A 57,671-nucleotide genomic window follows, 5' to 3' on the forward strand; every position below is an offset into this window, starting at 1 on the left:
ACCACACTGATCCCTTCCCGAACTCAGAGGTGAAACGCTGCTGCGGCGACGATAGTTCTCGGGTAGCCGATTGTCACAATAGCTCGATGCCAGGTTCTCTCTTCTCCTAAGCCTCCTCATTCTTCATGCGGGGGCTTTCGGTTTTTGGTATAAGTTTACTAGAGAGGTCTGAATTAAACCTCTCTATTGTGTTGTTAATGTCGGTTAATCAATTAATACTTGCCTGTAAATACCCGTTCTGCTGGACCAGTCATGTAAATACGTTGATCAACTTCTGACCATTGAATTTCTAATGGTCCACCAGGTAATTCTATGGTGGCAGTACGATCGCATTTATCGTTCAATACCCCAGCCACTAAGGAAGCACAAGCACCAGTTCCACAGGCTAAAGTAATACCAGCACCTCGTTCCCAAACTCGCATTTTTAGGTAATCACGACTAACTACTTCTATAAATTCTGTATTAGTACGTTGGGGAAAGACAGGATGATGCTCAAATTGGGGGCCAATACTTTCTAAGGAAATAGCAGCAACATCTTCTACAAAGGTAATGCAGTGGGGATTACCCATACTGACACAGGTCACATCCCAGGTTTTACCTGCTACTTCTAGAGGTTGGTTAATAACTTTTGCATCAGCAGGTGCAAGGGTGGTAGGAATTTCTCCGGCTAATAATCGGGGTAAACCCATATCTACCTTTACGCCATCGACAGCTAGTTGGGGTGTAATGACACCAGCTAAGGTATGAATGCGATAGTAGTTTTTAGTGCGGGACATACCTTCTAAATCAGATAAAAAGGCTGCTAAACAGCGAATGCCGTTGCCACACATTTCCGGTTCGGAACCATCAGAATTAAAAATTCGCATCGTGTAATCTGTGCCGTTTTGTCCAGGTAGGGCAAAAATTACACCATCAGCCCCGATGCCAAAATGGCGATCGCACCACTTCACGGCTTGTTCTGGTGTCAGAATAGGCTTTTCTGAGGAGCGATTATCTATCAAAATGAAGTCATTGCCGAGACCGTGATACTTAGTAAATTCGATTGCCATTTTCCCCTAGATGAATTATCAAAGATAAATTACTACTCAATTAACATTGTCCATCTTGAACAAATCGTTACCGCAAATGGCCACCTCTGAATTTGATATAACACTACCCAGCATTCGCCTAGTGCAAAAGTGGATTAAAGAGAAAGCAACAGTCGAATTCAAGTTGATGACTGGTGACTTAATTATAGGCAAGGTGTTTTGGCAAGACCATACTTGTATATCAGTGATTGATGCTAATAATGAGCAATTCACGATTTGGAAGCAAGCGATCGCCTATAGTAAACCTCAAACAGAGGTAGTCACAGAAAGGTCTTTAGTTCCTATGGAAGAAGGCAAAGCGAAAATGGCTAATATTGATTCTTGAAGGCAGAAGGTGACAGATCACTTCTATGAACCAACACTTATCCTTCTTCCTGGATTTCTAAAATTTTGCCAATGGGAACAGCCAAGGGAACTCCACAGGAGGCGGTGAATAGTTGTTGTAGTTGATTGAGATTTGGTAAACGTCCACATAACAAAACTTGATCACCTACTCTTAAATCCATACCGCCACTGGGAAAACGGATAAATTTACCATCCCGTCGAATGGCTTGGATTTGTACTCCATGTTCTTCTTTGGCAGTTAAATCTGCTAGGGTTTTTCCTAAAACTGGGCAATCTGAGCGGACTGTCACCCATTGGCAAGCACTGTTTTCCTTGGGCACAGCCACTTGTCCTTGAGCTAATTCTGCTAATGCGGCTAGTTCCTCTGTTTCCCCTACTACAAGTAAGCGATCGCCTGCTTCTAGTTGAGTTGCACTACTGGGATAGTCAATTTCCTCCCCATTTTCGCGCTTAATAGCCATCAAACTCACCCCTGTGAGGTAGCGCATATCCGCTTCTTCCAAGGTCATACCAATTAATGGTGAATTAGCTGGTAGGTCATACCAATGGCGATTTAAGTCACGGGTAACTTGTTGTAAATGCTGGGCCACTTCAGCCGCAGAACGTTCTGGACGCAAATACAAGTAATGATTTTTGCGGATTTCCTGCATAGTCTGCTGGACTGATTCAGGTGACAACCCCACCCCAGTTAAGAGATATGTTGCCATTTCTAAACTGGCTTCAAATTCCGGTTGTACAACTTCCCTCGCCCCCAATTGATACAGGAGTTCAATATTTTTATCTTGGGTAGCGCGAACAACTAAGTCTAACTCTGGGGATAGTTCCAATGCCCGTTTGAGGGAGAGACGAATACTAGCAGGATCTGGGAGAGCGATCGCCATTCCCTTAGCATGGTTAACTCCAGCCGTCTCTAATACATGAAAACTCACCGCATTCCCATAAACGTAGGGTATTTCTGCCTCTCGTAACTGCTGAATCCGGCTTTCCGACTGATCTATCACCACTAAAGGTAACTGGTGTTGCTGTAACAACTTCACCAAATTTTTGCCAATGCGCCCGTAACCACAAACTACTATATGGTCTTTAAAAGGTAAATCTGCTGAAAAATCCTGTGCTTGGTCATCAGCCAAATAGGGTTTAAGCCAAGGCATAGATTCAGCAAAAGTAAATAGAAATGGGACTAACCGCAAGACGAACGGAGTCAACATCAGAGTGACAGCAGTTGTTCCCAAAATAAATAAATATATGCGTCGGGAAACTAAACCTAAAGCCTGTCCTTCACTGGCGAGAACAAAGGAAAATTCCCCAATTTGTGCCAGTCCGAACCCAGCGATTAAAGCTGTTTTTAAAGGGTAACGGAATAGTTTGACTAAAGGTGTAATAATTAAAAACTTGCCCACAAACACTAGGGCAACTAATCCCAGAATCAACTCTAGATTGTTCCACAAAAACACTGGGTCAATTAGCATCCCAATGGTGGCAAAAAACAAGCTAGCAAAGATATCGCGCAAAGGTTCTACGATAGTGAGAGTTTCGTCAGCATACTCTACTTCCGAAATCATTAACCCTGCAACGAATGCCCCCATTTCAATAGACAGGCCCAAAAACTCTGTCAATAGGGCAATACATAGGCATAGGGTAACTACCCCTAGCAAAAATAACTCTCGGCTTTCAGTCCGGGCTAGGAGCCTCAATAAAGGCGGAATTAGCCAAATACCAGCTATCACTGCACCTGCTGCGAATAAAACAATACGTACCAAGGCTGTGACAACTGCTAAACCAATGGCTTCACCAGGCTGATGTAAAGCTGGTAATACTGCCAACATCAAACCCAGTGCTAAATCCTGCACTACCAAAATACCCAGCATCACCTGTCCGTGGGGCGTTTCTGTTTCGTTGCGTTCCATTAAGCATTTGAGGACAACTGCTGTGGAAGATAACGACAGAATTGAACCTAAGAACACACCTTTGGCGGGTAAGGTGCCCCAAGCGCCAGTAACTCCGCACACCACAACGGTGATCAGGATGGTCAGGGCTATTTGTAGCGCGCCTCCCCCTAAGGCTATAGCCTTAACCTTTTTAAGTTCAGCAAAGGAGAATTCCACCCCCAAAGCGAACAACAAGAAGGCCACCCCAAATTGCGCTAGGGTTTCTACCTGAATTACTTCTTTTATCAGTCCTAGCCCTGCTGGCCCAACAACCATCCCGCCGATGAGATAGCCTAGTAAAACAGGTTGTTTCAACAGCGAAGCCAGCAGTCCACCGCAGGCGGCGACAGCAAAGACTGATACCAAATCAACAATTAACCGAAAATCCTCTTGCACCAGTTTTGATCAGAACTATGAAGACCTTATAGACTCAGCATACAAAGTTTTAACTCTTTGAGGGGAGAGTTGGAGTCAAAGGAGAACAAAATTTTGGTGATTAATGGAGATGTTCCGGATACTAGGTGAATTAAAGCACAATCTTTTTCAGATTAAGCTTTGCGTGTCAGTGCGAAATTTTAGGTAAGAGGATCAATAAAGGAGCCTTAGTGGAATTTTCCAGGGATTGCCAAGGTAGAGTGACAGGTGTTTACACATGTAGCAGAGGAGAGAAAAAGAGTTGAAAATATCTTGGGCTATGGCTTGAATCTAAAGGTTATTATCTTGGATATTTTGCATTTACTGTATGATTTATTCTGAATTTATAATTGTTTGCATTTGATTTTTTCTATAAAAATTATCAATTTAGCTTGTGTATAGTGTTGATAAAAATAACAGCAAAGTTTTAATTAGATTATGAGAATTTGCCTATGTTTTTCCAGAAATTGTTACATCAAAATTTTTGTTGAGAAATAACTAAATAAAATGCTCATCGCAATTATTTTGAATTGATATTTATAATAGATAGTTGGGATAATGATTCACACATCAACAATGAGAATGCTCATCAAATAGGTGATATTTGTGATGGTTGGTATAAACATCACAATAGCCATTCTGAGGCGCGTTCACCCAAATCCAGAGGAATACTCACAGCTTTACCAAGACGGGGGCGCTCTTTAGTTTGTGTAATAAAAGTTTGCACTTGTTGTGTTCCACCCAAGGCATTGAGATAATTAGCAATGCTATCAAGATGTTCTTGGTACTCTGCTTCGCTTAAAGGAAAAGAAGCTTGCTCAAGGTATTTCCACATTACTTGCAGAAATATCTTGCCTTGTGTGCGACGCAATTGGACATCATAAGAGTGTCCCCATTTATCAATCAATATTTGGCGTAATTCCTTTCCTGTCATACCAATTTGGGATTTTGGACTGGGGATGTTCTATTGGGAATACCCATCGTTGGACTGTTGCCGAAGATGGTCATAGAGCTTTTCTCAATTAGATTTTACATTTAGTTATGATGTTAAGTTCCGTAACTCCAGTATGATAAAGATATAAAGAAATGTAATGCTAACAGAAAAGATGCTAGATGTATCTTCCAAGCAAGAAATATGGCATCACTGTCGGCGTTAGCATTGCCACTCAGACAAGGGTTGATCAAGAAATGGTACTCTTGTCAAAATGCTTAACAAATTAGACAAAGAGCGCGTAGATTATGGCTCAATTTTCTGAATCAGCAGACGTGCCAGATATGGGGCGTCGTCAATTCATGAACCTGCTCACTTTTGGCACAGTAACCGGAGTGGCTTTAGGTGCATTGTATCCCGTTGTCAATTACTTTATTCCCCCTGCAAGTGGTGGTGCTGGTGGTGGGACAACTGCAAAAGACGAATTGGGCAATGATGTTATTGTCAGTAAGTTTCTTGCTAGCCATAATGTAGGCGATCGCACCCTTGTACAAGGTTTAAAGGGAGACCCCACATATATTGTGGTGGAAAGCAAAGAAGCTATTACTGACTACGGGATTAACGCCGTTTGTACTCACTTAGGTTGTGTTGTACCTTGGAATGCTGCCGAGAACAAGTTCAAGTGTCCTTGTCACGGTTCCCAGTACGATGCCACAGGTAAAGTGGTTCGCGGTCCTGCACCACGTTCTTTGGCATTAAGCCATGCCGCAGTAGACAACGACAAAATCGTTCTCACCACTTGGACAGAAACAGACTTCCGTACTGGTGAAGAACCTTGGTGGGCTTAATACGCTACTGAGTGCTTACTGGTAACGGGTAATTGGTAATAGTTAATTGGTCAGGCTTTTCTTCCCAAATACCAATAACTAATCACCAATGACTAATCACCAATGACTAATCACGAATTCAACCTTTGTCCTGATAGAGATGAGAAACGCTTGTACACCTGCGAGGTTGACTCGCATAGCTAGAGCGATGTTAAACACATTGCTTATAGCGATCGCTACTGTGACATTTTTCTTCACCAGCGATCTAGCCTTTACCCAAACTGCTGCTGCTTATCCTTTCTGGGCCCAACAAACCGCACCAGAAACACCCCGCGAACCAACCGGACGTATTGTTTGCGCTAACTGTCACCTAGCAGCTAAACCTACAGAAGTAGAAGTACCTCAATCCGTACTACCTGACACCGTATTCAAAGCCGTAGTCAAAATTCCCTACGATACCAGCGTTCAGCAAGTAGGTGCTGATGGTTCTAAAGTTGGCTTGAATGTCGGTGCAGTATTAATGTTGCCCGAAGGCTTCAAGATTGCGCCAGAAGACCGGATTTCTGAAGAACTGAAAGAAGAAGTAGGCGACGTTTACTTCCAACCTTACAAAGACGGCCAAGACAACGTAGTTATCGTTGGCCCTATCCCTGGCGAACAATATCAAGAAATCGTCTTCCCTGTTCTTTCTCCTAACCCCGCTACTGACAAAAATATCCACTTCGGTAAATATTCTGTGCATGTAGGTGGAAATCGGGGACGCGGACAAGTTTATCCTACTGGCGATAAGAGCAACAACAACGCTTTCACCGCTTCTGCTGCTGGTACGATTACCAAAATTGCTAAAGAACAAGACGACACTGGTGCTGTTAAGTATGTAGTCAGCATCAAAACTGAATCTGGTAACGTTGTTACTGATGATGTTCCCGCAGGCCCAGAATTGATTGTTTCTGAAGGACAAACAGTTCAAACTGGTGATGCTTTAACTAATAACCCCAACGTTGGTGGTTTTGGTCAAATAGATGCAGAAATCGTTCTCCAAGATCCAAGCAGAGTTGGTTGGTTGATTGCTTTCATTTGTTTGGTCATGCTGGCGCAAGTAATGCTTGTACTGAAGAAGAAACAAGTGGAAAAAGTCCAAGCTGCCGAGATGAATTTCTAAATTATCTTAGTCAATTATCATTTTGAGGACAGGCAAACAGCCTGTCTTTTTTTGTAATGGAATATAAGTCAATACGGTTCAGTTAGGAATAAATGTAGGTTGGGTTTCGTTCCTCAACCCAACCTACGCGATTTAAGGTTTTTGACGCTAACTGAACGGTATTGGAATATAAGTACCCAAGGCAAATTAATTGCACATAGTTATTGAAAATAAACATCTCTAGGAGTTACCCCTCCTAAATATGAAATTTATTTTGTACAACTAATTATGGTTAACTGGAAGCACTGGTATAGAACCGTAAGGCAAACCGCCAAAACCAAGTAGAAAACAAAAATAATCCTATGGCTAATAAAGCTGTGCCTATTACCCAAGTAATTTGACTTTGACCTAACATAGATTGGGCAGGAATAGTCGTTAAAAAAGCCACAGGAACTACAAAGGTGAAAAAGAAGCGATAAGCGGCAGGATAGGCAACGATAGGGTATCTTCCAGCTTCTAGTAAACCACGCAAAACTTCAGTCACATTGTATATTTTGACAAACCAAATGGTTGTTGCACCCAACATAAACCACAGGCTGTATAAAATCACTAAACTACAACTGATAGGTAAGAGACTGAGCAAATAATTGTTGATGCTGATACCCAATGTTTGGCCTGCATAGCCGATGATGATCAAACCAAAGATGATATCTGGTAGACCCCAAGGCGAAATAGTGTGCGTAGATAACCAAAACTGACTGTGGATAGGTTTTAACAAGACAAAATCTAAAGTTCCTTCCTGGACATGACGAACAATCCGATTTAAATTAGGTGCTAGAAATGTGGCGGAAAATCCTTGTAATAAAGTAAATATTCCTAAAACTATCAATGCTGCGTTCCATGACCAACCAGCAAAATTGTAGTCTTGGCGATAAAACAAGAATAAACCGAATAAACTGCCAACTAAATTACCTAAACTACTGAAGGTAGCTAAGATAAAGTTGATTCTATATTCTATTTCGGCAGCAAAAGCAGCACTCCAAAAGAACCGTAGGACTCTGAAATACCTACCCATTGCGTCAACTCTCCATGTCCTGGAAAAACTTATTATAAATTTTTTCTCAGCAAAAATAGTCTAAGTTAAAATGTTGGATGCAGCTTTTGAGAAGATTCAGATTCTATGCACTTTGATTTACCGCAACTAATTCAATCACTAGGTTATTTTGGAGTTTGGGGGATGATCTTTGCAGAGTCTGGCTTATTGATTGGATTTTTTCTGCCTGGAGATAGTCTATTGTTTACGGCAGGATTTGTTGCTTCTCAACAGTTACTAAATATTTGGATACTAATTATTGGTGCTTTTATCTGCGCTGTTCTCGGTGATAATGTTGGTTATGCTACTGGTCATAAATTAGGAAGAAAATTATTTCAGCGTGAGGATTCTTGGTTTTTTCATAAAAAGCACATTGTGAAAACCCAGAAGTTTTATCAAAAACATGGTAAAAAAACCATTGTTTTAGCTAGATTTTTCCCTATTATCAGGACATTTGCACCAATTGTCGCTGGACTTGGAGAAATGCAATACCGCACATTTATGTCCTACAACTTAATTGGTGGTTTAGTGTGGACTGTGGGTATAACTTTATTAGGTTTCACTTTGGGTAAGTCTCTACCGGCAGAACAGGTAGATAAGTATTTGTTGCCAATCATTGGTTTAATTATTATTGTGTCTTTATTGCCATCAGTATTACATATCATCAAAGATTATAGCCGCAAACAGGACTGAATAATTTTGTTTATAACTTGCTTATGGGGGTCAAAATTTTGTTGATGAACAAGATGAAAATGTGTAGTTATAAAATCCAGTTATTAGTCTAATTAATCATGTTTTCTGTCAATCTCAATTTATATCTATTCCTGGAAAATTTGCTGTTTTTATTGGGTGCCACTCTGGTCATTTTCATGATGGCTTGGGGGTGGAGAAATGCTCAACCCTATACTCTACCCTTGCCATTTCCAGGATGGTATAAAATTTGGTTTTTATCAGTGCAAATTTTAGGAGCATTAGTACCATTTTTAGTCATGGTGTGGTGGGGTCTCATCAAGGGTGAATACAGAGTCTTAACTATCTTGGGATGGTATTTTTTTAATTTGGGGATGCAAATTATCTCAGAAAGTTTGACTTTGAGAAAGTATCAAAGTATAGCTTGGGTGATGGTTCCTTACATATATTTGCCCTACCGTTTTTGGCAGTTGTATGAAAGTTGGTCTATTTTAAATAGAGAAGCAGAGTTAATATGGCTCCAGTATCTCTTGCTGTTAGAGATAGTAGTATGGGCAATAAATTATCTTCTCGATGTGTCTCAACTACCCAGATTATGGTACTGGGAAGCGAAAGCAGAGGGGACTGGTCAATGATGTGGTAGCTTCAAACAAAGCAAAAGATTTTTTTGGAAGTTACGAGTTGAAAACGCGCTCTAATTACTGGCAACTGACACCATTTATCCGCAACCAATGGCCAACTATCGCTAAGGGATTTTTGGGCATTTTTGGTTATGTTCTAGCTACTTTAACGTTAATTAATTTGGCAGGGAAGTTAGCAACACCCTTTGGACAAGGTAATGTATTAGCGATCGCCCAATTGACTGGTATATGTGCTTTGGTCTTTCTGGTGCGGGGCTTTTTTCAGTCCATGCAAGATTTATACATGGCACGGGCAGCATTACGAGTGGCTTTTAATCTGCGTCGTCAGGTCTATACCCATTTACAAAAGCTCAATCTCAGCTATTTTGAAACAGCGAAAGCTGGTGATTTATCATACCGTTTAACTGAGGATGTTGACCGCATTGGGGAAGTGGTGAATAAAGTCTTTCATGATTTTGTTCCCTGTGCTTTACAGTTAATTGCTATTCCCATTTATATGATTTACCTCAATTGGCAACTTACTTTAGCCACAGTGATCATTGCTCCTTTGATGGGAATTTTAATTGGTTGGTTTGGAGAAAGATTACGTAAATATTCCCTCAAAAGTCAAAATCGCGTATCAGATTTATCAGCAATTTTAACAGAAGTTTTTGGGGGCATTCGCTTAATTCAAGCCTTTGCCGCAGAGGAATATGAAGTAGCGCGCTTTAGTCACGAAGCAGAACGCAGTTTAAAAGCCAAATATTCAGCTGAACGGTTGAAAGCAATTCAAATTCCCATTGTCGGGTTTATGGAGGCTTTGAGTGCATTATCATTGCTGATTGTAGGAGCTTGGCAAATTTCTCAAAACCATTTAACCGTGGGGGAATTTTTTAGCTATTTAGCCGCAGCAGCATTATTAATCGACCCCATTGGTCATACAACAAATAACTATAACGAATTTAAACAAGGTGAAGCCTCCGTTGACCGGGTATTTGAATTGTTGGCAATTCAACCAACGGTATTAGAAAAACCCAATGCCATGACCCTTACCTCCATCCAAGGCAAAGTAGAATACCGAAATGTGAGCTTTGCCTACAATCCTGGGGAGATCATTTTAAAGGATATTAACTTATTGGTAATGCCAGGACAAGCGATCGCCTTAGTTGGTGCTTCCGGTGCTGGTAAAACTACCTTCGTCAATCTTTTACCCCGATTTTATGACCCAATCAAGGGAGAAATTTTGATTGATAATGTCAATATTAGGGATGTCACCCTCAATAGTCTCAGGCGGAAAATTGGTCTAGTTCCCCAAGAAACCATTATGTTTTCGGGAACTATTGCTCAAAATATTGCCTTTGGACAAGAAAAATTTGATACCAGAGCAGTAGAAAACGCTGCGAAAATTGCCAATGCCCACCAATTTATTACCCAGTTACCAGAGGGATATAACACCTGGGTTGGGGAAAGAGGTGTAAATTTGTCTGGTGGACAAAGACAAAGAATTGCTATTGCCCGTGCGGTATTATTGAATCCGCAAATTTTAATACTGGATGAAGCCACTTCCGCCTTAGATTCAGAATCGGAAGCTTTGGTACAGGAAGCTTTAGAAAGATTGATGGAAAATCGCACCGTATTAATTATTGCTCACAGATTATCAACAGTGAGAAAATGCGATCGCATTTTAGTGTTAGAGAAAGGACAAATTATTGAATCAGGCAACCATGAGGAGTTGTTAGCTTTATCAGGGAAATATGCCCGGTATTACACCCAACAATTTAGTTAGGGGCTGAAGAAAATCCCAGTATCCAATCTTGCAAAATTGGATTCACTAATTCTGGTGCTTCATCTTGAGGGCAATGTCCCACACCTTCTAAGGGAATAAACTTTTGGACTGAGGGAAAATTAGCTAACTCTCGTCCTAATTCCACTGGTTCCCAAGGATCTGCTGTTCCCCACAAAATAATTGCTGGACAAGAGAGGACAGGTAACAGGTCTTCTGGGAGTGGGCCACTGGAATAGGAGGTAAAAGCAAGAAACACTTCTACCGCACCAGGATCGCTCGTAGGAGCCATGAGAATATCTACCAGTTCATCTGTGACGGTTTGGGGATTTGCATAGGCTTGGAGGAGAATTTTCCGCACAGTTTGTGGTTTAGCCAGTTGACTAAAAAAGAATTGACCCACAGCTTGAATGGATAATAACCGCTGCATCAAGGGTGCACCAAAGCGTTTAGTCCAAGGTAAGGTGGGGCGTTTGCGATCGTGAAGTAAACGGAGGGAACAATTGAGTAAAGCTGTCCCCAAAACAATATCTGGGTTTGTAGTAGCAGCTTGCAAGATGGCAATACAACCAATGGAATTACCCACTAAAAAAGCTGCCTCACCTACCACTTCCCGACAAAAGTCTGCGACTTGCTGACCCCAGGTTTCCAAGGAATAGGTGATTTTTTCCCCTGGAAGAGGTTTAGCGGAGGCACCAAAACCAATTAAATCCAGGGCATAGACTCGACAACTTGCCGCCAAAACAGGAATATTTTTGCGCCAATGCCACCAAGAAGCACCGAAACCATGCACCAGCACCACCGCAGGCCCAGAATTTCCTTGCATTTGGTAACAAATGGGAAATCCTTGCCAAATCCAGGTATAAGTGGATGTAAAAGTTTGTGTAGATTGCGTCATGGGATTTTGGATTTTAAATATGAAATTGGGGATTTGGGATGAACCCCAAAGATAAATCCGGGGCACTAGTAATTGATGGAAATCGAGTCCAACTAGACACAGATAGTCACTGTACTGTTATCTTAAATTGGAGGCAATAGCAACTTTTTCGATCAAGCGTAACTTCATGGGAACGAATTACCGACGGGTTTTACTTAAACTGAGCGGTGAAGCCTTAATGGGCAACATGGGCTATGGCATTGACCCAGAAGTGGTCAAGGAAATAGCTCAAGAGGTAGCAGAGGTGGTAGCCACTGGCGTTCAGATCGCCATCGTCGTTGGCGGCGGCAATATTTTTAGAGGCGTGAAAGCGGCATCGGCGGGTATGGACAGGGCGACCGCTGACTACATCGGAATGATTGCCACGGTAATGAACGCCATGACGCTGCAAGATTCGCTGGAAAGAATCGGCGTACAGACACGAGTACAAACAGCGATCGCTATGCAAGAATTAGCCGAACCCTATATCCGTCGTCGTGCCATCCGTCATTTAGAAAAAAATCGGGTGGTAATTTTTGGGGCTGGTTCGGGTAATCCATTTTTTACCACAGATACAACTGCTGCTTTACGGGCCGCAGAAATTGATGCTGATGTGATTTTTAAAGCTACTAAAGTAGACGGCATCTATGACGCTGACCCAGAAATTTATCCTCAAGCCAAGCGTTATACAAGTCTAACTTACGCCCATGTATTGGCTAACGATTTGCGGGTAATGGATAGTACAGCCATTGCCTTATGTAAAGAAAATAATATCCCCATTCTTGTATTTGACTTAACTGTGCGAGGTAATATTCAGCGCGCAGTTATGGGAGAATCCATTGGCACCCTTGTGGGAGGTTCATGTGAAATTAGCTGAAGCTGAGAGTACGATGCAAAAAACCGTTGAGTCCACTCAACGGGCTTTTAATACAATTCGCACTGGTCGCGCCAATGCGAGCTTGCTAGATAAGGTACAAGTAGAGTATTACGGTACACCTACTCCCTTGAAATCTCTAGCCAATATTTCTACACCGGATTCCTCAACCATCTTGATTCAGCCCTACGATAAGAGCAGCTTGAATCTGGTTGAAAAGGCCATTTCTATGTCGGATGTGGGTTTAACACCCAGTAATGATGGTTCTGTCATTCGGTTGAATATTCCCCCTTTAACTAGCGATCGCCGGAAAGAATTTGTGAAGCTAGCGGCAAAATATGCAGAAGAAGGTCGTGTAGCCATTCGTAACATCCGCCGTGATGCCCTCGATTCGATCCGCAAGCAAGAAAAAGGTGCGGAAATTTCCGAAGATGAAGCACGGGATCAGCAAGATAAATTGCAAAAAATCACTAATAAGTACACTGAAAAAATAGACCACTTACTAGCAGAAAAAGAAAAAGATATCACCACTGTCTAATTCTGCAATTTGACTATTGATAGGCTGAAGAATGGAACAACTCCATTTTTCAGTCTTTCTTTGATAGCAGAGAAAACCTAGAAAAGCTGGTTAAAATTATTTTTGATTCATTTCCAAAGCCTGATTTGCTACTTCAATTACTTGTTTTGCTGCTTTCTCTTTACGCTCGCTGTAACGGTCAGTTAGGTAGTCTACTTTGTCTCGCAACAACAAAGTAAACTTATATAATTCCTCCATCACATCAACCACTCGGTCACGATAGGCCGAGTCTTTCATCGTTCCATCTTCGTGAAATTCTTGATAGGCTTTCGCTACCGAAGATTGATTAGGAATAGTAAACATTCGCATCCAGCGTCCCAAAATTCGCATGGTATTCACAGCATTAAAAGACTGAGAACCACCGCTTACTTGCATCACTGCTAAAGTTCTACCTTGAGTTGGTCTCACTGCACCCACACTTAAAGGAATCCAATCAATTTGGTTCTTCATGATCCCGCTAATATTACCGTGCATTTCCGGTGAAGACCAAACTTGACCTTCAGACCACATACTCAATTCTCGCAATTCTTGTACTTTGGGATGAGTATCAGGAACACTGCCATAAATTGGTAATTCATATGGGTTAAAGAATCGGACTTCTGCCCCAAATTCTTCAATAATACGTGCTGCTTCCTCAGCTAAAAGACGACTATAAGAACGCTCACGCAGTGAACCATACAAAAACAAAATTCTGGGGGGATGGTCAAATCTGGTCATAGGGATATTCAGGCACAAATTAATTACTTACAAGCTGTATACCGTAAATATATCAATTTTTATTGATATATATCTTTAGAGATTTTCTCAAGCAGGTAATGGTTTAGCAATATCCTGAAAGCCTGAAAAGATAGTATCCTTTGTGAGCAAGGAAACATGACTTATCAAGTTTTATTGAAATATTTTTCCAAGATTATCATAACTGGGGTCAAATCTTGAGGGGGAGGGTGTTCTGTTGATGATGACTAATTGTGGCTAAATTCTTTGTATGTCAACCAGAATATAGGAACTCTAGCTTTTCAGCATCAGGTGTAATTTTGAATTGGTAGAAGTTCTGGGAGAGTTTTACGAAAAGTTTACAAAAAAATGTGGTTGCTTCTATATACTGGACAGGAATGTCAGCCAATTCAGTAACCATAAATTTAGACCTATGTACGACTGTATCATCGTCGGTGCTGGCCCAGCAGGTGGAACAGCAGCATATCATTTAGCCAAAAAAGGACGTTCAGTCTTAGTCTTAGAAAAAGAATCCTTACCCAGATATAAACCTTGTGGTGGCGGTGTGTCACCTAGTGTAGCTCAATGGTTCGATTTTGATTTTAGTCCGGCTATTTCCCTCAAAGCTGACTCTCTGCGCTTTACCTGGAAATTAGGTGATCCCGTAGAAGCCAAGATTGAGACCAAAGAACCAGTTTGGATGGTGCGGCGAGATATTTTCGATCATTTCTTAATTCAACAAGCACAAAGCCAAGGGGCTGAATTACGAGATAATACAGAAGTTACAGGTATAGAATTTAAAACAGATTATTGGCAAGTTAACACAGCCAATGGATCAGTTACAGGTCGCTATCTCATAGCAGCGGACGGTGCAAAGGGTCCAATGGCTAAATGGCTAGGTTTTAAAGAACGCAAACGCCGATTAGCGGGAGCATTAGAAGCAGAAATTCCCGCCAACATAGAGCAAAAAACCACAATTCATTTTGAATTTGGTCTAGTCAAAAATGGCTATATTTGGAACTTCCCCAAAGCTGATAGCTATTCTATTGGTGTAGGAACTTTCATTGGTGGCGAACCCCAAGACTTTAAAAAGATTTTAGATGAATACGCTAAATCTTTTAATGTAGATGTCAAAAATAGCAAACAATACGGTCATCCTCTGTGTATTTGGGATGGCAACCAAAAACTACACACCCAAAATGCAGTTTTAGCTGGAGAAGCAGCTTGTTTAGTAGACCCCTTTACCGCCGAAGGTATTCGTCCTTCCATTTTTAGCGGTGTACTGGCAGCAGGGTTTATTCACGATGCTTTAAGTGGTGATATTAACGCCTTAAGCAACTATAGCGATGCCATTAACGAACAATGGGGAACTGATATGGCTTGGGCACAAAAACTAGCAGGAGCATTTTATCGCTTCCCTGGTATTGGCTACAAAGTCGGCGTTAAACGCCCCTCTGGTGCTCAAATCATGGGTAAAATCCTTTGTGGTGAGTTGCGCTATGGTGATGTTGCCGGTCGCGCCCTTAAGCGTTTAATTCCTGTACCAGGATTTGGTGGTTAATACAATTTTGATTGGGGAATAACTGTAGACATTTTGTCTTATAGTGTTCAAATTGGTATGATTAGGGTGCGTTATCGCAATACTTAACGCACCAAAAAATTTGCCTTACTCAATCTTTAATCTCAAATCCAAACCAGTCTAAGCTATTATGCATTAAAAATGCACAATAGCTTATTCCCCTTCTTCAGTAACTACTTTGCCGCGAAAAACAAAATAGTTGTAAATGTTGTAGAACAACATCACCGGAATTAAAAAGCCAATAAAGGTAATCATAAAGACCATGGCACTGGGAGAAGAAGCCGCCTGATAGATGGTAATGCTGGGGGGAATAATGTAAGGAAAGGCAATAAATCCCAATCCCAGAAACGTGAGTAAAAAGATTAAAGCCGTGTAGACAAAGGCGGGAATTTCTTGTTGACGATTCAGGCTTTGAATTAATAACCAAACCAAAAATACACCCAACACCGGAATCAACGCAAACACATAGACTTCTGGTTGATGAAATAGTCTTGCCCTAGCATTTTCATAGACAATCGGTGTGGTAATAGTAATGAGAATTGCCCCGATTAAAGTAGTCCAAGCAGCTATTTTTGCTGTGCGGAAGTGCGTTTCCTGTAATTTTCCTTCTGTCTTTAGAATTAGGTAAGTTGAACCAATCAATACATATCCTTGCACCAGAGTCAATGCCATTAATAATGATTGCCAACTCAACCAATCCCACATCCCACCAATAAAATGTCCGGCTGCATCAACTTTGATACCTGCTAACACACCCCCCAAGGCAAACCCTTGAAATAAAGATGCGATGAAACTGCCAATACCAAAGGCAAAATTCCAGAAGCTTTTATTATCAGAATGTTCTCGAAATTCAAAGGCAACTGCCCGTAAAATCAGTCCTACAACCATCACCATTAACGGCAGGTACAAGGCATTTAAAATAGTCCCAAATGCTAAGGGAAAAGCGCCAAATAAAGCACCTGCCATGAGAATTAACCAAGTTTCATTGGCATCCCAGACGTTACCTAAGCTGGTCATCAATAGGGTACGTCTTTTTTCATCGGAAGAAGTTAAAGACAGGATACCAACACCCAAGTCAAAACCATCTAGCAGCACATAAAGAAACAGAAATAAACCCAGAATCACAAACCAAACTTGTGGTAAAAAATGCAGTAAGGCTTCCATTTATTTCTCCTATTGTTGCGCTTCTAGAGGACGACTATCAGGAAGGTGAGTTACTGATTCTGTAGCAATTACTGTTTTGATTTGATGCCCAGGAATAGGTAAATTTAAATCTGGTCCTTTACGAATAATGCGGCTACCAAAATATAAGGCAGAAACAAACAAAACGCTGTAGAGAACAGTGATAATAGTCAATGAAGCTAACACTTCTCCTGCTGGTAAATGGGAGGCTGCATCAGCAGTACGAATTTGTCCATACACTGTCCAAGGTTGCCTACCTACACAGCGTACAATCCAGCCTGATTCTATGGCAATATAACCTAATGGTGCAGCTAAAACCCAAGCTCTTAATAACCATTTTTGTTGAGCAAGGACATGGGGAGCGAGTTTACCCCTCAGCCATTGAATGACACTCCATAGCATCAATCCCACTAAGAAAAAGCCAATTCCTACCATCACCCGAAAAGAATAGTAAATTAAACCAATCATGGGGGGACGATTTTCTGGCTTCCATTCTTTCAGTCCTAATACAGGATGAGAAAGTTGGGGTTTGAGTTCTAAAATGTAACTTAAGCCATTGGGAATAGAAATTTCCCAATCATTTTTTTCAGCTTTACTATTAGGAATTGCTAACACACTCCAATTTGCAGATTTACCTGCGGGAATGGTTTCCCACTGGGCTTCCATTGCTGCTAGTTTGGTGGGTTGGTAGTGAGAAACTTGATCACCACTGGCATGACCAATGTATATTTGTAAAGGTGCAACAAAAAGCACTATGGCTAAAACTATCTTGAATGATTTAGCGAAAAATTCAGAATAGCGATCGCTTAATATATACCAAGCACTAATTCCACCAATCACAAATAAAGAAGTCTCCAAGGTGGCAAAGAACATATGGAGAAAACTATTCAGCATGAAGGGATTTAAAATGGCCTGAAAATAGTCATGAATGATAAATTTACCATTCACCATTTCTCCCCCTGCTGGGGTTTGAAACCAGGAATTAGCAGTCAAAATCCAGAAGGTGGACAAATTTGCACCAAAGGCCACTAAAATCGTCGCTAGGTAATGAATAACAGGGTTGACCCTCTCCCAACCGAAAATCATAATCCCCAGAAAAGAAGCCTCTAGCATAAAGGCCATCGACCCTTCAAAGCCAATAATACTACCTAAAAAATCTCCCACTGCTTCTGATAAAGGGGCCCAGTTAGTCCCAAACTGAAACCCCATTGGTAAACCTGATGCTACTCCTATGCCAAAATTCAGCAAGTATAATTTTGACCAAAACCGTGCATGACGATAATAATCAGGATTGCGCGTTTTTAGCCACAGTCCTTCTACAACTATTAGGTATATGGACATTCCCGTCGTCAAGACAGGCCACAGCATATGAAAAATTGCTGTCAATGCAAATTGCATCCGCGATAATGTCACGGTATTAGATAAAAATTCCATATTTGTTAAAGGCGTTCAAAAAAGCTCTCAATATATACTCTGAATATACAGTAATATTTATTTATATTGGGTTACTTCCAAAAGTTTTAAACTTTTCCACATTTGACAATATGTCACTTAAGAAAATCTCTATAAATTACTGTAATTTTTATGGTTTATATAAATATAAAAAACTCATATCATACCCAATCATGGGGAGGAAATAGTCAATTGATAATCCTATATCTAAGAGTATAGATATGAGAAAATCAGCAATTTTCATCATGATGAGGAAATGATTGGATTTTGAAGAGTTTACCCTTGAAAGTTGTCATTGAATATGTAAATTTTTATCAAAATTAGGCTATCTTAGCCTTTCAATGGAAGCGATCGCTAAAATTGCTGTATGATATCCACATATGCGGTTCTGATGTGGAACAGCCATCAGAGGTAACGGGGAAAGCTCGGTGTAAATCCGGCACTGTCCCGCAGCTGTAATGAGATACCAATCTCAAAGTCAGAATGCCCGCCGTTAGTACAACCAACTCCCATCTGCGAGGTACAGATGAATACAGCAATAAATACTTTCTCCCCTAGTCAGGGTTACTCTCTCATAGCTTCAGATATCCGCCACACATTACAAACTTCTATGAAATTGTAGGCAGCTTCGCAAAAATCGCAGTTTTTTCAAAGAAGATCACGATACAAGTTTAGAAAACCTGTTGTATCTCTTCTTGCGCTTTGCATATTCACTCGCACCTAGTAAAAAGTAGCTTGACGGGTGTGCGTGAGGCTAATTCCTACTTTCAATTAGCAATGTTTCAAAATTAATGAACAGCAAACAACATATTTTATTTGTCTGCACCACCTGCGCTAGTGTGTGGCAAGGTGGCAAGCGGGTTAGTGAAAGTGGTGGACAGCAGCTATTACAACAACTGCAACAACTGGCACAAACTTGGGAATTGCAAAATAAATTCTCCATTCAAGGCGTTGAATGTATGAGTGCTTGCAGTCATGCTTGCGTTGTCGCCTTGCAAGGAGAAGAGAAAATAACCTATCTTTTTGGCAACTTAGCAGTTGATGATAGTGCATCTGCCATCTTGCAATGTGCCACTCAATACTACACCAAAGCAGATGGTTTACTACCTTGGACAGAACGTCCAGAAGCTTTAAAAACAGGCATCTTAGCCAAAATACCACCCCTCAGTAAATGGGCAAAATTACATCGCAATTGCTGTTAATTCAATACCATTTGTAGGGGCGGGTTTACCCAGATCCCTGTTAATAATCGATACATATCTGTTAACCCGCCCCTACCCTCTTGCAAATTGCACCATAAACATAATAATAATAATCATTATCAAAATGCCTCCTGGCTGAGAGTTTTTGCAAAAAACCTCAAATCTTTAGTGACAACAAAATTTTTTAGTTATACAGGTGGCTGAAATTACCAATGCGTAATCAACTTATTGCCAGATGGGGAACTCAACTTATCGTCTCTAGCGTGACTATCGCCGTGGGGATGCTGTGGGAAAATTCCCGCATCATCGCTACAGAAACTGCACAAGCAGAAGAAAAAGAACCAGATATTGAACTTACAGTTATTGACAAACTCCTCAATGAACCTGTGTTTTCCCCTTTTCGTCGAGAAGGGACAGTCAAAGATTCCACCCGTCCGGTGTATGTTATTACCGGCGAAGAAATGGAAGCGCAAGGTGTAAGAACTGTCAGAGAAGCACTGCGATTTCTTCCTGGTATTTTAGGTGACGGTACAGTTGGGACAGAAGTAAACGCTTTAAGTGGTCAATTTATTCGCGGTTCTAACACCGGACAAGTTTTAATCTTATTGGATGGCAGACCAATTAATAATTTAGGTGGTGGTGGTTTCGATTTATCAGAATTTACCACTAATAATATTGAAAGAGTTGAAGTCTTACCCGGAGGTGGTTCAACACTTTATGGTTCAGACGCAATAGGTGGGGTAATTAATATTGTTACCCGTCGTCCTACAGAGCAAATTACCACAGAAACCAAAGTTAATTTCGGTTCCTATGGACTCAACCAACAAAGCATTCAAAATAGTGGTAAGTCTGGTGATATTTCTTGGGTAGTTGGTTACAACCGGACTCAAGCACAAAATAATTATCGCTTTACTATTCCTGAAGCTAATTTTGAGGGAACAAGAACGAATAATGACGCACTCTACAATAATTTTAATGTCAAACTAGAGGCAAATTTAGGTAAACGCAATACTTTAACCCTCTCTACCTTATATTTAGGGAAAGAACAGGGAGTACCAGGAGGCGTACCCATTCCTTTCCCGCAATTTGGACAGGGATTTTTTAACTCTCTCACCGAGAATAACCGGAAATACACAGACCAAGTTCTTACTGATTTAACCTGGAACTCCAAATTAGGAAGCGGTGATGATTCCCTATTAACAGCGAGAGTTTATGCTGACTTTCTCAACACTCGTTTTGATAATCGCAGTGGTGCAATTACCTCTCAAAACCGCTTTGATACCAAACAAGATTCCTATGGTATTCAAGTTACCCATAATTGGAATGTTGCTAAGAATAAGACCTTAGTTTATGGCTTTGATTATCGTAATACTAATGTACGGAATACTACATTTAATTATGGTACAAGCATCACCAGAGAAAATTATGATGATGCTATAGGTCAAGGGGCGATTTTTGGGAGATACGAAATTAACTTTTCTCCTAGTTTTAGTATGAATTTAGGAGTGCGGCAAGATTTTAGTAGTTTGGTCAATGGTTCATTTACATCGCCATCTGTAGGGGCAAAATTTGCAGTTTCAGATGCAACTACAATCCGAGCCAACTATATCAGAAATTTCCGTGCGCCGACGATCGCCAATTTATTTAATAATAATCCTACTAATATTGGTAATCCTGACCTCAAGCCAGAACAAGGAGATAGTTTTGATGTGGGGATTGACCAAAAGTTAGGTAACATTGGCTTGTTGAGGTTGACATTTTTTAGTAACCGTGTTTCTGATACAATTGCCTTTAAAAGACTCACACCGCCTGTCAATGGCAATACGGGAACTTGGGAAAATATCGGTTTGGTACAAACTACGGGAATTGAAGCTTCGTTAAATTTACAATTGGCAAGGAATGTCTATGCTTTTGTTAATTATACGGCGAATGATCCGCGTATTTTAGCAAGTGCTAATCCGGCGGAGGTTGATAAGGAATTAAGGTTTGCAGGTGCGGATAAATTAAATTTAGGTGTATCTTATGAAAATCCTCAAGGTTGGTATTTTGGTGTGTTGATGAATTCTTTAAATGGCTATCCCACTAATAATATTAATACAGAGTTTCTTTCGGGGTATACGACTTTTGATTTGAAGATGCGTGTACCTATTAGTGATAGTTTGGTTTTAACTGGGAGTTTGGATAATCTGTTTGATCAGCGTTATCAGTTGTTTCCTGGGTTTCCTGATGGGGGGAGGGTTTTTCAGGTTGGTTTGAGTTCTCGGTTTTAAAGATTTGTTTCGCGCAAAGGCGCAAAGGCGTAAAGGAGAATTAAGAATGGCTGAGTTTAATTGTTGGGTGACACCAGTTAATGAGGTAGTTAAGGAAGATTTAGCTACGGGGGGGTTTGTTGAGTATGAATATTTTGATTGTGGCAGTGATGTTTTAGCATCGTTAGTTTATACTTTGTTTGAACAGAATTGGCAGCAAGTTGGGATTGCTCATATTGTTCAAGGTAGTGTTTTGGAGTTGGAATTTAATGCACCGCCAAAGCTTTGTATTCTCTATGATGGCTATTTGACGGTGGCGGCTGAGGGTTGGCATTTACATTTATGTATTGATACTAATTTTGGCGGCCCTTTGTGTAAAACTCCTGTGGAAGTGAGGAAGCAACGTTTAGTTTCCCGTGCGGCTTTTTATCGGCGGTTTAATGCAGAAGGAAATCCTAGAAGTTGGGGGATTCAGTTTTGGAATGGTGCGAATGAACAATTGATGACGATTTTGTTACCTAATCCTTTGGTGGATGGAGAAAATTTATTACCGGAGGGTAAACCAAATCTAGATAAATTAGCTCTTTATCAAGATTTGCGAGATATTTATGTATTAGGTAAAAAACCCATACCCTTTACTAAAAATCCTCTCAAACATTCCTATATTTCCGTTTGTACCTCTACACGCTGTCTTCCTTCCCGCAAATGGCAACCTACATTTGATGCTTTAAAATCAGCAGTAGAAAACGCAGGTTTAGACATCGAAGTCAGAACATCCGGCTGTTTAGAAGTGTGTCAACTCGGCCCAGTTGTTTTTTATTCCAATGATAGAACTTGGTACACTCGCGTTAACCCCAATGTTGCCGAAAATATCGTCAACGAACATTTGGTGAACGGTAACAAAATCACCGAAAACCTCTACCCACCCCAAACCCCCTAACCTTCCTCTAACTCTCTGCGTCTCTGCGTCTCTGCGTGAGATAAAAATGATAAAACTCCCCCACCAAAAACCAATCATTTTCCTCTGTCAATTATGCCTCATAGCCACCCTCATCATCGCTTGTAATCACACCACAATTCACACATCAACTAACACCTGCACCCCCAACTATAACCCTAACCAAGATTACTTCCCCAATAAAATCAAAATCACCCACGCCAAAGGTTTTGCAGTTGAATATTATCAACACTACAAAGTAGTTACCATCAAAAAACCTTGGCAAAATGCTAAAACCCAGTTTCAATATGTTTTAGTCCAATGTGGAACTCCCACACCCCAAGGATTTAGGCAGGCACAAGTAATTACAGTTCCCATTAACTCCATAGTCTCTCTATCAACTACACATTTACCCCACTTAGCTAAATTAGGTGTAGTTGATAAATTAATTGGTGTGAGTAATATTAACCAAGTCAATACACCTGAAGTAGTTGAGGAAATTAAAGCCGGAAATATTACCCAAGTCGGCAATAATTCCAATGTAGATATCGAAAAATTATTAGCATTAAATCCCGATTTAGTCACAACCTTCGGTACAGGTAATTCCCAAACTGATAGTTATAGCAAACTCACAGAAGCAGGGTTAAAGGTGGGGATAAATGCTGAATATATGGAAGATACACCTTTGGGGAGAAGTGAATGGTTAAAATTTACGGCTTTGTTTTTTAATCAAGAAGCCAAAGCAGAAAAGATATTTAATGAAATTGCGAATAGATATATACAAATAGCCGCCAAAGCTCAATCTGTGAAAAACCGTCCGAGTGTATTTGTTGGCTTTAACTTTAAAGGTACTTGGTTTATGCCAGGTGGTAACAGTTATGTAGCGAAATATCTCGCTGATGCTGGAGGAAATTATTTGTGGAGTGATGATAAATCTAATGGTAGTTTACCGCTTTCTTTTGAAGTGGTTTTAGAACGTGCTGCTAATGCTGATTATTGGTTGAATTTTAGCCAAGCTTGGCGAAGTGTCAAGGATTTAATCGCAGAAGATAACCGCTATGCTGATTTTCAAGCTGTGAAAACAGGCAATCTTTATAACAACAACGCGCGTGTGAATGCGAATGGTGGTAATGATTACTGGGAAGGGGGAATTAGTAATCCTGATATTGTGCTTGCAGATTTAATTAAAATCTTGCATCCAGAAATATTACCGAAGCATCAATTGTTTTACTATCGTAAATTTAGCCAATAATGTTACTTAAATATCTGCCGTCTAACCTATTAATACTCTTTAAATCTACTTCTATCAGAACTTTAGTATTTTTATTGTTAATTATCGGTTTTGTTGTTGCATTTTTACTAGATTTAGCTTTAGGTTCTGTCTCTATTCCTATTCAAGAAGTTATCAATATTTTACTGGGACAAGAGCCAGAAAAAGCAACATGGGCGAATATTATTCTCAAATTTAGACTTCCGAAAGCTTTGACTGCAACTTTAGCGGGTGCGGCTTTGGGTGTGAGTGGGTTGCAAATGCAAACTCTATTTAAAAATCCCTTGGCGGGGCCTTTTGTGTTAGGAATTAGTTCTGGTGCAAGTTTGGGTGTGGCTTTGGTGGTGTTAACTGCAAGTGTGACGATACCAACTTTATTAAATGATTTGGGAATTATTACTGATTTTGGGTTGGTGATAGCTGCTAGTCTTGGTGCGGCTTCGGTTTTGGGTTTAATGTTAGTGGTGGCGCGTCGGGTACAAGAGACGATGACGCTGCTAATTTTGGGTTTATTGTTTGGTTACGCTACGAGTGCAATTGTGAGTATTTTATTGCAATTTAGCTCTAAAGAACGGATTCAAAGTTATATTATGTGGACTTTTGGTAGCTTCGCTGGAGTGACTTGGAGACAGTTAATTGTGTTAATTCCGGTGATAGTTTTTAGTTTATTGGTAGCGGTGTTGCAATCAAAATCTTTAAATGCGCTGTTGTTGGGGGAAGCTTACGCGCGGAGTTTGGGTTTAACGGTGAAGAAAGCTAGATTTTCTATTATTAGTAGTGCTTCTATTTTAGCTGGTGGAATTACGGCTTTTTGCGGGCCGATCGCATTTTTGGGTGTGGCTATTCCTCATTTGTGTCGCAGTCTATTTATGAGTTCCGATCATCGGATTTTAATCCCTGGGGTGATGATTATGGGGGGAATATTGGCTTTGGTGGCTGATTTGTGTTCTCAGCTTTGGGTGAGTCAGATGGTTTTACCTTTAAATGCAATTACGGCTTTGATAGGGACTCCTGTGGTTAGTTGGGTGATTTTGAGGCGTAATTCCCAAAAGTCCTTTCCATCATGAATAATGCGATTTTAACTACTCATAATCTGAATATCGGTTATCAAACATCCCGCAAAACTGTGCGGTGTGTGGCAAGGGATATTTCTGTTTGTCTGGAAGCTGGGGAATTGGTGTGTTTATTGGGGCCGAATGGTTCGGGTAAGTCTACATTACTGCGATCGCTTGCGGGAATGCAACCACCTCTAGCGGGTGAGGTGCGACTTTTGGGTGATGATATCTATAAGTTAGCACCGCAGGATTTAGCCAAGCGGTTGAGTTTGGTGCTGACGGAAAGGGTGGATGTGGGAATGTTATCGGCTTATACTCTGGTGAGTTTGGGAAGACATCCTTATACTGACTGGTGGGGAAAATTAACACCCGAAGATAAAGCAATTATACATTGGGCGATCAAATCTGTAGGTGCGTTACATTTAGCTGTGCGTCAAGTTAGCGAACTGAGTGATGGTGAACGTCAAAAAATTATGATTGCGCGTGCTTTGGCGCAGTCGCCGATGGTAATGTTATTAGATGAACCGACGGCATTTTTAGATTTACCACGCCGGGTAGAAATTATGCAATTGCTACGTCAGTTAGCACGAGAAAATCAACAAGCAATTTTACTTTCTACCCATGATTTAGATTTAGCTTTGCGGCTGGCTGACCAAGTTTGGTTATTAACATCTGAGGGGGTTTTACAGGTTGGCGCACCAGAAGATTTGGTGTTAAGTGGTGCTTTTGCTGATACCTTCCGCAGTGAAGGTGTAGAGTTTGATATGTTTTCTGGGGAGTTTCATTTACATACCCCAGTCAAGGGAAAAGTTCATGTTATCGGTGAGGGTATTACAACTGTTTGGACTATTCGTGCTTTACAAAGAGTAGGGTTTTTAGTGAATAAAATTGCTCAAAATGCGGTTACAGATGTTATGAAAACATCCATATTAATAAAAGTAATATCTCATGCAGAACCAACTTGCTGGAAAATATATCATCACAACCAGTATACCTGTTATTCCTTGGCAGAATTAATCAAAATTTCCCAGGAGATATTTACAGCTAATTTAAAAATTACGGACTAGTTCTAAAATTCTTTGTTGTACTCGTTTAATCACCATTTTTTCTTCATCAGATAAATCATCTAACAAAATTTGGTTGATTAGTGGTAAACCCAAATCTAACTCCTCTAAAACTTTTCGCTGGCTAAATACTTCTTGTGGTTCACCTTCAAGGATTAATTGCCCTTGATCCATGACAAACAACCAATCTGCCCACCAATAAACTAAATCTAAATCATGGGTTGCCATTAATAAAGTATTACCATTTTGATGAATTGTTTGGAGTGTTTTCATCAAATGGCGACTATGTTTTATATCTAAATAGGCAGTGGGTTCATCTAAAATGAGTAATTCCGGTTTTAGTACCATCACATCAGCAATAGAAACTCGTTTTTTTTGCCCTAAGCTGAGATGATGGACTGGCTTGGCTGCTAAATGAGTGAGTCCAAATTCAATTAATGCTTGCTCAACCCGATTTTTAATTTCTGGTTCTGGTAAACCCAAATTACATAAACCGTAAGATATATCTTCTTCAACGGTAGATGCTACTAATTGCTGTTCTGGATTTTGAAATACTAAGCCGATTTGCTGTCGTAATTGAATCAGAAATCGCCGATGATAATTTAATGGTTGACCACGCCAATATACCTTACCTGAGGTAGGTTTGTGTAAACCATTAGCTAGGAGTAATAGCGTAGTTTTACCACTACCATTTTGACCAATTAATGCACATTTTTTTCCTTTAGGAATTCTTAATGTTAGCTTATTTAAGGCAGGTTGATTCGCTCCAGGATATTTATAGGATACCTGCTCAAATTCAAGTAAATATTCTTGCATTGCACCAAATTTCTAATCCGATTAAAACAACACAGCCACAAAGTGCTTCTATGATATATCTAGGAGAAGGATAATAATTTCTGGAATGCCAAACTCGAAATTCTCCTGTAAAACCTCTGGTTTCTAGTCCTAGAGAAAATTGACTATATTGTTGTAAAGTACGTTGTAATAGTTGTCCAACTAATATTGCTAAACTTTTCATACTAGTCTGCCAATTGCGGTAGCCAATCCGGGCGTTTTGTGCTGTCCATAATTCAGCCGCAACTTGCAAAAGAATGAAAATAAACCGATACATTATTAATAATAAATCGGTTAATAAAACTGGACAGTGCCAACGGCGGAGAGTTTGTAATATCTCTGTGAATGGGACAGTCAACATGAGAAAATACAAACAGGAAATAGCAGCAAAGGCGCGAGTGAATATAGATAAAGCCTGGATAGTTCCATGATGGCTAAGATAAATATAGTAAGCACCTAAATTCAGTCCATACCATAAATCAGGTTGGATTTTTGGAAAATCTGCAATAGCCACAATATTAATTATCAGTGCGGGTAAGCTGGTTAACCAAAACAAACTCGCAAATATTAACAAGCGCAAGTATATCTGGGCGGGAATTTTGGCATAAATTACTGTCCAAATGCCCATCCACAATGCCATTAAAATCTGTACGAGGGGATGGGTTGCTAAGGAAATTACAAGAGTGATCAAGGCAAAAATTAATTTATGTTCAGGTGGTAAGCCTCGTAGTTGATTGGTGTAAGCTAAAGTATCTAATTTCAGACTCATTCTTCACGTCTTGCTTGTTGGGAACGTCCTTTATATAAACCAATGACATAACCAACTACTCCTGCACCTAAAGCAGCTTGAGATGCGAATAATAAACTGGCTACTTCACCACTGGGAGGTTCAAAGATGGATTTAACCCAAGGTTGATATTCTGGTTGAATTTCTGTGATCACTGCTTTGGCCTGATCATCAGCACCACCAAACTCACCATCCCGAACCAAAATAATTGGTGTTACAGCTAAAGCTAATACAGCTAGGACTAACAACCAGTTATTCAATCCTGTTTTAGATTGATTCATTGCTTTGATGTTCCTGTTTGATTAATTTCAGCAATTCTAATTCTTGAGGATTATAGGATTGTAGCCAGTTCCACACCAGCACTGTGAGTAATCCTTCACTAATTGCTAAGGGAACTTGAGTTATGGCAAAAATACCGGCAAATTTGAGAAATGAGGCGATAAATCCACCCACAGGTGCAGGAAAGGCTAATGCCAGTTGAATAGAAGTAATAATGTAGGTGAGTAAATCTGCCAATGCTGCGGCTAGGAAGATAGCAATTCTTTCCTTGCCAGTGAAGCGCATAGTCAGATGATAAATCCAATAGGCGGCAAATGGCCCAGCGATCGCCATAGAAAAAGCATTCGCACCCAAGGTAGTCAAGCCACCATGGGCCAGCAACAAAGCCTGAAATAGCAATACCAAGCTACCTAACACTGACATGGACAGGGGTCCAAACAGCACTGCACCTAGACCTGTTCCTGTGGGATGGGAACAACTACCTGTGACGGAAGGAATTTTTAAGGCTGAGAGAACAAAACTAAAGGCACCAGCTAAACCTAAAAGTAATTTCAGTTCTGGGTTAGCTTGAGTAATACGGGTGAGACTGCGTACACCGAAAACAAAAAATGGTAATGCTACTACCCACCAAAAAACCGCCCACTGCACAGGTAAAAAACCTTCCATAATGTGCATCGCGTAAGCGGGTTTAGGTAAACCTACGACTGAGTAAAAACTGATAGCTGTCATTAAGGTTAGACTGACTAACCCCTGCTGTCTTCTGGACATAATCTGTACCTCGCAGATGTATGTAAGGGAATTTTCATCGGCGGGCATCCTGACTTGCCTGATTATGGCTCACAGTTGCGGGACAGTGCCGGATTTACACCGAACTTTCCCCCTTGCGTCCGATAGCTGCTTCCCATCAGAACCGATTGGTGTCACTATATCACCACGTCAGTGATTTCATCAAAAATTTGCTTCAGCAATCGATTTTATGAAAAAAGCAGGCACAATACCTGCTCTAGCATAAATATGTGAAAATAGGTGGATATTTTTAAATAGTCAATTAGCTTTGTAACTTTACTGCCGCACGCTGTAATGGTAAAACCTCTGCTAGTGTTAATTCATGATCAGAAGTTAGATGACTGCTACAACAAATTGTACTAAAAAATACTGGTTGACCAATTTGTTGGGAAAAATATTGCTCTAGTAATAAGCGAGAGGTAATATCTCCTAATAAATCAGCAATATCTTTTGTTAGTTGGTCTTGGTCGTCACGATGTACCATTCTAAATTTGAATGGTGTTTCACCAACTAATTTTCTCACTTCTGAATCAAATTTATCTGGTTGATTATCTACAAAAGCTTTAGCTGCTGCTTCTAAAAAATCCCAAGCTTCTGGAAAAATTTCGCGAATTTTGTCAAGATGATTTTCAGCTTGATAAACTAAAGTTGCTGTTTTGCAATCCATTAGGTAGATTTCCCAGTCAATATTGGGGATGATATTAATATCATGCTTTATTAATGTCAAACGACTATCTGTCAAATTAGTTAGAGATTAATCACATTTGCCACTTCTCAAAACTGGCGAGAAGTTTATCAGTAAAAAACAGGAAGCTTTTAGTAAAAAATAATACTAAAAATTATTAACGAAATTTGATTTCAACCAGATATACAAGTTAGTGGAGCGATCGCTTTTCCTTCTTGGGAAAATTTGATGTACTGTAATACTGGATAACTTCAGTTGACATGGGTATTTGCAGGTGAAAGAGACGCTAATCATCATTGTGGCGTTAGTTCTAGGGTTATTGGTAGCAATCGAGTTAGGATTGCGATCGCTCTTTGGTTTTGGTAATCCCTTAATTTACATTCAGGATGAGAAAATCGGTTATTTATTAGCACCCAACCAGCGCACCCGTCGCTTTGGTAATCGCATTGAAATTAATGAATATTCCATGCGGAGTGGGTCAATTGCCAAGATACCTCAACCATTAACGCTGCGTGTACTGCTTTTGGGAGATTCCATTGCTAACGGTGGTTGGTGGACAGATCAGGCAAATACCATTTCTAGTTTACTCACCAATTCCTTAGGTTCCCTCACCCATCATCAACAGATAGAAGTATTAAATGCTTCTGCTAACTCCTGGAGTCCCCGCAACGAATTAGCCTATTTACAAAAGTTTGGCACATTTAACGCTCAGGTGGTGGTTTTATTAATTAACACTGATGACTTATTTGGGATTGCACCTACATCTTTACCTGTGGGAAGAGATATCAATTACCCAGATAGGAAACCACCTTTAGCTATGGCCGAAGCGATCCAGCGCTACTTACTCAAACCCAAACCCATCCCGGAAATGGCAGAACTGCATCAAGAAAAAGGCGATCGCGTGGGTATTATTTTAGAGGCTATTGGTCAAATTAAAACCTTCACCCAGGAAAAGAATTGTCAACTAATTTTAGCCATGACACCCTTATTACGGGAAATAGGTGAACCAGTCCCCCGTGACTATGAAATTATTGCCCGTCAGCGTCTCCAAGACTTGACCAAAAGCCAAAAAATTACCTATATAGATTTTCTCCCTATCTTTAACGCTTTTCCCAATCCCCAAAGCTTATATCATGACCATATTCACATGAATTTAAAAGGAAATCAGTTAGTGAGTCAAGAATTAGAGCGATCGCTACGGGAATTGTTAAGTTTGGGAAATCCTCAAAATGATTTGTAACCTAATATGGGGAGAAATAATAGGGAACAGGGAAAATTTGCCAGAAATTTATGACCAGAAATTCACACTTTTAATTAACCACCCTGTTCACCCTCAATATTTAGCTACACATGATGATTAGCGAAATCTACCAGGATTTAACCGAATGTTGTTTTGTGGTTGAGAACGACGATTAATAGATACACCATTGCGGAGGTTTCTAGCTGTTCCACCATCTTTGGGGTCAAGGAAAGGCTTCAAATTAATGCCACCGCGAGAGGAATTCACCTGATTATTCCGTCCACCCAATAAACTATTGCCCAAGTTATATATTGCACCTAGTCCATTGTTATTGCGATTATTAAAAGTATTGACTGCAATAGTTTGTTGTCCATCATCAGCAGATATCAAATTTTGAAATACACTACTGCGGACAGTGTAAGGGTCTTTACCACGGGGAACAGTCAAAACAATGCGACATGTGGGAAGAGCTTCAGTGGTAACGCAAATAATATTTTCGCTATTTTGTCTAGCGATGTTGAGTTCTTGCAAGCCATCAGGACGATATAATTCTAAACGTTCAGCGATCGCATTACACCGTGCTTCAGGAGTCCAACCACCACCCAAAGCTTGAGGTGCAGCCCAAGCAAAGTATTGTCCTGGTTGACTTTCCGGCTGATACATTACAGTATATCTACCATTGACAAATTGACAGCTAAATTTTTTATCACCATCAACAGTGGTAGAACTGGGAGTCGTAGTAGATGAACCAGAGGTACTAGGTGAAGGGTTAGAGGGATAAGTGATATCTGAATCACTAGTTGGGACTACCACACCACCTTGAGCGAAAACCGCAGAATTACCCAGCAGTAAAGAGATACTCAGTCCAGCGAATAAAAACCGACGTGCTTGTGATAACATAAATTAACCTTTAAATTATATTCCTAACTTCAGTGACGGAGAATTTCAGTTTTTGATTCTTTCCGAAGCTGCTTTTTTTTAGCCTGGGTTTTTCCCTGCTACCATTGGCTTTATATAGATGTAGGGCCGTTAAGGCATTAACTAAAACTAAAACTTAGACCATAAAAGGCTTTTAACACCGTCACCTGCTATAGGTAATGAATGTGTGTCTCAAGAGTGGGAATTAAGACAGCAGTTGCAAAGCCATTTTGCTACCCTTGCTAGGGGAAAGACGGTTACCTATTTTTAGGCTGTCGGTGTAATTATAACTAATGTCCAGAACTGGATATGACAGGAAATATACTGTGTAATAATTTTATCAGATGAAACAATCAATAGCCGTATCTGGATAGTCACTGAACACACCATCTATACCTAAATTAAAAAATAGCTCATATTCACCCTGTGGATTTCCTTGTAAATCTAAAGGTAAAAATTCATTTTCATTACGAAAAGTCCAACCATGAATTAATAAATTAGCTGCATGGGCATCACTAATTAAAGATGTGGGAGATAGTAAATAACCTTGACTATCTCTAGTGATAATTAAATTCTTATTTACACCAATAGCTTGGGCATATTCAGCAATTTTTGCTAACCCCGATTTACTAATTAAATCCCTATAGGTACGAGTATCACCATTAATGACAAAATCATAGGGTTGATCATGGTCATTAATCAACTGTACTAAGGGTAAATCTGTTTTACCAGATAATGCTTTTAAATTACTCACTTCAAAGGATTGAATAAAGACAGGGGCATGTCTTCCCTGATAGCCATTGCTATGCAACGTATTCAGTAAATTGTCTTCCAATGGTAAATTAATTGATTGAAAATAACTCGGATGTTTTGTTTCTGGGTATATTCCAATTAAACGATTAATTTCTTGGCTTTTTCTTTGCGCTAAATCAATTATTTCTTGCAGAGTAGGAATTGTAAATTTGCCATTATAAACAGTGTTTTGGGGACGTAAATTAGGAATGCGCTCCTTTGCTGTTAAGGTTTTTAATTGAGCAAGAGTTAGGTCTTCTGTAAACCAACCTGTTTTTACTTGCCTATCAATAATTTTGGTGGTTTTTAAATAGGCAAACTCTGGATAGTCAGCAATATCTGTAGTTTCTGAAATCTCATTTTCATGACGAGCAATTAACACCCCATCCTGAGTAGAAACTAAATCAGGTTCTATATAATCTGCTCCCATATCAATTGCCAATTCATAAGCAGCTAACGTATGTTCGGGACGATAGCCGCTAGCCCCTCGATGAGCGATAATAATTGGCTTTTTGGATATATTTTTATTCATAAATTTTGAAAAAATTGTGTAAATATAGCTGGAGAAAAGACAGTTATGCAATTAACTAAAACTTTTAAAAACTCCCTGTTCCCTATTCCCTAATATAAAAAAGACCTGAAGCTATATAAACTCCAAGTCTAGAAATTAAATTGCTGTTGCCAAAATATTTTGGTTATAGAGTTAAAGATTGAGGATTTGTTTCAATCAATTTTGCTAAGTCTTGCAAGAATGCGGCTGCATGAGCACCATAAATAATCCGGTGGTCACAGGTGATATTAACTTGCATTTGTTGACGTACACCGAATAAACCTTCGGGAGTAGCAACCACTTGTGGACGGGATGCACCGATCGCTAAAATTGAACCTTGTCCAGGGGGTAAAATCGCATCAAAGGTATCTACTCCAAACATTCCCAAATTAGACAGGGTGAAGGTACCTGTGGTGTATTCATCTGGTTGGAGTTGTTTCGCTCTGGCTCTTTCTACTAAAGATTTCCAGGTACGGGACAGGGAATAGATATCTACGGTATCTGCTTTCTGCAATACTGGGGTAATTAATCCACCATCTTCCATTGCCACCGCTACAGCAATATTCAAGTTTGGATGATAGACAATTCCTTGGTCTGAGTAGCTAGCATTCAACAAGGGGTGTTTTTGTAAAGTGACAGCTACGGCTTTGGCCAGTAGGGCTGTCATCGTTACACCTTTAGATTTTATTTGTTTATAAACTTTATCTAGTGCATCAGTGGTGATGGTGTAGCTGACACGGAACACAGGCACTGATAAACTAGCTACCATATTCCGCACAACTGCGTTTTGCAGGGTAGTTAAAGGAACTACTTGACCAGGCACGGAACTAGCGACTGCGGGTGCAGGTGTGGGTGCAGGTGCGGCTGTGGGAATAACAGGTATTGCAGGTACTACGGGTGCAGGTGCAGGTGTAGGTGCTTTACCTGCGGCAGTTTCCACATCTTCAGCAATGATGCGACCAAAGGGGCCACTACCTTTGAGATTAATTAAATCTATTTTGAGTTCTTTTGCCAGCTTGCGAGCACGGGGTGAAGCTACTAACCGTCCTTCTTTATGGTTAGAACCATTTTGAGAAGCTGTGACTGGTGCAGCTACGGCAGCAGCAGCGACGGGTACAGGGGTAGGTGCGGCAGCTGTAGCAGTGCTGGCTGGGTTAGCTAAGGATTTTGCAGCTTCGATTTCTGCTTCTGTTTCTGCAATATAAGCGATCGCTGCACCAACAGGGGCAGTTTCACCAGCTGGGACTATAATCTGGGCTAGATATCCTTCATAGAAGGACTCTACATCCATATCCGCCTTATCTGACTCAACAACCACCACTGTTTCGCCTTTTTCCACTTTATCTCCTGGCGATTTCACCCAAGAGACTATTTTCCCCTCGGTCATGGTGGAACTCAGCGCCGGCATAAATACTTCGTTAATGCTCATATGGTGGTTTAGGAATCAATAATTTTTATGGACTTTAACAGCTGTTGCCAGATCGAATTGTATCTTGGCATGAGAATTTTTAGAATAAGGAGTTCAGGAGTTACAGAAGTTACAGGAGTATGGCTGCGCCACGCTGCGCGAACAGAAGTATGGCTAACGCCACGCTGCGCGAACAGGAGTCAGTAGGGGCGGGTTTACAGATATCATCAACTATGAACGAGAATTTTGGTAAACCCGCCCGTACAGGAGTATGCCTACGGCACGCTACGCAAACAGGAGTTGCAGAAGTTGCAGAAGTTGCAGAAGTTGCAGAAGGAAGAAAATGAACTCTTCTTCCTCTGTCACCTGTCACCTATCACCTATCACCTGTCACCTGTCACCTGTCACCTGTCACTCTGGAACCTATGAAACAGATAAATGTCTATTCATATAGTAACTATGGACAGTAAGTCAATATCTATTTTGCCCATTGGCTGTTGGCTGTCAATAGCAGTTAGGATGGCTGTACATCTCTATCTTTTTTGCTACTTCTTCTGTAGCTATAAACCACTGATCAGTAGAGGTGAAAGGGTGTGAGTGGAATTTAGAATTCAAAGTTGGTGGTTAAACCGTTATAATTCCTCTTTGATACTATGTCGCCAAGGCTTACATTGTTTTTCATTTTGACAATCAGTTTCTTTGTTTCTGCTGGTGTTGGAGTTTGGATTCATCAACTTCAGCCAATGACATTGAATACGGAAGTTGTCAATCAGCAAAGGCAGGAATTTTCTGTAGTTGCCCAGTCTTCAGAGGCGATCGCTGATCCAGAGCGACACCATTATAAAACAATCCCTTTAGATAGTAATAACTTTGTGCTGCAAGGCAGTGATCCTACTATTCTGGCCCTCAATGCCATTGATGATCTGGGGCTAGTGTCTGGTAAACCAGAAATAGAGGTGGTTTATCCCCAGCCCAATCAAGCATTGGTGACGGTTACACAAATACCATTGACTGGGAATAAGGGTAAAAAGGTGAAATATCGGTTGGAGATGACTACTTTCGGGCGATCGCTTTTGGTCAATTCACCTCCAGTATGGCAGATTATCTGGGCTGGTTCCCAGGCTAAATGTCTACCTACAGGTAAGATTACCTCTCAATACAATGGTTGTCAGTAGTCCCTATAAACTGAACTACTGACCAAGGGGTCTAATTGTTAGACATCACCGCGAATGTCTTCAACTACGCCATCCCGCAGGACTATTTCTACCTGCATTTTGCTAATTAAGTTATCACCTCTTTCCACGCGGAAAAATCCTTCCATTTGAAATTGGTTAACTTCTTGGTCTAATTCCAGCAATTGTACTTGCTGAAGATTTTGCAACATTTGATTTTTTTGTTCGAGCAGTTCGCTTTTCTTTTGATTAACTTGGAGTTGAATATTATCAATTTGTTGTAGGGTTTGAGGGCCTGGTGGTTGTAAATTCTGCTTTTGAATGGCAGTAATTGCCCTTTGTCCTTCGATATCTAATTGTTGTAATTGTTGATCAAGTTGGTTGATCTGTACTTGTAGTTGTTGTTGTACTTCGTCTTTCCAAAGAGGTGTAACTATGGCTTTGACATTAACAACTCGTTTTAACAGCAATTGAGGGTTGGAGACATCCATAAAGATTTTTTGTTCACTTTGATAGTTTGCAAGTGGAATTATTTGGCAAACATTCCGTCAATAATATCGCGATACCGTTCCATGACAACGTTTCTGCGAATTTTTAAGGTTTGTGTCATCAAGCCATTTTCTATTGAAAATGGTTCTTGAATTAGTTTGAATGGGCCAATACGGTCATCTATGCGATAACCTGGACGGTTTTGGACTTCTCGATTCAATTCTTGCCGAAATAAATCCTGGATTATTTTACTCTCCAGGTCAATTTTGTCATCAGTAGCCGGGGGAACATTCCCTTGTTGACTGACTATCCACTTTTCTAAAGCTTCAAGATTGGGGACAATTAATGCTCCAAGACTGCGCTGGTCTTGCCCTACTAACATAATCTGATCAATGTAGGGCGATCGCAAGCAAGCATCTTCAATGGGTTGGGGTTCTATATTTTCCCCATTCAGTAACACAATCGTATCTTTTGCCCTGCCAGTCAACACCAAATCTTGCTCAGGGGTCAACCAACCTAAATCACCACTATCAAACCATCCTTCCCCATCAATGGCTTTCTTGGTAGCTTCCGGATTTTGGTAATAGCCTTGCATCACTTGTGGACCCCGCAACAAGACTAAACCCCGCTTCCCTAAAGGTAATGGTTGGCGAGTTTCCGGATCAACTATTTTCACATCTGTCACTGGGAGAGGTTGTCCTGATGCACCAATCATATTTCGCCAAGGACGACGCACATTAGTCACAGGAGAAGTTTCTGTCAAACCATAACCTTGTAAAATCTGCACCCCAATAATTTCAAAAAAGTTATCAATATGACGAGGCAGTGCACCACCACCGCTAATTACTTGCTTCAGTCTTCCCCCTGTGGCTTCCCGGACTTTGTTATAAACCAGTTTTCCACCTAAAGCATGGAGAGGAGACAAAAGCAACGCTACTACTCCAGATGACAATCTAGTCAAAGATGAAGCATGAAGATGATCTAAACTGGTATTATTAGCTATGTGTTTGGCTTGGATATATTTTTCGCTAATTCCCAGGAAAAAGTAAATTAGTTTTTGTTTATTTGCAGGTTGTTCGCGGAATTGTTTTTGTACACCTTCATAAATTGATTCCCACAATCTCGGTACAGCTACCATAAAGTGGGGTTTATATTTTTTCAAATCATTTTTCACAGACCGTAAGTTAGTATAAACCTGGCTGCAACCTTGAGAAAGTAAATAATATTCTGATGTTCTTTCATAACTGTGCCAGGTAGGCAGAATACTCAAAACTGCGTCTCCTACTTTTGGTTGTAGTACCAATCCAAAGGTAATAACTTGGTGCATCAAATTATTGAAAGTCAGCATTACGCCTTTGGGTCTACCTGTGGTGCCAGAGGTATAAATCAAAGTCGCTAAATTTTCCCGCTTATGGGTGACAGGAGTAAATTTATGATTTTGGCCAATTTCGAGTAATTGGCTAAAGTTAATTACCTGAATGGCACTGTCTGAAGGTGGTGTCTCATCTGTCAGTAATACGATTAATTTAATTGGCAAATCATGCAAACGTTCCCGTAATTTATTGAATGTTTTTATATCTTCCACAACCAAGGCAACGCTGCCACTATTCCCGATAATAAAAACCAGTTCTTCCCGTTCTGCTTGGGAACTACGCACCGCATCCACTGCCCCTGCTGTCATGATACCTTGATCAGCAATAAACCAGCGTGGACTATTATCTGCAATGAGAGAAATTCTGTCTCTGGGATTAATTCCTAAGGCTTGTAAACCAGATGCAAATTGTTGAATAAGCGCTGCTAATTGTTGATAACTATACTGTTCTTCCGGCTTGGAATGGGGATTATACAGCGCTACGGTATCACCAAAGTGTTGGGCAGCTATGGGCCAAATTTCGGGAATAGCATTGAGGTGACTATAATCTACCAAACTTTTTAAAAACTGAATTTCTTTTTCAGAGATATTGTCTAGAAAGGAGGTTTGAAGTTTCAATTGTGACATAACACTTAGATTGATAAATAAATGAATTTATGACAGGGTATCTGCTCTGCTCTCTAAAAACAGTATTCAACACCAACTTTGTTATTTACGTATCACAAATACTTATTTTTTTCGCTTCCATATACAAAAAGTTATGTTAAACTGCAAATATATCAATTAAATGTAATGGTTCTGAGTTTGTACAGTTCCATACATTTTATGATCAGAGTCAACCAATCATCTCACAATTAGTAATTTTTCACCAGTAATTTGTAATTCCTAGCGGTCACTTGACTTCATCAATGCTCACAATCATCAATGGTCATTCATCTACTTTTCGCAATCAGGCAGCAGGGGGGTAAGGATAAGTTACAAATTACCAATTACGAGTTACTAATGTTGAGTTATTTTGACTAGTTAATTTATATTGGGGGTGATTCCCTATTGGTTTGATGGATGCGTTATTACTTACTCTCATCAATGCTGTCGCTTGTCTAGCATTTCCCAAGCTTCTATCTATCCTTTTGACTGCTAAATCACAAGGTTCCCAAGCAGCAAAAATGGATTCTCTTGCTTCAACAAATAGGATCGAAATTACCACTTTTCCCTATTGTACTACCTATAGTTTCACTGGTAGAAACTTCTGTAAATTCAGCCCCAATTTCTGTGCCAGGTGTTCCCATTCACTTCGTGGTCACTAATAGGTAATATAGCAGTCATCAATCATTGATGCACAAATATCCTGTCGAAAGCAAGGGGAATCAACCCCTTGTTTTTTGCGCTGATAGGTGACAAATGAGAAGATATTTTTGTGATTTGTATCTGTTTAATTAATGTCCTAAATCTAATGCCATTACCTAGATTAAAAATCTGATTTGTGTAGAAATGTAAATATTTCCAATATAACTCATTTGAATTTCTTATGCAGAACAAAAGAAATTCAAAAATATAAATGTTATCACTTTTACCAATTTTGCTTCAAACTAAGATTAGTAACTAGCGATTTTCACAAGGGGGAATTACCTATGAATTTCTTAGATGGTGTACTTCTCACTGTTTTCAACACAATTGTGTGCTTGGTATTACCTAAAGTTTTGTCTGTAATTTTCGCTACAAAAACTCAAGACCAAGTAACAGTACCATCTCCACCTGCGATCGCTTCATCTGATTCTAGTTCAGAAATTCCCACTTTCTCAGAAGTTATCCCTGCTCCTAGCAGAGTGTCTGTTTAGTTAATCAACTTGAGAGACGTTAAAATTAACGTCTCTAGAGCGTCTTTACAGAACTATTTCACCGTTGATGCTCCCATAACCTCCACCTCCAGGAGTTTCAATGACAAAAGTATCTCCCACCTTCATTTCTACGACTCCCTGACTTCCCAACTCCTCTATCGTCCCTTCACATCTCTTAACATAGTTTCTTCCTACCATCCCTGCTTCACCACCATGTAAGCCAAAGGGTGGAATAATACGATGGTTAGCTAAAATCCCGGCAGTCATCGGTGTCAAAAACCGCAATTGTCTAATCACACCATTGCCACCACAATACTTTCCTTCACCACCGCTATTCTCACGAATACTAAAATTTTCTAACAGCACTGGAAAACGCCATTCTAAAACTTCTGGGTCTGTTAACCGGGAATTAGTCATGTGGGTATGAACGGCATCAGTACCGGCAAAATTTGCACCAGCACCAGCACCACCGCAAATAGTTTCATAATATTGATATTTTTCATTACCAAAAGTGAAATTATTCATCGTTCCTTGGGATGCTGCTAAGACACCTAAGGCACCATATAAAGCATTGGTAATGGCTTGGGATGTTTCCACATTTCCAGCCACAACAGCCGCAGGATAACGGGGGTTTAACATACATCCTTCAGGAATAATGATTTCTAGGGGTTTCATACATCCTGCATTTAAAGGAATGTCATCCTTGACTAAGGTGCGAAATACATATAAAACCGCAGCTTTGCAGACAGCAGAAGGGGCATTAAAGTTATTAGTTAATTGTTGGGGAGAAGTACCAGTAAAATCTATTTTAGCTTGGCGTTTTTCTTGATTAATGGTGATACTAACTTGAATGATACTTCCATTATCTAAAGCATAACTAAAACCGCCATCTTGTAAAACTTCAATTACCCTTCTTACTGATTCTTCTGCGTTATCTTGGACAAAACCCATGTAAGCTTGAACAGTTTCTAAGCTATAATGCTCGACCATCTTCAAGAGTTCTTGCATACCTCGCTCATTGGCAGCAATTTGCGCTTTTAAATCAGCGATATTTTGGGGAATATTTCTAGCTGGGTAAGGTGCGCTGTTGAGGAGTGCAACTAATTGCTGTTCGCAGAATTTACCACCATCAACTAGTTGAAAATTATCGAATAAAATACCTTCTTGCGTAACAGTTTGACTGTCAGGTGGCATAGAACCAGGAGTGATACCACCGATGTCTGCATGATGTCCCCGTGCAGCGACGTAAAAAATGGGAACAGGAGAAGTATCAACAAAGACGGGAGTAATAACTGTGATATCTGGCAGGTGAGTACCGCCATTGTAGGGGTTATTGGAGGCAAAAACATCACCTGGTTTAATTTTATCGCCGTGGGTGGTAATTAGTGCTTGCACACTTTCACTCATTGAACCCAAATGTACAGGAATGTGGGGAGCATTGGCGACTAATTGACCAGCAGCATCGAAAATTGCACAAGAAAAATCCAGGCGTTCTTTAATATTGACCGAAGAACTGGTATTTTGTAAGGTAATTCCCATTTGTTCTGCGATCGCTCGAAACAAATTGTTGAAGATTTCCAACAGCACCGGATCTCGGCGATTTTTGATTTGGGATGGCGAATTTTGGATGTTTTGATTTTTTCGGGATAAGACCAAATGCTGAAGGGGTGTTAACTCACCTTGCCAATTCGGTTCAATCACATTGGTTCCCGTCGCTTCGACTATTATTGCTGGCCCAGCAATGCAATCTCCTGGTTGTAAATCTTCCCGTTGATAAACAGGAGTATCCCACCATTGACCTGAAGTATACATTTCTACCCTAGACACCGCCATCGGTGGATTTGGGTTTTTACGGGATATTACTTTCTCCCCAGGTACATAATGCTTCTCTACTACCTCCACTGCTACCAATTCCACAATTAAGCACTTTTCTGGTGCAGTAAAACCATAACGCTGACGATGTAAATCTGCAAATTGATTTTCCATCATCTTGATGTCATCAAAATCGACAATTAAAGCTGCATCTGTACCTTCATAGCGTAAATGCAGTTTTTTATATATCTCTATCTTTAATTCTTGTTGATTTTCAGTCTTTAATTCCTGTTTAGCTGCTTCTAGCAATTCGGCAAAAATTCCCGTCAAATCTGGTAGCAAATCTGGACATAAAACCGATTCAACAGCCCTTTCTTTCAACACCCGTACATCCGCTAAACCCATACCATAGGCAGATAAAACTCCAGCATAGGGATGAATAAATACCTGTTTCATTCCCAAGGATTCAGCAATTAAACAAGCATGTTGTCCACCAGCACCGCCAAAACAGCATAAAGTATATTCAGAGACATCATATCCCCGTTGCAGTGAGATTTTTTTAATGGCATTGGCCATTTTATCCACTGCTATAGCCAGAAAACCAGATGCTACTTCCTCCGGTGTGCGCTGGTCACCAATTTCTGCTGTTAATTGAATAAATTTCTGTCGCACCACCTCGGCATCTAAAGGCAAATCACCATTCACCCCAAACACCTGGGGAAAAAATGCTGGTTGTAACTTACCCACCATCACATTACAATCTGTCACCGTCAGTGGCCCACCTTGAGAGTAAGCAGCAGGCCCAGGATTTGCCCCCGCAGACTCTGGCCCCACCCGATAGCGAGAACCATCGAAGTGCAGAATTGAACCACCACCAGCAGCAACGGTATGAATAGCCATCATTGGGGTACGCATTCTTACCCCTGCGACTTCCGTTTCTAAGGTGCGTTCATATTCGCCATTGTAATGGGCTACATCTGTAGATGTACCACCCATATCAAAACTGATAATCTTCTCAAAGCCAGCCATCAGGCTAGTTTGTACTGCCCCAACTATTCCCCCGGCTGGGCCAGATAAAATGCTATCCTTGCCTTGAAATGTTTCTGCGTCAGTTAATCCACCATTGGATTGCATAAATTGCAAAGCAACGTTTTTTCCTAACTGACTGCCTACCTGATGCACATATCTTCGCAAAATCGGTGATAAATAAGCATCAACTACAGTCGTATCACCACGACTGACTAACTTCATTAACGGACTAACTTGATGAGAGACAGAAACTTGAGTAAAACCAATACTTTGAGCTAAGTTAGCTACCTGCTGTTCGTGGTTGGTGTAGCGATAACCGTGCATGAAAACCACTGCACAAGCACGAATACCATCATCAAACGCTGCTTGCAATGGGAGACGAACAGAATCTAAATTGAGAGGTATTAACACCTCACCTTGGGCACTGTAACGTTCTTCTACCTCAATCACCCGCTCATACAGCATTTCTGGCAAAATAATTTGGCGGGCAAAAATGTCAGGACGGTTTTGATAACCTATTCTCAAGGCATCGCGAAAGCCTTTCGTCATCAGTAATACTGTTCTATCGCCTTTTCTTTCCAACAAGGCATTTGTGGCTACCGTTGTTCCCATTTTCACCACAGCAATTTGTGGTGAAGGAATAGGCTCATCTTTGGTAATGCCTAATATTTCCCGAATTCCCTGCACTGCTGCATCTGTGTAACGGTCGGGATTTTCGGACAATAACTTGTGAATTATTAACTTACCATTGGGGCTTTTGGCAACAATATCAGTAAATGTACCCCCCCGATCAATCCAAAATTCCCAACTCATATTAATTGTTAGCGGTTAGGCCCTAGCAATGATTTTATCCCAATTTGCCAAAATTGGATTTTGGATGGGAAATGTCTGTGTTTGTGTACTTTCACCATGATGTTGCTAATGATCAACATCTAGAGGTGGGAAAACTCTGTAACAATTCCATACAAAAACAGCCCCAAAAAAGCTTTCAAACTGTATTTTATACCTACATAAATCAAATCTCACTCCTTTATCTCTCAGTGCAATTTATCTTCATAACAAAATGTACAAAAAGATTACAAATTGTTTGTTTAAACAACAGTAATATTGTCAAAATCAGTGGCTGAAACCCTTTTAAAGACTAGGTTTGCCCTATTGTGAATCAATTTAATCAGCAAAAAGTCCTATTTCTTCTACACTGCAAATTTTGGGACAATCAGAAACAATTTAATAAATAAGCACCGACAGTCCATCTATACCATCCATCGGACTTGGTGTTCTTTAAGTAAAGGGAGGAGATGCTGATGAAATTGGCTTACTGGATGTATGCAGGGCCTGCCCACATTGGCACACTGCGGGTAGCTAGTTCTTTTAAAAATGTTCATGCCATTATGCACGCGCCCTTAGGCGATGACTATTTTAATGTCATGCGTTCCATGTTGTCACGGGAGCGTGATTTCACTCCAGTAACAGCCAGTATTGTAGACCGCAATGTGTTGGCACGTGGTTCTCAAGAAAAGGTAGTAGAAAACATTACCCGCAAGGATGCAGAAGAACATCCTGATTTAATCGTGTTAACTCCCACCTGCACTTCTAGTATTTTGCAAGAAGACCTACAAAACTTTGTAGAAAGAGCGCAAATAGAAGCAAAAGGTGATGTATTACTAGCGGATGTAAATCATTATCGCGTCAACGAATTGCAAGCAGCAGACCGGACTTTACATCAAATCGTTCAATATTACATTGAAAAAGCTCGTAAAAAAGGTCAATTACCAGAGGGCAAAACAGAAAATCCTTCTGTCAATATTATTGGTATTTCTACCTTAGGTTTTCACAACAATCATGACTGCACTGAACTGAAAAAGTTGATGGGTGATTTAGGAATTACCGTAAATGCTGTGATTCCTGAAGGTGCATCAGTTCATGATTTAAAAAACTTACCAAAAGCTTGGTTTAACTTAGTTCCTTATCGGGAATTAGGTTTAATGACAGCTAATTACTTACAAGCAGAATTCGGGACTCCTTATATAGATATTGCCCCAATGGGAGTGGTAGAAACTGCTCGTTGTATTCGCAAGATTCAACAAGTAATTAATGACCAAGGTGCGAATGTTGATTATGAAGAATTTATCAACGAACAAACTTTGTATGTTTCACAAGCTGCATGGTTTTCTCGTTCCATTGACTGTCAGAATTTAACAGGTAAAAAAGCAGTGGTATTTGGTGATAATACCCACGCTGCCGCTATTACTAAAATTCTCGCACGAGAAATGGGAATTCATGTAGTTTGGGCTGGTACTTATTGCAAATATGATGCTGATTGGTTCCGGGAACAGGTGAGCGAATATTGCGATGAAGTGCTGATTACAGATGACCATGGAGCCATTGGAGATGCGATCGCACGAGTTGAACCTTCTGCTATATTTGGTACGCAGATGGAACGCCATGTAGGCAAGCGTTTGGACATTCCCTGTGGTGTCATCGCTGCACCTATTCATGTGCAAAATTTCCCCATTGGTTACAAACCATTTATGGGTTATGAAGGTACCAATCAAATCACCGATTTAATCTACAATTCCTTCACTTTGGGAATGGAAGACCACCTGTTAGAAATCTTTGGTGGACACGATACAAAAGAGGTAATTACCAAAGGAATTTCCGCAGAATCTGATTTGAATTGGACTAAAGATGGTTTAGCGGAATTGAATAAGATTCCTGGTTTTGTTCGGGGTAAAGTGAAGCGAAATACAGAAAAGTTTGCCCGTGAACGAGGAATTAAGGATATCTCAGCCGAGGTATTGTATGCAGCTAAGGAGGCTGTAGGAGCGTAGGTTTTAGTTTTGATTATTAGTTAACACCTTGTAGGGGTACAGCAATTCTGTACCCTTAGCATTTGCAGCCATTTGGTGCAAGCAAGGTTTTCTGCTGATAACTTGGGATTGGTGATTAAACCTATAAGACCTGCATCCAACAAAATAACTTTATTCACCAACTGACACCTTTTAATTCTTGCGGAAATAATTGACGATTAGATAAACAATTTTCATCTAAAGCATTAATTAAATATTCTCCTGTTTCTTGCTATTTCTCTTCATTACCTTCATCTATCCATGACTGAAACACATTAACTAATTTCAATTGTTTTTCTTTTTGAAGAATAGATTGTTGGATAAGTTGCAAGGTGTAGGTTTCTACAGAAAGACCTTGCTGTTGTCCTTCCTGTGCTAGATACTGTTCTAATTCTGGTGGTAAGTTGAGGGTTAATGTCATAAGTATATTTTGAGTTATTTTATATATTAGACTTATCCGAGAATTAGATTTTTACCATTGATTTATAAGGGTTTGAGGTTCATTCGCGGATAAATCTATTGTAAAGCCAAGCAAAAAATGTAGCGACTGTCTTGGAATATTTTATCAGTATTCCCGTAGGTTGGGTTGAGGCACGAAACCCAACATAAACTACTCAAACACCCACAAATATCTGTTGGGTTGCGCTTCGCTTAACCCAACCTACAGTGTAATATCAATATAAATAATCAAACACAAATTTATTCAACGTCTATTTACATTATGGAATATCGGCGTGCCAAGTTAGAAGGAGGAACATACTTTTTCACAGTGGTGACAGAACGAAGGCAAAAAATATTGTGTTTACCAAAAAATGTTGCTTTATTGAGAGATGCTTTTCGTTATGTAATACAGAGACATCCATTTATTATAGATGCCGTTGTAATTTTACCTGACCATCTCCACTGTATTTGGACATTACCAGAAAACGATAAGGATTTTTCTACCCGTTTGCGTTTAATTAAAAGTTATTTTAGCCGTAAATGTGAAATCCTATCACCAGTAAATATATCTGCATCCAGACAGAATAAAAAACAACGCGCAGTATGGCAGCATCGTTTTTGGGAACATTTAATTAGAAATGAAATAGATTTTCAAAATCATGTTGAATATATTCATTATAATCCAGTGAAACATGGTTTAGTAACGGCACCAAAAGATTGGGAATATTCCAGTTTTCATCGTGCTGTGCGTCAAGGTATGTATGACTTGATGTGGGGTGCGGGTGAGGAAATTTTTTTTGATGATGATATTGGCAATGAGTAGGTTGGGTTGAACAAAGTGAAACCCAACATTAACCCCGAAATACCAATGCATGATGTTGGGTTTTGTTCCTCAACCCAATTTACGGCTAATTACTTGTAAATCAAGAATATATTGCAGCATATTTTTAACAACGAAATTCATATCTTGGTTATTCATGTCAATATTGTAGCCTTTAAAAAGCTCTACTATATCGCAAATAGCCACGCCCAAATAAAACATAGTATGTCTGATACTTAGTGAGTAAAAATGTCTACTGTCATCTCCTATCTCTGTTTCATAAAGAATTTCAGACAGTGATAAAGTAGAGGTATGAGTATGATTGGAGAAATAAGTTTTTAATCCATCAAATCTCTTTAGTAAAATTTCTATATTAAGGGTAGTATTTTCTTCTAAATCATCTATGTAATTAGTAATAGGTTCATCTCCCAATAAATTCTTTATTATTGCTTCAGTTATAACTTTAGAGTTCAAACACCGCCCTTTCTTATTCTTTAATTCCCTATAAAATTCATCATTGCTTTTCTCAATAAAAGAGTAAATTTTAAATTTTTCTGACACTTGTGAAGCAGATAATTGCAGATAATTATTTTTTATTTCTTCTCTTAATTTATTTCGTTCTTGCTTACAATATTCTAGTTCATTTTCATTAGTATTATAACCTAATGTTTTGTATATCTCTAGCATCTCAGATTTCATGTGTAAACGTAATAATGAATTTCTGAGTTCTCGTTCTTTATCATCAATATTATCTAGTATTAAATAATAGTACATTTCGTATGTTTCAGCAAAATTTCTTGCTAAACTCGCAATAGAAGCTAAATCATAATAAGAATTAGTTTCTGTAGTAGAGAAATTTTCTGCAAGTGGCAGTAATTTTATGATACTTTCACATTGTCCAATTAATCGATTAAACAATTGATGTGCAAGCTCATATCTGTGAGATAGGTTGTTATTTTTATCCAACAGGGTATGAATTTTTTTGGCTATGCTAATCAAATATTTAAAATTATTTAACTGTTGTGAATATTGCATCTTTATTAGCAAACAGCGTTTAAATTTATATTCAGTTACACATTTTATAATATTTTTATGCAATTGATAACAATCTTCTACAAAAGTTAGTATAAATAGCTTATCAGTATTCCTGTGGCGTGCATAGAACGAAGAAAAACCCAAAAAACCTCATGATGTGATGTTGGGTTTTGTACCTCAACCCAACCTACGACTGTGCAGTTCACCAATCATAATAATCATGCCCATCTCTTATAATTGATCGGATAACCTGCACACATAATCTTAGGCATGAGACTGTGACAGAAACTGGAAAATACAAGGATACGGTAAATTTACCCAAGACTAATTTTGATATGCGGGCTAACGCAATTAAGCGTGAGCCGGAAATCCAAAAATTCTGGGAAGAAAACAACATTTATTCTCGCCTGTCACAAGAAAATCCAGGCGAATTATTTATACTGCACGACGGGCCTCCCTACGCAAACGGCTCGTTGCATATTGGTCATGCCTTAAATAAGATTCTCAAGGATATTATTAACCGTTACCAACTGCTGCAAGGTCGTAAGGTTCGCTACGTTGCAGGATGGGACTGTCACGGTTTACCGATTGAGTTGAAAGTTCTGCAAAATATGAAACAGGCAGAACGGCAAAATCTCACACCTTTGCAACTGAGACAAAAAGCAAAGGAGTTTGCTTTAGCTACGGTGGATGACCAACGCAATAGCTTTAAACGCTATGGTGTTTGGGGTGACTGGGATAATCCTTATCTAACTTTAAAGCCTGAGTACGAAGCCGCACAAATTGGCGTTTTCGGGCAAATGGTTTTAAAGGGATATATCTATCGTGGTTTAAAGCCGGTACATTGGAGTCCAAGTTCTAAGACGGCTTTGGCAGAAGCGGAGTTAGAATATCCTGAAGGTCACGTTTCCCGGAGTATTTATGCTGCTTTCCCGGTGACGAAGGTGGCTGAGAAGTTGCAGTCTACTTTGGGCGAGTATCTCCCTGATTTGGGTGTGGCTATCTGGACTACTACTCCTTGGACGATTCCGGGGAATTTGGCGGTAGCTGTGAATGGTGCGTTGGAGTATGCGGTTGTAGAAGTTTCGCGCACCAGCGAAGCGAAGCACGAAAGTGCGTTAGACGCAAAGGCGCAAAGGGAATGCAAGTATCTGATAGTTGCGGCGGAGTTGGTAGAAAGGTTAGCTGCGGTTTTGGATGCTGAGTTAACTGTGAAGGTGCGTTTCCCCGGTCAGGATTTGGAACATACTAGTTACCGTCATCCGCTGTTTGACAGGGAAAGTCCGGTGGTGGTGGGTGGTGATTATATCACTACTGAGTCTGGTACTGGGTTGGTGCATACTGCCCCTGGTCATGGTCAAGAAGACTACATTGTTGGGCAGAGGTATGGTTTGCCGATTCTTGCGCCTGTGGATGATAACGGTAATTTCACGGATGAGGTTGGTAAGTTTGCTGGCTTAAATGTGTTGGGTGATGGCAATCAGGCTATCATTGACGCGCTGCTGGAAGCTGGTTCTTTATTGAAGGAGGAACCTTATCAACACAAGTATCCCTATGACTGGAGAACGAAGAAACCTACTATTTTCCGAGCGACTGAACAATGGTTCGCTTCTGTGGCAGGATTTAGGGAGGAGGCTTTAAAAGCAATCAACTCTGTTACATGGATTCCCGACCAAGGTAAAAACCGTATTACACCAATGGTTGCAGAACGTTCTGATTGGTGTATCTCTCGTCAACGGACTTGGGGTGTCCCTATTCCTGTGTTCTATGATGAGGACACGGGGGAAGTGTTGCTGAATGCGGAAACCATCGCACACGTACAAGCTATCATTGCTGAGAAGGGTTCTGATGCTTGGTGGGAGTTGTCGGTTGAGGAGTTGTTACCGGCAGCTTACCGCAACAATGGACGGAAATACCGCAGAGGTACAGACACGATGGATGTCTGGTTTGATTCTGGCTCATCTTGGGCAGCAGTGGCAAAACAACGCCCTGAGTTAGGCTATCCTGTGGATATGTATTTGGAAGGTTCCGACCAACACCGGGGATGGTTTCAGTCGAGTTTGTTAACCAGTGTGGCTGTTCATGGCATTGCACCTTATAAAACTGTGTTAACTCATGGTTTCGTCTTGGATGAACAAGGACGGAAAATGAGTAAGTCGGTGGGGAATGTGGTTGACCCGCAAATTATCATTAATGGTGGGAAAGACCAGAAGAAAGAACCCCCCTACGGTGCAGATGTGTTGCGGTTGTGGGTTTCTTCCGTTGATTATTCTGGTGATGTACGTTTGGGAAGTAACATCATCAAGCAATTAGCTGATGTAAGAAATAAAATTCGCAATACTGCGCGGTTTTTGTTGGGTAGTTTGCATGATTTTGACCCTCAAAAGGATGCAGTACCCTTGGACAAGTTACCTGATTTAGACCTTTATATGTTGCACCGCATCGATGAGGTGTTTAATGAGGTAACGAAAGCTTTTGAAAGTTTCCAATTCTTCCGCTTTTTCCAAACGGTGCAGAATTTCTGCGTGGTCGATTTGTCGAATTTCTACTTAGATATTGCCAAGGATAGACTGTATATCAGCGCACCTGATGCTTTTCGTCGTCGTAGTTGTCAAACGATATTGCATGTTGCATTGGAGAATTTAGCCATAGCGATCGCTCCTGTTTTGTGTCATACTGCGGAAGATATCTGGCAACACATACCTTACGAAAAACTTTCTCAATCAGTCTTTGAAGCTGGTTGGGTGTGGTTACATGGACTAAAGGATTATCAACAAAAACGGGAAATACGGAAGTCAGCGACTACGGATAGACACACGTATTATCTGATGAAACAGGACGAGAACTGGCACAATCCAAAATTAGCTGCACTTTGGAATACTTTTCGTCAGCTTCGCACCGATGTAAATAAGGTGATGGAACAAGCGCGGGTAGAAAAGTTAATCGGTTCTTCCCTGGAAGCGAAAACGTTGATTTATGTGAACGATGAAAAAGTACGCACAGCAATCAGAGATTTAAATCCTGTTAGCGGTAATGGAGTTGATGAACTGCGGTATTTATTGCTGACTTCCCAAGTAGAAATCTTAGATTCTCCTGAAAAGCTAACTGATGTCAAATATACAGCGACAACAGAAGACTGGATAATTGGAGTAGTGAATGCAGACGGGCAGAAATGCGATCGCTGTTGGAACTATTCTACCCATGTTGGTGAATCTGAAGAACATCCCTTGTTATGTGAACGCTGCGTTCCCGCATTAGCTGGGGAGTTTTAAAAACAGCTTAGTGGGACTTAGACAGAAAAGATTGATCACATCATCCAATGTTTAAGTACCACTAGTGGAATTTTACTGTCAATTTATGCCTTGGGTGAGATAAACTCACCCAAAAAAAGTTTAATTTTCAATTAGATTCAAGTTTTTTAAAAATATCCGTAGACCAGGCAGTTATGACATTAACGACAGCTAAAACTGAGATACCTAAAGGCTTTTAGCACTGTCACCTGTCACCTGTTATCTGTCACCTGCTATATATCCGTAGACCAGGCATTTTTGCAGCAAACCATATTTATTCATTTTCAATAATTGGACAAATAGTTGCATGATTACTATCAGGTTTAATTTCCCACCTAGAAAGTAAACTTGATAATTCTTGCTTGAGAATCAGTAATTGCTGAATTTGTTCATCTATGGCTTTTACCTTATCTTCCAGTCTATTTTTAATATGTTCACAAGGTAATTGACCAGCATCATGTACATTTAAAAATTCCTTGATTTCTGACAAGCTTAATCCCAAGCTTTGAGCACGTTTAATAAAGTGTAATCGTTCCAAAACATCAGCATTAAATAATCTAAATCCTCCTTCTGTTCTGCCTGATGATTTGAGTAAACCTAGTTCTTCATAGTAGCGGATAGTTTTAATAGGTACACCACTTTCTTTTGCAATTACACCAATTTGTTTTCCTTCTTTTTGAGCTAACATATAGACCAAAGCCTCAGTACAATATTAGAATCTCATCTATCAGTGTGTTTATTATGTAATACCAAATCGAAAAATGTTGGCAACAGATGATTACCCCACCCGCGCTATCGCGCACTATCCCCGCTTGCGGGGATGGTTGGGGAGGGGTTTACTCAATGTGTTGGTTGCTTTTGGAGAATTGGTATAAATCCACTTTATTGAATAAACAAGTGGGTTGAGTTAAGCAATAGCACAACTCAACAACAGTATTGATTGTGTTGGGTTTCCTTCCGTCAACCCAACCTACACAATATAGAATTAAGCCTGATGGTGTGGGAATTTTATTTGCTAAACTCATACAAATTAAATACACAACAGCATAATTCATAAATTCTTTGGAAATTTATGTTTGAGATTTAGATTTACTGAGCAAAAACCACCATATTTCTAAACAAATTATTGCTAAACCACTGAAGGTGACGGCAACTTTTTTTCCTAATGGTTGGTCGATCTGTGAAAATTGATGGTTGGGAATTTGTACAGATGAGTGCACGTGATGGTCTAGTGATGCTGCTTCACTAGGAATAGTTACAAGTATAATTACTAAACTGGTTAGAGTGACGATGAGAGCTTTTTTCTTCAGCATTGAATATCTCCTCTGCAAATGTAATCAGTTCTTTTTTCATTCCTGTCGGTGTCTTGATAGTTGAAACAAATAATCTAATTTTTATGCCATGGTTTTAGGTTGAAAATGACGTAAACGTAAAGCATTACTAACTACAGAAACTGAACTAAAAGCCATTGCTGCACCAGCAATAATCGGGTTAAGTAACCAACCGAAAATAGGGAACAAAATACCCGCAGCTATGGGAATACCAGCAACGTTATAAATAAAGGCAAAAAATAGATTTTGGCGAATGTTGCGAATTGTAGCGCGGCTGAGTTGAATGGCTGTAACTATGCCTTGCAAATCACCAGAAATTAAGGTAATGTCACTAGCAGCGATCGCTACGTCTGTACCTGTACCAATGGCAATTCCCACATCGGCTTGGGCTAAAGCTGGTGCATCGTTGATTCCATCACCAACCATAGCTACTATTTTACCTTCTGCTTGTATTGCTTGGACTGTAGCGGCTTTTTGTTCAGGACGAACCTCTGCTAATACTCGCTTAATCCCAACTTCACGGGCAATACTTTCGGCAGTGCGACGGTTATCACCTGTGAGCATCACTACTTCTAAACCGAGTTTTTGCAATGCTTTCACAGCTTGGGGTGAAGCGGGTTTAATGGCATCTGCAATTCCCATTAATCCTTTAATTTCGCCGTTAACGGCTAACCATACGGCAGTTTTACCCAAATATTCTAATTTTTCTTTATCCTGTTGCAAAGATTGGGTATGAATATTCAACTCTTCCATCCAGCGTTGTGTCCCAATTTGCACGAAATGGTTAGAAACAATACCTTGAACACCGCTACCAGCAACAGCTTCAAAATCTTGAACATCTGCTAAGGTTACTTCTTGAGTTTGAGCATATCTAACAACCGCTTCTGCTAAAGGATGTTCTGAATTTCGTTCTAGGGATGCGGCCAGTTGAATTAGGTGAATTTCGTTGCTGTTGGCTGTACCATCAACTGTGAGAAAATCTGTAACTGTCGGTTTACCTTGGGTAATGGTGCCGGTTTTGTCTAAGACAATGGTTTGAATTTGATGCGCTAGTTCTAAGCTTTCTGCACCTTTAATTAAAATGCCATGTTCTGCACCTTTACCTGTCCCCACCATCACAGAGGTGGGTGTGGCTAAACCTAAAGCACAAGGACAAGCAATAATTAATACTCCGACGGTGGTAGTCAATGCTAGGGTGATATTACCCATGATGTCATACCAAATAATAAAAGTGAGAATAGCGATCGCAATTACCGCCGGCACAAACCACCCAGTCACTTGGTCTGCTAGTCTTTGAATGGGAGCTTTTGAACCTTGTGCTTGCTGCACTAACAAGACAATCTGGGCTAATACAGTATCTTTTCCTACTCTTGTAGCTTGAAATTGGAAACTACCAGTTTTATTAAGAGTTGCACCGATGACTTCATCCCCTGGTTGTTTTTTCACAGGGACACTTTCTCCAGTTACCATTGCTTCATCAACTGTGGATGTGCCGTGAATTACTTCCCCATCAACGGGTATTTTTTCCCCCGGACGCACCAGCACGACATCACCAATTTCCACCTGTTCAATGGGAACATCAATTTCTTGTCCGTGACGAATTAACCGCGCAGTTTTCGCTTGCAGACCAATTAGTTTGCGAATTGCTTCTGAAGTTTGACTCTTAGCGCGATTTTCAAACCAACGTCCTAATAAAATTAGGGTAATTACAACTGCCGCTGTTTCATAGTATACATCTGCCATTAATCCCTGATCCAGGAAAAAGCCAGGAAATAACGTGGCAAATAGGGAATAGAAATAGGCTGCACTTGTACCTAAAGCTATTAAGGTATCCATTGTGGCGGTATGGCGCTTGAAAGCTTTCCCCGCATTGATGTAAAACGAGTAACCACACCAAAACTGTACAGGAGTAGTGAGGATTAATTGTAGCCAAGGGTTATGCAACCATGGGGGAATAAAAGGCAGGTCTAAGCCAGTCATCATTGGTAATGAACCAACTACCAGCACTGTACTAATCATGCCCCCCACAGTCACCTTTTGCTGTAAATCACGGGATGTTTGTTGACGATACCTTGTTTCTTCATCATCTTCCCCTACCATGAAATTTTGTTCTTCCAGGGGAGAGGACGAGTAACCTGCTGCATCTACGGCAGCTTGGATGGTTTGTAAATTTGTGCTTCTGGGGTCATACTCTACTATTGCCTGTTCTACCCCAAAGTTGACATTACATGCGGTTACACCAGGGACAGAAAGTATTGCATCTTCAATATTTTTGGCACAGGAGGCACAACTCATACCGCGCAGTTTCAGGGTGGTATTCTTCATTTGCGGACTCCAATTCTTGTGTTTCAAACTGATTTCATTTTCATCTTGAATTCTCCAGTGAACTGGAGTGTCAAGAGGGGGAGAGGAAAAAAATCAAATTCACACAGAGTCCTTTCTCAGGCTTCTTTTTCAGTAGATGATGTGATTTAACTCATCACTGGCACACAAGCATGAACTAATGGTAGTAGGGGCCCCATTTGTTCCTGTCCATTAACAGCTAACTCACTGTGACACAAATACACTTTTTCAGAAACGCGAGCCAGTAAATCAGCTAAAATCCTTCTTAATCTTTGTTCTTCTGCCATACTTTCATTTTCTGCTGTCCAAGGTTGTCCTAAGCGATCGCGCAAAAATAAATTTGCACCGTATAATGTAGCTGCACCACCTTTGGCCCAGAGGGGTGAACCTGCATCTAACCAGAAATGCCAACGATGAAATCTGCGGCTAGCGCGATATTGGAAAATGGTGGCTAAGGTGACAGCTTTTCTGGCGTTACCATAGGGACGGACAGGGTAGGGGTTGGCAGTAATTGTGCCCCGTCGCAGCAGTTGAATAAATTCGCTAATGGTATTGCTAGCTTGGGAATGGGAAGGTAATTGCAAATCGTTTTGTTTTAATCTGGTTTCTACTTCCCAGTAGTGTTGAGCAGTTTCTAGTAATTCACGTAATGCTGCTAGTTGTTCATAGGGGGGGTTGCTATCCTGACAGAGAAAATTTTGAATAGCTAAATATAACAGGGATATGGGAGAGGGAATGAGACGCTGTTGATGTTGCGATCGCTGTTGTTCAATCCAGTGTAATATCTCTTCATAAGCTTTGGTAGCTGTATAGCCGATTCTATCCCAACGTTCAAAGGTGGTGACTGGCAGTAAATGGGGGTCATCTGGGTGGGGAACAAAGCAGTAATCGGCAATTAAACCAGCGCGTACCGGGTCGATTTTCGATTGGTGGGGTAATGTTTTGATATCTGCTTCTTTCTCCCCGGTGACGATTTTATTGCGACTCAACACCACCAACATTTCCGCAACTCCATCCCGGTCAACTAATCTACCTAAACCGGGATAAACTAAGGTCAGTAAGGTGAGTAAAGCTCTGACCACAGGAGAACTCACCAAAGGTCGTTGGTCGTTGAGAGACTCTACAGGGATATTTTGCCTAGTTAAGATTTCAATTAAAGTATAACGAGCGATCGCATCTAAACCAGGGGCAATAATTGCCACTTCCTCTGGTTGTACTTGTCCACCTTTAATCGCTTCAATCATGATTTCTGCGGTGTTTCGCAATAATTGAGCGCGGGATGTACTTTGAATTGGTTGTACAGAGTCTGGTAAACTCAACATCCCAATGGATGTGGACATTAATTCCACCATGGGTGTGGCCAGTTGCACTGCTAAACTATCCGGTGGTGGCCCCGCTAAATTAATCACTTCACAACGACTAGCTAATCTAGCCAAATATTGGGGGTCTGCACCTAAACCTAAACGAACTGCCCCATCTAAATTATAACTAAAGGCTCCCACCGCACCCCGGTCTAACAGGAACTCAAACAAGTTATAGGCGATCGCTGGATAATCATCCACATCATCCGCTAAAATGGCCTGATAGCGTTGAATAAGACGTTGCTGATAATGAGGATTTGTTAATAAATTTTGGTTATAAAGTTCAGTAATCAACCCATATGTTAATAATCCTCGCTCTAAACACCAATTACGCCAACTCAGCAGCAAACTACCTAAAAATTCCGGTTCTAGCAGCACATTAGTTTCTGGAAAACCAGTGGTGAGAATCGAGGTAATATCTTCACAAGCCACACCACTGTAAGCCGCTAATTGCCATAAATCCAAAATCCTTCTCACTAGACGATATTCATTCATTCCTGCTTTTTGTAGAGTTGCTGAGTCTAGTTGAGAACGCCAGAGTTTTGTTGCCAATTCCTGCTCAGTTTCAGGACGTAACCTCACGGGAAATTGGGCCTTTAGCTGTAATGATTGAATTAATAACGGCCAAAATAAAACCACTTCATCTTGGAAAAAACCCAATGTTGTCTTGGCGCGAATCGGGTATTTACCGAGTGTTAAAGTAGCAATTAAATCTGCTAATTCTCGTCGCTGATCATCATTGGCCGCTAAAACTAAAACACCTGGTTCTGTTGGCTGAAGTAGAACGGTTTTACTGGACTTCTTAGCTTTTTTCTGACGATTATTTTTAGTATAAAATAAGTCTGTATATTTATTTTCAATTTGCAACCAATGACAAAAATGCGCTCCTAAGCGAGTCGTCTTTCCACTACGGCTAGTACCGACAATCCAAACAGAAGCAAAGACCACAAATATACTCCTTGTTAATTTGTTAGTATACCTCTTGCGTTAACTTTAGTTTAAGAAATAACAAACAATCCTGGATGATTGTCTACAATGAACAATAACGTGGTTAGTGAAAAAATATACTCTTTTTTACTCTCTGCTTACAGATGGTATTTACTCACACCAGAACGGTCTTTAGAAGAAGCATATCAAGCAGCCTTAAAGATTAAAGAAATTGAAGATAAGCACTTCAATGGTAATAAAATAGACCACAATTCTACTTTATATAGTAGTAGCGTGATTGACTATTTTCTGGCAGATGTCAAAAATTTGTTAAAAACAGCAAGGATGCGATTAACAGAATTTAGAGCTAGTCGCTGGTTTTCTAATGAATCTCGACAAAAAGCTGCTCAGAAAACTGGGATTCAATATCCTGCACATACGGTAATTTTAGAAAAGCTGGAATTTATTGACCAAGTAATTTCTAAATACACCACAGAGATAGAAACAATTACAGATATAACAACTACTTCCTCTGTCACTATTTCCCATGAAAATAATATTGCTCAACCATTAAATTCACAAGCAATCGTGCAAACAAATGGTAATAAACCTAAACGTAAAGCCGATAGTACAGGGGTTTTACCACGTTCAATCTTAACAACAATTACGCGATTACAATCGGAATTAGATCCTAACTCAGAACAGGATGTAGTCCAAAGTTTTCGACAAAATCAGAAAAGAACTATAACATCAGTTAGATTTATTTTATTATTAATCATTATTCCTTTACTGACTCATCAAATCTCTAAAGCTCTATTGGTAGGGCCAATGGTAGATAAATGGAGAAGTTCAGAAACAGCGCAGCTTTTTCTCAATGCAGAAATGGAGGAAGAAGCATTATCAGAATTGGAAAGATTTGAAGAAAGAATTAAATTTGAAAATATGATTAGTAATGCACCTCCAATTTCATCCGCAGAGTTGGAATTGAAAATGCAAGAGAAAGCTCAAGAAGTTGCCCAAGAATTTCGCACTGTTAGTGCCAATGCTATTAAAAATGTATTTGCTGATATTTGTTCAGTCATAGCCTTTATTTGGTTTCTATTGGTTAGTAAACCTGCCATAGCTGTACTCAAAGATTTTTTCGATCATGTTGTTTATGGCTTGAGTGATAGTGCCAAAGCATTTATTATTATTTTATTTACTGACATCTTTGTTGGTTTTCACTCTCCCCATGGTTGGGAAGTTATTCTAGAAGGTATTTCCCGTCACTGGGGATTACCAGCAAACCGTGATTTTATCTTTGTCTTTATTGCCACATTTCCTGTAGTGTTAGATACTATTTTTAAATATTG

At 40.2% G+C, this 57,671-nt stretch carries 49 protein-coding genes, 1 rRNA gene and 2 riboswitches (1 of these 52 running past the window's edge); of the genes, 24 read left to right on the plus strand and 26 right to left on the minus strand.

Annotated elements, in window-relative coordinates; translation table 11 throughout:
* Positions 1 to 95, plus strand: a 5S ribosomal RNA gene (rrf, locus tag H6G73_RS25210); the annotation flags it as partial.
* Between the two features lie 117 nt (positions 96 to 212).
* Here rrf and dapF read toward each other — a convergent pair.
* Positions 213 to 1,049, minus strand: coding sequence for a diaminopimelate epimerase (gene dapF, locus H6G73_RS11380; protein ID WP_190604422.1), 837 nt, complete (start codon positions 1,047 to 1,049; stop codon positions 213 to 215).
* A 76-nt stretch (positions 1,050 to 1,125) separates the two neighbouring features.
* Between dapF and H6G73_RS11385 the strand changes: the two genes are divergently transcribed.
* A complete protein-coding gene (locus H6G73_RS11385; protein ID WP_190604423.1) occupies positions 1,126 to 1,413 on the plus strand; it encodes an Hfq-related RNA-binding protein in 288 nt (95 codons plus the stop codon).
* Positions 1,414 to 1,450: 37 nt separating this feature from the next.
* Here the strand turns inward: H6G73_RS11385 and H6G73_RS11390 are convergent, their stop codons facing one another.
* Both H6G73_RS11390 and H6G73_RS11395 read right to left on the minus strand, forming a co-directional pair.
* Positions 1,451 to 3,757 (minus strand): cation:proton antiporter domain-containing protein, encoded by a 2,307-nt coding sequence (locus tag H6G73_RS11390; RefSeq protein ID WP_190604425.1) that lies wholly within the window; start codon positions 3,755 to 3,757, stop codon positions 1,451 to 1,453.
* Positions 3,758 to 4,400: 643 nt separating this feature from the next.
* On the minus strand, positions 4,401 to 4,709 hold the full coding sequence (locus tag H6G73_RS11395; RefSeq protein ID WP_190604427.1) for a DUF3067 family protein: 309 nt from the start codon (positions 4,707 to 4,709) through the stop codon (positions 4,401 to 4,403).
* A 305-nt stretch (positions 4,710 to 5,014) separates the two neighbouring features.
* On the opposite strand from H6G73_RS11395, the gene petC reads away from it, so the two are divergent.
* Together petC and petA are read left to right on the plus strand one after the other, a co-directional pair.
* Positions 5,015 to 5,554, plus strand: coding sequence for a cytochrome b6-f complex iron-sulfur subunit (gene petC, locus H6G73_RS11400; protein ID WP_190604429.1), 540 nt, complete (start codon positions 5,015 to 5,017; stop codon positions 5,552 to 5,554).
* Positions 5,555 to 5,693: 139 nt separating this feature from the next.
* On the plus strand, positions 5,694 to 6,695 hold the full coding sequence (gene petA / locus H6G73_RS11405; protein WP_190604431.1) for a cytochrome f: 1,002 nt from the start codon (positions 5,694 to 5,696) through the stop codon (positions 6,693 to 6,695).
* Between the two features lie 271 nt (positions 6,696 to 6,966).
* Here the strand turns inward: petA and H6G73_RS11410 are convergent, their stop codons facing one another.
* On the minus strand, positions 6,967 to 7,749 hold the full coding sequence (locus H6G73_RS11410; protein ID WP_190604433.1) for an ABC transporter permease: 783 nt from the start codon (positions 7,747 to 7,749) through the stop codon (positions 6,967 to 6,969).
* 105 nt (positions 7,750 to 7,854) lie between these two features.
* On the opposite strand from H6G73_RS11410, the gene H6G73_RS11415 reads away from it, so the two are divergent.
* From H6G73_RS11415 to H6G73_RS11425, 3 genes are all read left to right on the plus strand, one after another.
* Entirely contained in the window at positions 7,855 to 8,460 is a 606-nt protein-coding gene (locus H6G73_RS11415; protein ID WP_190604435.1) for a DedA family protein, read from the plus strand.
* A gap of 98 nt (positions 8,461 to 8,558) precedes the next feature.
* Entirely contained in the window at positions 8,559 to 9,092 is a 534-nt protein-coding gene (locus H6G73_RS11420; RefSeq protein WP_190604437.1) for a hypothetical protein, read from the plus strand.
* Between the two features lie 46 nt (positions 9,093 to 9,138).
* A complete protein-coding gene (locus tag H6G73_RS11425) occupies positions 9,139 to 10,863 on the plus strand; it encodes an ABC transporter ATP-binding protein (RefSeq protein ID WP_190604439.1) in 1,725 nt (574 codons plus the stop codon).
* Here the strand turns inward: H6G73_RS11425 and H6G73_RS11430 are convergent.
* Complete coding sequence (locus H6G73_RS11430; protein WP_190604441.1) at positions 10,856 to 11,758, minus strand: alpha/beta fold hydrolase; 903 nt, start codon at positions 11,756 to 11,758, stop codon at positions 10,856 to 10,858. The two genes, H6G73_RS11425 and H6G73_RS11430, sit on opposite strands and share 8 nt — an antisense overlap.
* Positions 11,759 to 11,924: 166 nt before the next feature.
* On the opposite strand from H6G73_RS11430, the gene pyrH reads away from it, so the two are divergent.
* Together pyrH and frr are read left to right on the plus strand one after the other, a co-directional pair.
* The gene (gene pyrH / locus H6G73_RS11435) at positions 11,925 to 12,653 is read left to right on the plus strand and encodes a UMP kinase (RefSeq protein WP_190604443.1); all 729 of its coding nucleotides are present in this window, start codon (positions 11,925 to 11,927) and stop codon (positions 12,651 to 12,653) included.
* Positions 12,640 to 13,188: a ribosome recycling factor gene (gene frr, locus H6G73_RS11440; RefSeq protein WP_190604445.1), complete on the plus strand. Its 549-nt coding sequence runs from the start codon at positions 12,640 to 12,642 to the stop codon at positions 13,186 to 13,188. Before pyrH ends, frr begins: the two co-directional genes overlap by 14 nt.
* 96 nt (positions 13,189 to 13,284) lie before the next feature.
* On the opposite strand, the gene arsH is transcribed toward frr, so the two are convergent.
* Positions 13,285 to 13,944 (minus strand): arsenical resistance protein ArsH, encoded by a 660-nt coding sequence (gene arsH / locus H6G73_RS11445; protein ID WP_190604447.1) that lies wholly within the window; start codon positions 13,942 to 13,944, stop codon positions 13,285 to 13,287.
* A gap of 430 nt (positions 13,945 to 14,374) precedes the next feature.
* Between arsH and H6G73_RS11450 the strand changes: the two genes are divergently transcribed.
* Complete coding sequence (locus H6G73_RS11450) at positions 14,375 to 15,502, plus strand: geranylgeranyl reductase family protein (RefSeq protein ID WP_190604448.1); 1,128 nt, start codon at positions 14,375 to 14,377, stop codon at positions 15,500 to 15,502.
* Positions 15,503 to 15,673: 171 nt separating this feature from the next.
* Here the strand turns inward: H6G73_RS11450 and cydB are convergent, their stop codons facing one another.
* Positions 15,674 to 16,684 (minus strand): cytochrome d ubiquinol oxidase subunit II, encoded by a 1,011-nt coding sequence (gene cydB / locus H6G73_RS11455; RefSeq protein WP_190604450.1) that lies wholly within the window; start codon positions 16,682 to 16,684, stop codon positions 15,674 to 15,676.
* A 9-nt stretch (positions 16,685 to 16,693) separates the two neighbouring features.
* Positions 16,694 to 18,136, minus strand: a complete 1,443-nt coding sequence (locus tag H6G73_RS11460) for a cytochrome ubiquinol oxidase subunit I (RefSeq protein WP_190604452.1) — start codon at positions 18,134 to 18,136, stop codon at positions 16,694 to 16,696.
* Positions 18,137 to 18,520: 384 nt separating this feature from the next.
* A riboswitch (cobalamin riboswitch) is annotated at positions 18,521 to 18,663 on the plus strand.
* Positions 18,664 to 18,945: 282 nt separating this feature from the next.
* Between H6G73_RS11460 and H6G73_RS11465 the strand changes: the two genes are divergently transcribed.
* The 6 genes from H6G73_RS11465 to H6G73_RS11490 all read left to right on the plus strand — a co-directional run bounded on the left by H6G73_RS11465 (position 18,946) and on the right by H6G73_RS11490 (position 25,934).
* Entirely contained in the window at positions 18,946 to 19,356 is a 411-nt protein-coding gene (locus H6G73_RS11465; protein WP_190604454.1) for a DUF1636 family protein, read from the plus strand.
* A 212-nt stretch (positions 19,357 to 19,568) separates the two neighbouring features.
* Positions 19,569 to 21,626, plus strand: a complete 2,058-nt coding sequence (locus H6G73_RS11470) for a TonB-dependent receptor plug domain-containing protein (RefSeq protein WP_190604456.1) — start codon at positions 19,569 to 19,571, stop codon at positions 21,624 to 21,626.
* 46 nt (positions 21,627 to 21,672) lie between these two features.
* Positions 21,673 to 22,545, plus strand: coding sequence for a (2Fe-2S) ferredoxin domain-containing protein (locus H6G73_RS11475; protein WP_190604458.1), 873 nt, complete (start codon positions 21,673 to 21,675; stop codon positions 22,543 to 22,545).
* 46 nt (positions 22,546 to 22,591) lie between these two features.
* A complete protein-coding gene (locus tag H6G73_RS11480) occupies positions 22,592 to 23,794 on the plus strand; it encodes an ABC transporter substrate-binding protein (protein ID WP_190604460.1) in 1,203 nt (400 codons plus the stop codon).
* Positions 23,794 to 24,879: an iron ABC transporter permease gene (locus H6G73_RS11485; RefSeq protein WP_190604462.1), complete on the plus strand. Its 1,086-nt coding sequence runs from the start codon at positions 23,794 to 23,796 to the stop codon at positions 24,877 to 24,879. Before H6G73_RS11480 ends, H6G73_RS11485 begins: the two co-directional genes overlap by 1 nt.
* Positions 24,876 to 25,934 carry an ABC transporter ATP-binding protein gene (locus H6G73_RS11490; protein WP_190604464.1) on the plus strand — a complete coding sequence of 353 codons (1,059 nt, stop codon included), beginning with the start codon at positions 24,876 to 24,878 and terminating at the stop codon, positions 25,932 to 25,934. The genes H6G73_RS11485 and H6G73_RS11490 overlap by 4 nt, the downstream gene beginning before the upstream one ends.
* On the opposite strand, the gene H6G73_RS11495 is transcribed toward H6G73_RS11490, so the two are convergent.
* From H6G73_RS11495 to H6G73_RS11515, 5 genes are all read right to left on the minus strand, one after another.
* Positions 25,917 to 26,747 (minus strand): energy-coupling factor ABC transporter ATP-binding protein, encoded by an 831-nt coding sequence (locus H6G73_RS11495; protein WP_190604466.1) that lies wholly within the window; start codon positions 26,745 to 26,747, stop codon positions 25,917 to 25,919. The two genes, H6G73_RS11490 and H6G73_RS11495, sit on opposite strands and share 18 nt — an antisense overlap.
* Positions 26,728 to 27,534 carry a cobalt ECF transporter T component CbiQ gene (cbiQ, locus tag H6G73_RS11500; protein WP_190604468.1) on the minus strand — a complete coding sequence of 269 codons (807 nt, stop codon included), beginning with the start codon at positions 27,532 to 27,534 and terminating at the stop codon, positions 26,728 to 26,730. The genes H6G73_RS11495 and cbiQ overlap by 20 nt, the downstream gene beginning before the upstream one ends.
* The gene (locus tag H6G73_RS11505) at positions 27,531 to 27,833 is read right to left on the minus strand and encodes an energy-coupling factor ABC transporter substrate-binding protein (protein WP_190604470.1); all 303 of its coding nucleotides are present in this window, start codon (positions 27,831 to 27,833) and stop codon (positions 27,531 to 27,533) included. The genes cbiQ and H6G73_RS11505 overlap by 4 nt, the downstream gene beginning before the upstream one ends.
* On the minus strand, positions 27,820 to 28,599 hold the full coding sequence (locus H6G73_RS11510) for an energy-coupling factor ABC transporter permease (protein ID WP_190604472.1): 780 nt from the start codon (positions 28,597 to 28,599) through the stop codon (positions 27,820 to 27,822). Before H6G73_RS11510 ends, H6G73_RS11505 begins: the two co-directional genes overlap by 14 nt.
* A 22-nt stretch (positions 28,600 to 28,621) precedes the next feature.
* Positions 28,622 to 28,761, minus strand: a riboswitch (cobalamin riboswitch).
* Positions 28,762 to 28,879: 118 nt separating this feature from the next.
* Positions 28,880 to 29,284, minus strand: coding sequence for a hypothetical protein (locus tag H6G73_RS11515; protein ID WP_190604474.1), 405 nt, complete (start codon positions 29,282 to 29,284; stop codon positions 28,880 to 28,882).
* 292 nt (positions 29,285 to 29,576) lie between these two features.
* Between H6G73_RS11515 and H6G73_RS11520 the strand changes: the two genes are divergently transcribed.
* Positions 29,577 to 30,542, plus strand: coding sequence for an SGNH/GDSL hydrolase family protein (locus tag H6G73_RS11520; protein WP_190604476.1), 966 nt, complete (start codon positions 29,577 to 29,579; stop codon positions 30,540 to 30,542).
* Between the two features lie 117 nt (positions 30,543 to 30,659).
* Here the strand turns inward: H6G73_RS11520 and H6G73_RS11525 are convergent, their stop codons facing one another.
* From H6G73_RS11525 to H6G73_RS11535, 3 genes are all read right to left on the minus strand, one after another.
* A complete protein-coding gene (locus H6G73_RS11525; RefSeq protein WP_190604478.1) occupies positions 30,660 to 31,442 on the minus strand; it encodes a COP23 domain-containing protein in 783 nt (260 codons plus the stop codon).
* Between the two features lie 358 nt (positions 31,443 to 31,800).
* Positions 31,801 to 32,784, minus strand: coding sequence for a glycerophosphodiester phosphodiesterase (locus tag H6G73_RS11530; RefSeq protein WP_190604480.1), 984 nt, complete (start codon positions 32,782 to 32,784; stop codon positions 31,801 to 31,803).
* 163 nt (positions 32,785 to 32,947) lie between these two features.
* The gene (locus H6G73_RS11535) at positions 32,948 to 34,231 is read right to left on the minus strand and encodes a dihydrolipoamide acetyltransferase family protein (protein ID WP_190604482.1); all 1,284 of its coding nucleotides are present in this window, start codon (positions 34,229 to 34,231) and stop codon (positions 32,948 to 32,950) included.
* Between the two features lie 119 nt (positions 34,232 to 34,350).
* On the opposite strand from H6G73_RS11535, the gene H6G73_RS11540 reads away from it, so the two are divergent.
* Positions 34,351 to 34,557 carry a hypothetical protein gene (locus H6G73_RS11540; RefSeq protein ID WP_190604484.1) on the plus strand — a complete coding sequence of 69 codons (207 nt, stop codon included), beginning with the start codon at positions 34,351 to 34,353 and terminating at the stop codon, positions 34,555 to 34,557.
* Between the two features lie 336 nt (positions 34,558 to 34,893).
* Positions 34,894 to 35,385: a hypothetical protein gene (locus tag H6G73_RS11545; RefSeq protein ID WP_313947766.1), complete on the plus strand. Its 492-nt coding sequence runs from the start codon at positions 34,894 to 34,896 to the stop codon at positions 35,383 to 35,385.
* Positions 35,386 to 35,423: 38 nt separating this feature from the next.
* Here H6G73_RS11545 and H6G73_RS11550 read toward each other — a convergent pair whose 3' ends face one another.
* The 3 genes from H6G73_RS11550 to H6G73_RS11560 all read right to left on the minus strand — a co-directional run bounded on the left by H6G73_RS11550 (position 35,424) and on the right by H6G73_RS11560 (position 38,450).
* Positions 35,424 to 35,873, minus strand: coding sequence for a YlqD family protein (locus tag H6G73_RS11550; RefSeq protein ID WP_190604488.1), 450 nt, complete (start codon positions 35,871 to 35,873; stop codon positions 35,424 to 35,426).
* 38 nt (positions 35,874 to 35,911) lie between these two features.
* On the minus strand, positions 35,912 to 37,870 hold the full coding sequence (locus H6G73_RS11555; RefSeq protein WP_190604490.1) for an AMP-dependent synthetase/ligase: 1,959 nt from the start codon (positions 37,868 to 37,870) through the stop codon (positions 35,912 to 35,914).
* A gap of 355 nt (positions 37,871 to 38,225) precedes the next feature.
* Complete coding sequence (locus tag H6G73_RS11560) at positions 38,226 to 38,450, minus strand: hypothetical protein (RefSeq protein ID WP_190604492.1); 225 nt, start codon at positions 38,448 to 38,450, stop codon at positions 38,226 to 38,228.
* A gap of 424 nt (positions 38,451 to 38,874) precedes the next feature.
* Between H6G73_RS11560 and H6G73_RS11565 the strand changes: the two genes are divergently transcribed.
* Positions 38,875 to 39,081: a hypothetical protein gene (locus tag H6G73_RS11565; protein WP_190604494.1), complete on the plus strand. Its 207-nt coding sequence runs from the start codon at positions 38,875 to 38,877 to the stop codon at positions 39,079 to 39,081.
* Between the two features lie 45 nt (positions 39,082 to 39,126).
* Here the strand turns inward: H6G73_RS11565 and H6G73_RS11570 are convergent, their stop codons facing one another.
* On the minus strand, positions 39,127 to 42,735 hold the full coding sequence (locus H6G73_RS11570; protein WP_190604496.1) for a hydantoinase B/oxoprolinase family protein: 3,609 nt from the start codon (positions 42,733 to 42,735) through the stop codon (positions 39,127 to 39,129).
* Between the two features lie 491 nt (positions 42,736 to 43,226).
* On the opposite strand from H6G73_RS11570, the gene bchB reads away from it, so the two are divergent.
* Positions 43,227 to 44,753 carry a ferredoxin:protochlorophyllide reductase (ATP-dependent) subunit B gene (bchB, locus tag H6G73_RS11575; RefSeq protein WP_190604498.1) on the plus strand — a complete coding sequence of 509 codons (1,527 nt, stop codon included), beginning with the start codon at positions 43,227 to 43,229 and terminating at the stop codon, positions 44,751 to 44,753.
* Between the two features lie 250 nt (positions 44,754 to 45,003).
* On the opposite strand, the gene H6G73_RS11580 is transcribed toward bchB, so the two are convergent.
* Entirely contained in the window at positions 45,004 to 45,192 is a 189-nt protein-coding gene (locus H6G73_RS11580; protein ID WP_242034173.1) for a hypothetical protein, read from the minus strand.
* A gap of 300 nt (positions 45,193 to 45,492) precedes the next feature.
* Between H6G73_RS11580 and H6G73_RS11585 the strand changes: the two genes are divergently transcribed.
* Complete coding sequence (locus H6G73_RS11585) at positions 45,493 to 46,035, plus strand: REP-associated tyrosine transposase (protein ID WP_199317704.1); 543 nt, start codon at positions 45,493 to 45,495, stop codon at positions 46,033 to 46,035.
* A 69-nt stretch (positions 46,036 to 46,104) separates the two neighbouring features.
* On the opposite strand, the gene H6G73_RS11590 is transcribed toward H6G73_RS11585, so the two are convergent.
* Entirely contained in the window at positions 46,105 to 47,067 is a 963-nt protein-coding gene (locus H6G73_RS11590) for a hypothetical protein (RefSeq protein ID WP_190604500.1), read from the minus strand.
* A 278-nt stretch (positions 47,068 to 47,345) separates the two neighbouring features.
* On the opposite strand from H6G73_RS11590, the gene ileS reads away from it, so the two are divergent.
* Positions 47,346 to 50,339, plus strand: coding sequence for an isoleucine--tRNA ligase (gene ileS, locus H6G73_RS11595; protein WP_190604502.1), 2,994 nt, complete (start codon positions 47,346 to 47,348; stop codon positions 50,337 to 50,339).
* Between the two features lie 292 nt (positions 50,340 to 50,631).
* On the opposite strand, the gene H6G73_RS11600 is transcribed toward ileS, so the two are convergent.
* The 4 genes from H6G73_RS11600 to H6G73_RS11615 form a co-directional block, all read right to left on the minus strand.
* Complete coding sequence (locus tag H6G73_RS11600) at positions 50,632 to 51,045, minus strand: heavy metal-responsive transcriptional regulator (protein WP_190604504.1); 414 nt, start codon at positions 51,043 to 51,045, stop codon at positions 50,632 to 50,634.
* A 382-nt stretch (positions 51,046 to 51,427) separates the two neighbouring features.
* Positions 51,428 to 51,670, minus strand: coding sequence for a hypothetical protein (locus H6G73_RS11605; RefSeq protein WP_190604506.1), 243 nt, complete (start codon positions 51,668 to 51,670; stop codon positions 51,428 to 51,430).
* Between the two features lie 81 nt (positions 51,671 to 51,751).
* Positions 51,752 to 54,013 (minus strand): heavy metal translocating P-type ATPase, encoded by a 2,262-nt coding sequence (locus H6G73_RS11610; protein WP_190604508.1) that lies wholly within the window; start codon positions 54,011 to 54,013, stop codon positions 51,752 to 51,754.
* 146 nt (positions 54,014 to 54,159) lie between these two features.
* Positions 54,160 to 56,340 (minus strand): recombinase family protein, encoded by a 2,181-nt coding sequence (locus H6G73_RS11615; RefSeq protein WP_190604510.1) that lies wholly within the window; start codon positions 56,338 to 56,340, stop codon positions 54,160 to 54,162.
* A gap of 87 nt (positions 56,341 to 56,427) precedes the next feature.
* Between H6G73_RS11615 and H6G73_RS11620 the strand changes: the two genes are divergently transcribed.
* Positions 56,428 to 57,671, plus strand: the 5' portion of a protein-coding gene (locus H6G73_RS11620) for a proton extrusion protein PcxA (RefSeq protein WP_390839734.1). The gene runs 67 nt beyond the window's last position; only the first 1,244 of its 1,311 coding nucleotides appear in the window; its start codon is at positions 56,428 to 56,430; its stop codon lies off the right edge, out of view.

The organism is Richelia sinica FACHB-800, assembly GCF_014698825.1.
GTDB lineage: Bacteria > Cyanobacteriota > Cyanobacteriia > Cyanobacteriales > Nostocaceae > FACHB-800.

What these genes read in the sequence shown, in the direction of transcription:
- H6G73_RS11610 (WP_190604508.1), bottom strand. Translation starts at nt 54,013, where the DNA reads ATGAAGAATACCACCCTGAAACTGCGCGGTATGAGTTGTGCCTCCTGT.
- H6G73_RS11515 (WP_190604474.1), bottom strand. Translation starts at nt 29,284, where the DNA reads ATGGATTGCAAAACAGCAACTTTAGTTTATCAAGCTGAAAATCATCTT.
- H6G73_RS11530 (WP_190604480.1), bottom strand. Translation starts at nt 32,784, where the DNA reads ATGAATAAAAATATATCCAAAAAGCCAATTATTATCGCTCATCGAGGG.
- H6G73_RS11525 (WP_190604478.1), bottom strand. Translation starts at nt 31,442, where the DNA reads ATGTTATCACAAGCACGTCGGTTTTTATTCGCTGGACTGAGTATCTCT.
- H6G73_RS11415 (WP_190604435.1), top strand. Translation starts at nt 7,855, where the DNA reads ATGCACTTTGATTTACCGCAACTAATTCAATCACTAGGTTATTTTGGA.
- petC (WP_190604429.1), top strand. Translation starts at nt 5,015, where the DNA reads ATGGCTCAATTTTCTGAATCAGCAGACGTGCCAGATATGGGGCGTCGT.
- H6G73_RS11470 (WP_190604456.1), top strand. Translation starts at nt 19,569, where the DNA reads ATGCGTAATCAACTTATTGCCAGATGGGGAACTCAACTTATCGTCTCT.
- H6G73_RS11570 (WP_190604496.1), bottom strand. Translation starts at nt 42,735, where the DNA reads ATGAGTTGGGAATTTTGGATTGATCGGGGGGGTACATTTACTGATATT.
- H6G73_RS11395 (WP_190604427.1), bottom strand. Translation starts at nt 4,709, where the DNA reads ATGACAGGAAAGGAATTACGCCAAATATTGATTGATAAATGGGGACAC.
- H6G73_RS11410 (WP_190604433.1), bottom strand. Translation starts at nt 7,749, where the DNA reads ATGGGTAGGTATTTCAGAGTCCTACGGTTCTTTTGGAGTGCTGCTTTT.
- H6G73_RS11385 (WP_190604423.1), top strand. Translation starts at nt 1,126, where the DNA reads ATGGCCACCTCTGAATTTGATATAACACTACCCAGCATTCGCCTAGTG.
- H6G73_RS11605 (WP_190604506.1), bottom strand. Translation starts at nt 51,670, where the DNA reads ATGCTGAAGAAAAAAGCTCTCATCGTCACTCTAACCAGTTTAGTAATT.
- petA (WP_190604431.1), top strand. Translation starts at nt 5,694, where the DNA reads ATGAGAAACGCTTGTACACCTGCGAGGTTGACTCGCATAGCTAGAGCG.
- H6G73_RS11485 (WP_190604462.1), top strand. Translation starts at nt 23,794, where the DNA reads ATGTTACTTAAATATCTGCCGTCTAACCTATTAATACTCTTTAAATCT.
- H6G73_RS11480 (WP_190604460.1), top strand. Translation starts at nt 22,592, where the DNA reads ATGATAAAACTCCCCCACCAAAAACCAATCATTTTCCTCTGTCAATTA.
- H6G73_RS11505 (WP_190604470.1), bottom strand. Translation starts at nt 27,833, where the DNA reads ATGAATCAATCTAAAACAGGATTGAATAACTGGTTGTTAGTCCTAGCT.
- H6G73_RS11600 (WP_190604504.1), bottom strand. Translation starts at nt 51,045, where the DNA reads ATGTTAGCTCAAAAAGAAGGAAAACAAATTGGTGTAATTGCAAAAGAA.
- H6G73_RS11585 (WP_199317704.1), top strand. Translation starts at nt 45,493, where the DNA reads ATGGAATATCGGCGTGCCAAGTTAGAAGGAGGAACATACTTTTTCACA.
- H6G73_RS11580 (WP_242034173.1), bottom strand. Translation starts at nt 45,192, where the DNA reads ATGACATTAACCCTCAACTTACCACCAGAATTAGAACAGTATCTAGCA.
- H6G73_RS11450 (WP_190604448.1), top strand. Translation starts at nt 14,375, where the DNA reads ATGTACGACTGTATCATCGTCGGTGCTGGCCCAGCAGGTGGAACAGCA.
- H6G73_RS11550 (WP_190604488.1), bottom strand. Translation starts at nt 35,873, where the DNA reads ATGGATGTCTCCAACCCTCAATTGCTGTTAAAACGAGTTGTTAATGTC.
- arsH (WP_190604447.1), bottom strand. Translation starts at nt 13,944, where the DNA reads ATGACCAGATTTGACCATCCCCCCAGAATTTTGTTTTTGTATGGTTCA.
- H6G73_RS11565 (WP_190604494.1), top strand. Translation starts at nt 38,875, where the DNA reads ATGAATTTCTTAGATGGTGTACTTCTCACTGTTTTCAACACAATTGTG.
- cbiQ (WP_190604468.1), bottom strand. Translation starts at nt 27,534, where the DNA reads ATGAGTCTGAAATTAGATACTTTAGCTTACACCAATCAACTACGAGGC.
- H6G73_RS11460 (WP_190604452.1), bottom strand. Translation starts at nt 18,136, where the DNA reads ATGGAATTTTTATCTAATACCGTGACATTATCGCGGATGCAATTTGCA.
- bchB (WP_190604498.1), top strand. Translation starts at nt 43,227, where the DNA reads ATGAAATTGGCTTACTGGATGTATGCAGGGCCTGCCCACATTGGCACA.
- H6G73_RS11495 (WP_190604466.1), bottom strand. Translation starts at nt 26,747, where the DNA reads ATGCAAGAATATTTACTTGAATTTGAGCAGGTATCCTATAAATATCCT.
- H6G73_RS11590 (WP_190604500.1), bottom strand. Translation starts at nt 47,067, where the DNA reads ATGCAATATTCACAACAGTTAAATAATTTTAAATATTTGATTAGCATA.
- H6G73_RS11475 (WP_190604458.1), top strand. Translation starts at nt 21,673, where the DNA reads ATGGCTGAGTTTAATTGTTGGGTGACACCAGTTAATGAGGTAGTTAAG.
- cydB (WP_190604450.1), bottom strand. Translation starts at nt 16,684, where the DNA reads ATGGAAGCCTTACTGCATTTTTTACCACAAGTTTGGTTTGTGATTCTG.
- H6G73_RS11465 (WP_190604454.1), top strand. Translation starts at nt 18,946, where the DNA reads ATGAACAGCAAACAACATATTTTATTTGTCTGCACCACCTGCGCTAGT.
- dapF (WP_190604422.1), bottom strand. Translation starts at nt 1,049, where the DNA reads ATGGCAATCGAATTTACTAAGTATCACGGTCTCGGCAATGACTTCATT.
- H6G73_RS11510 (WP_190604472.1), bottom strand. Translation starts at nt 28,599, where the DNA reads ATGTCCAGAAGACAGCAGGGGTTAGTCAGTCTAACCTTAATGACAGCT.
- H6G73_RS11490 (WP_190604464.1), top strand. Translation starts at nt 24,876, where the DNA reads ATGAATAATGCGATTTTAACTACTCATAATCTGAATATCGGTTATCAA.
- H6G73_RS11540 (WP_190604484.1), top strand. Translation starts at nt 34,351, where the DNA reads ATGGCTGCGCCACGCTGCGCGAACAGAAGTATGGCTAACGCCACGCTG.
- H6G73_RS11535 (WP_190604482.1), bottom strand. Translation starts at nt 34,231, where the DNA reads ATGAGCATTAACGAAGTATTTATGCCGGCGCTGAGTTCCACCATGACC.
- H6G73_RS11420 (WP_190604437.1), top strand. Translation starts at nt 8,559, where the DNA reads ATGTTTTCTGTCAATCTCAATTTATATCTATTCCTGGAAAATTTGCTG.
- H6G73_RS11555 (WP_190604490.1), bottom strand. Translation starts at nt 37,870, where the DNA reads ATGTCACAATTGAAACTTCAAACCTCCTTTCTAGACAATATCTCTGAA.
- H6G73_RS11430 (WP_190604441.1), bottom strand. Translation starts at nt 11,758, where the DNA reads ATGACGCAATCTACACAAACTTTTACATCCACTTATACCTGGATTTGG.
- pyrH (WP_190604443.1), top strand. Translation starts at nt 11,925, where the DNA reads ATGGGAACGAATTACCGACGGGTTTTACTTAAACTGAGCGGTGAAGCC.